General features: G+C 46.2%; 37 protein-coding genes and 1 pseudogene. 29 read left to right on the forward strand and 9 right to left on the reverse strand.

Features of this window, described 5'->3' with window-relative positions:
- The 8 genes from ACTJKB_RS29590 to ACTJKB_RS29625 form a co-directional block, all read left to right on the forward strand.
- Nucleotides 1–1710: non-ribosomal peptide synthetase (locus ACTJKB_RS29590; RefSeq protein ID WP_440837830.1), on the forward strand; the 1710-nt coding region annotated here is incomplete at its 5' end.
- 482 nt (nt 1711–2192) lie between these two features.
- Nucleotides 2193–3077, forward strand: coding sequence for a carbohydrate ABC transporter permease (locus ACTJKB_RS29595; RefSeq protein ID WP_440837831.1), 885 nt, complete (start codon nt 2193–2195; stop codon nt 3075–3077).
- 12 nt (nt 3078–3089) lie between these two features.
- Entirely contained in the window at nt 3090–3932 is an 843-nt protein-coding gene (locus ACTJKB_RS29600) for a carbohydrate ABC transporter permease (protein ID WP_440837832.1), read from the forward strand.
- 62 nt (nt 3933–3994) lie between these two features.
- Complete coding sequence (locus ACTJKB_RS29605) at nt 3995–5344, forward strand: ABC transporter substrate-binding protein (protein ID WP_440837833.1); 1350 nt, start codon at nt 3995–3997, stop codon at nt 5342–5344.
- Nucleotides 5345–5348: 4 nt separating this feature from the next.
- Nucleotides 5349–6818, forward strand: coding sequence for a CehA/McbA family metallohydrolase (locus ACTJKB_RS29610; RefSeq protein ID WP_440837834.1), 1470 nt, complete (start codon nt 5349–5351; stop codon nt 6816–6818).
- Nucleotides 6815–7564 (forward strand): HAD family hydrolase, encoded by a 750-nt coding sequence (locus tag ACTJKB_RS29615; RefSeq protein ID WP_440837835.1) that lies wholly within the window; start codon nt 6815–6817, stop codon nt 7562–7564. The genes ACTJKB_RS29610 and ACTJKB_RS29615 overlap by 4 nt, the downstream gene beginning before the upstream one ends.
- A gap of 408 nt (nt 7565–7972) precedes the next feature.
- Nucleotides 7973–9238 (forward strand): MFS transporter, encoded by a 1266-nt coding sequence (locus tag ACTJKB_RS29620; protein ID WP_440837836.1) that lies wholly within the window; start codon nt 7973–7975, stop codon nt 9236–9238.
- Nucleotides 9232–9396 carry a hypothetical protein gene (locus ACTJKB_RS29625; protein WP_440837837.1) on the forward strand — a complete coding sequence of 55 codons (165 nt, stop codon included), beginning with the start codon at nt 9232–9234 and terminating at the stop codon, nt 9394–9396. The genes ACTJKB_RS29620 and ACTJKB_RS29625 overlap by 7 nt, the downstream gene beginning before the upstream one ends.
- Before the next feature lie 542 nt (nt 9397–9938).
- On the opposite strand, the gene ACTJKB_RS29630 is transcribed toward ACTJKB_RS29625, so the two are convergent.
- The 3 genes from ACTJKB_RS29630 to ACTJKB_RS29640 all read right to left on the reverse strand — a co-directional run bounded on the left by ACTJKB_RS29630 (nt 9939) and on the right by ACTJKB_RS29640 (nt 15920).
- A complete protein-coding gene (locus tag ACTJKB_RS29630) occupies nt 9939–11279 on the reverse strand; it encodes a lanthionine synthetase C family protein (protein ID WP_440837838.1) in 1341 nt (446 codons plus the stop codon).
- Between the two features lie 10 nt (nt 11280–11289).
- Nucleotides 11290–14607 (reverse strand): lantibiotic dehydratase, encoded by a 3318-nt coding sequence (locus tag ACTJKB_RS29635; RefSeq protein ID WP_440837839.1) that lies wholly within the window; start codon nt 14605–14607, stop codon nt 11290–11292.
- A gap of 893 nt (nt 14608–15500) precedes the next feature.
- Nucleotides 15501–15920, reverse strand: a complete 420-nt coding sequence (locus ACTJKB_RS29640; protein WP_440837840.1) for a MerR family transcriptional regulator — start codon at nt 15918–15920, stop codon at nt 15501–15503.
- A 191-nt stretch (nt 15921–16111) separates the two neighbouring features.
- Here ACTJKB_RS29640 and ACTJKB_RS29645 point away from each other — a divergent pair, with 191 nt between their 5' ends.
- The 3 genes and pseudogenes from ACTJKB_RS29645 to ACTJKB_RS29655 all read left to right on the forward strand — a co-directional run bounded on the left by ACTJKB_RS29645 (nt 16112) and on the right by ACTJKB_RS29655 (nt 18590).
- The gene (locus tag ACTJKB_RS29645; RefSeq protein ID WP_440837841.1) at nt 16112–17161 is read left to right on the forward strand and encodes an NAD(P)-dependent alcohol dehydrogenase; all 1050 of its coding nucleotides are present in this window, start codon (nt 16112–16114) and stop codon (nt 17159–17161) included.
- 34 nt (nt 17162–17195) lie between these two features.
- A pseudogene (locus ACTJKB_RS29650) lies at nt 17196–17611 on the forward strand (sigma factor); the annotation flags it as partial.
- A gap of 367 nt (nt 17612–17978) precedes the next feature.
- Nucleotides 17979–18590, forward strand: coding sequence for a hypothetical protein (locus tag ACTJKB_RS29655; RefSeq protein WP_440837842.1), 612 nt, complete (start codon nt 17979–17981; stop codon nt 18588–18590).
- 113 nt (nt 18591–18703) lie between these two features.
- On the opposite strand, the gene ACTJKB_RS29660 is transcribed toward ACTJKB_RS29655, so the two are convergent.
- Nucleotides 18704–19228 carry a histidine phosphatase family protein gene (locus tag ACTJKB_RS29660; protein WP_440837843.1) on the reverse strand — a complete coding sequence of 175 codons (525 nt, stop codon included), beginning with the start codon at nt 19226–19228 and terminating at the stop codon, nt 18704–18706.
- A gap of 54 nt (nt 19229–19282) precedes the next feature.
- A complete protein-coding gene (locus tag ACTJKB_RS29665; protein ID WP_440837844.1) occupies nt 19283–19753 on the reverse strand; it encodes a tautomerase family protein in 471 nt (156 codons plus the stop codon).
- Nucleotides 19754–20008: 255 nt separating this feature from the next.
- Here ACTJKB_RS29665 and ACTJKB_RS29670 point away from each other — a divergent pair, with 255 nt between their 5' ends.
- The 14 genes from ACTJKB_RS29670 to ACTJKB_RS29735 all read left to right on the forward strand — a co-directional run bounded on the left by ACTJKB_RS29670 (nt 20009) and on the right by ACTJKB_RS29735 (nt 39968).
- On the forward strand, nt 20009–20572 hold the full coding sequence (locus ACTJKB_RS29670) for a PadR family transcriptional regulator (RefSeq protein ID WP_440837845.1): 564 nt from the start codon (nt 20009–20011) through the stop codon (nt 20570–20572).
- 251 nt (nt 20573–20823) lie between these two features.
- Complete coding sequence (locus ACTJKB_RS29675) at nt 20824–22593, forward strand: histidine kinase (RefSeq protein WP_440837846.1); 1770 nt, start codon at nt 20824–20826, stop codon at nt 22591–22593.
- A 40-nt stretch (nt 22594–22633) separates the two neighbouring features.
- On the forward strand, nt 22634–24217 hold the full coding sequence (locus ACTJKB_RS29680; RefSeq protein WP_440837847.1) for a response regulator: 1584 nt from the start codon (nt 22634–22636) through the stop codon (nt 24215–24217).
- Between the two features lie 145 nt (nt 24218–24362).
- Nucleotides 24363–25955, forward strand: a complete 1593-nt coding sequence (locus tag ACTJKB_RS29685; protein WP_440837848.1) for an ABC transporter substrate-binding protein — start codon at nt 24363–24365, stop codon at nt 25953–25955.
- Between the two features lie 108 nt (nt 25956–26063).
- Nucleotides 26064–27833 (forward strand): family 43 glycosylhydrolase, encoded by a 1770-nt coding sequence (locus ACTJKB_RS29690; protein WP_440837849.1) that lies wholly within the window; start codon nt 26064–26066, stop codon nt 27831–27833.
- Between the two features lie 164 nt (nt 27834–27997).
- Nucleotides 27998–28903, forward strand: a complete 906-nt coding sequence (locus tag ACTJKB_RS29695) for an ABC transporter permease (protein WP_440837850.1) — start codon at nt 27998–28000, stop codon at nt 28901–28903.
- A 2-nt stretch (nt 28904–28905) separates the two neighbouring features.
- Entirely contained in the window at nt 28906–29775 is an 870-nt protein-coding gene (locus ACTJKB_RS29700; protein WP_074085770.1) for a carbohydrate ABC transporter permease, read from the forward strand.
- 67 nt (nt 29776–29842) lie between these two features.
- Entirely contained in the window at nt 29843–31423 is a 1581-nt protein-coding gene (locus ACTJKB_RS29705) for an ABC transporter substrate-binding protein (protein WP_440837851.1), read from the forward strand.
- A gap of 36 nt (nt 31424–31459) precedes the next feature.
- The gene (locus tag ACTJKB_RS29710) at nt 31460–34132 is read left to right on the forward strand and encodes a glycosylhydrolase-like jelly roll fold domain-containing protein (protein WP_440837852.1); all 2673 of its coding nucleotides are present in this window, start codon (nt 31460–31462) and stop codon (nt 34130–34132) included.
- Between the two features lie 29 nt (nt 34133–34161).
- Nucleotides 34162–35739: a glycoside hydrolase family 43 protein gene (locus tag ACTJKB_RS29715; protein WP_440837853.1), complete on the forward strand. Its 1578-nt coding sequence runs from the start codon at nt 34162–34164 to the stop codon at nt 35737–35739.
- A 6-nt stretch (nt 35740–35745) separates the two neighbouring features.
- Nucleotides 35746–37089 carry a GH1 family beta-glucosidase gene (locus tag ACTJKB_RS29720; protein WP_440837854.1) on the forward strand — a complete coding sequence of 448 codons (1344 nt, stop codon included), beginning with the start codon at nt 35746–35748 and terminating at the stop codon, nt 37087–37089.
- A gap of 405 nt (nt 37090–37494) precedes the next feature.
- Nucleotides 37495–38394, forward strand: coding sequence for an alpha/beta hydrolase fold domain-containing protein (locus tag ACTJKB_RS29725; protein ID WP_440837855.1), 900 nt, complete (start codon nt 37495–37497; stop codon nt 38392–38394).
- 11 nt (nt 38395–38405) lie between these two features.
- Nucleotides 38406–38828 carry a DUF3237 family protein gene (locus ACTJKB_RS29730; RefSeq protein ID WP_440837856.1) on the forward strand — a complete coding sequence of 141 codons (423 nt, stop codon included), beginning with the start codon at nt 38406–38408 and terminating at the stop codon, nt 38826–38828.
- 423 nt (nt 38829–39251) lie between these two features.
- On the forward strand, nt 39252–39968 hold the full coding sequence (locus ACTJKB_RS29735; RefSeq protein WP_440837865.1) for a glycosyltransferase family 2 protein: 717 nt from the start codon (nt 39252–39254) through the stop codon (nt 39966–39968).
- Between the two features lie 313 nt (nt 39969–40281).
- On the opposite strand, the gene ACTJKB_RS29740 is transcribed toward ACTJKB_RS29735, so the two are convergent.
- Both ACTJKB_RS29740 and ACTJKB_RS29745 read right to left on the reverse strand, forming a co-directional pair.
- Entirely contained in the window at nt 40282–41562 is a 1281-nt protein-coding gene (locus ACTJKB_RS29740) for a glycoside hydrolase family 27 protein (protein ID WP_440837857.1), read from the reverse strand.
- A 108-nt stretch (nt 41563–41670) separates the two neighbouring features.
- Nucleotides 41671–42552, reverse strand: coding sequence for a helix-turn-helix domain-containing protein (locus tag ACTJKB_RS29745; RefSeq protein ID WP_440837858.1), 882 nt, complete (start codon nt 42550–42552; stop codon nt 41671–41673).
- Nucleotides 42553–42668: 116 nt separating this feature from the next.
- Here ACTJKB_RS29745 and ACTJKB_RS29750 point away from each other — a divergent pair, with 116 nt between their 5' ends.
- A complete protein-coding gene (locus tag ACTJKB_RS29750) occupies nt 42669–43739 on the forward strand; it encodes an SGNH/GDSL hydrolase family protein (protein WP_440837859.1) in 1071 nt (356 codons plus the stop codon).
- On the opposite strand, the gene ACTJKB_RS29755 is transcribed toward ACTJKB_RS29750, so the two are convergent.
- A complete protein-coding gene (locus tag ACTJKB_RS29755) occupies nt 43740–45683 on the reverse strand; it encodes an ATP-dependent DNA helicase (protein ID WP_440837860.1) in 1944 nt (647 codons plus the stop codon).
- A 527-nt stretch (nt 45684–46210) separates the two neighbouring features.
- Here ACTJKB_RS29755 and ACTJKB_RS29760 point away from each other — a divergent pair.
- From ACTJKB_RS29760 to ACTJKB_RS29770, 3 genes are all read left to right on the forward strand, one after another.
- Nucleotides 46211–47143, forward strand: coding sequence for a sensor histidine kinase (locus ACTJKB_RS29760; RefSeq protein WP_440837861.1), 933 nt, complete (start codon nt 46211–46213; stop codon nt 47141–47143).
- On the forward strand, nt 47140–47793 hold the full coding sequence (locus tag ACTJKB_RS29765; RefSeq protein ID WP_440837862.1) for a response regulator: 654 nt from the start codon (nt 47140–47142) through the stop codon (nt 47791–47793). Before ACTJKB_RS29760 ends, ACTJKB_RS29765 begins: the two co-directional genes overlap by 4 nt.
- 213 nt (nt 47794–48006) lie before the next feature.
- Nucleotides 48007–50214, forward strand: a complete 2208-nt coding sequence (locus ACTJKB_RS29770) for an MMPL family transporter (protein ID WP_440837863.1) — start codon at nt 48007–48009, stop codon at nt 50212–50214.
- Nucleotides 50215–50580: 366 nt separating this feature from the next.
- Here the strand turns inward: ACTJKB_RS29770 and ACTJKB_RS29775 are convergent, their stop codons facing one another.
- The gene (locus ACTJKB_RS29775) at nt 50581–54162 is read right to left on the reverse strand and encodes an S-layer homology domain-containing protein (protein WP_440837864.1); all 3582 of its coding nucleotides are present in this window, start codon (nt 54160–54162) and stop codon (nt 50581–50583) included.
- Nucleotides 54163–55206 lie beyond the last annotated feature (1044 nt).

Raw genomic sequence — 55206 nt, forward strand, 5'->3', positions numbered from 1 at the left:
TATATATTTGACGCTTCCGTATGGGAGATGACACTGTCGCTGTTGTTGGGTGCAAAGCTAACCCTGGTGTCCCAAGACGTTCTAGCGGATGTGAACCACTTTAACGCCTTTATACAGAAAAACGGAATCACGTTGACGTTGCTGCCGCCGCAATACTATCTGCAGACCGATACCAGCGGACTGAGGGTACTGACGACTGGAGGCTCGGCATCAAACGCGGAGATGATTGAAAAGGCAGGGAACGGAACCCGATATATCAATGCCTATGGACCGACGGAAAATACAGTGCTGGCAACGGGATGGGAATACGATGGAGAGAGTACGATTCCTAATCCTGTCCCTATTGGGAAACCGACGAGCAATACGCAAATCTATATGATGGATGGGATGAAGCTGTGCGGAATAGGAGTACCCGGGGAGTTATGTATTGCCGGCAGCGGTGTGGCCAAAGGGTACTTGAATCTTCCGGCCCTAACCGCAGAGAAGTTTATTGAGAATCCCTACGGGGAGGGGAAACTGTACCGGTCGGGCGACTTAGCGAAATGGTTGCCGGACGGGAACATCGCTTATTTAGGCCGTATGGATGATCAAGTGAAGATCAGAGGATTCCGGATCGAGCTGGGAGAAGTGGAAAGTGCACTACGGCAGCTGGCAGGAATCCAAGATGCGGTTGTGGTTGCAACTAATAATCATGAGAACCAATCGTTATGTGGGTATATAGTATCTCATACAGTGGTTGATCCATTTGAGATTAAACAAAACTTAAAGAAGTACCTTCCATCGTACATGATTCCTTCGTTTATTGTGCAATTGGAGGAAATTCCTGTCACAAGATCAGGAAAAGTGGATAAACATCGGTTGCCTTCGCTAAACGTGCGAGCCCTTGTGGAACAAGATACATTTGTTGCCGCGCAAAACGATAGGGAGAAGGAACTTGTAACCATTTGGCGTGACATTCTTGTGAGTGAGCAAATCGGTATTCATGATAATTTCTTTGATCTAGGCGGAAATTCATTATTAATCATGAGTATGTTGGCTCGAATTGAAGAGAGGTACCCAGGTATTGTAAAAGTGGGCGATATATTCGCAAATCCCACTATCGCCCAGTTGGCAACGTTCATAGATGTAAGCAGTCAAACAGCCTTAAGATGTGCACAAATTCCGTTCCCAGATTCGTATCTGTTAGGTAGTAGAAACAAGGAATTCGTATTCCGTTTCCAAGATAACAGTGATTTATTCCATGTACTGAAGGAAATGCAATCAGAGAACGAGACAGTACTAGAGTCGTGGCTAATGTTTCTGTACACATATAGTGTTATCGAGGCGACAGGTCAGCAGGAGCTATCGGTTTGCTATGGGGCGAATAGTACTTTTTCATCGTTCGAGATCAGTAATTATGACGACTTGAATGTATTGTTGGAGAACGTAAAAAGCAAGAAACAAGCAGCTCCAAAATATACTCAAGCCAAATTTGTTATTGATTACGAGCAAAATGGGTTATTTCCGATGTTTTTATATCAGTTCACAGGAAATAAAGGCTATACGGAATATTGTGACTTCTCATTCTCTTTTACTATGAGTGAAGAAGCTGTTTATTTTGAGGCAAAGATTTTAAATCGCACCCTCAATTCGGATTATATTCAATCGTTGTTTTTAAGATGGATTCAGATTATCCAGCATGTCAGTTTGAAAGATAATAACAAAGTATGATAGGAGGCATTCCTGTAATAAATGAATTAAAGGTTTGAATGAAAAAAAGCACCTTCTGTATACTGGGGGACGTTCGATCTAAAGAACAAATCCCAGCACAGGAGGCACTCTGCAATGAAGTATAAATACAAAAGCTTGCTCGCTACGTTGGTATTGGTATCGGGCAAATAAATTCAAAATATTCGAATCTACGTTAATCTGATGTTGAGCCATTTTTAAATCTACCTCTCTAGTTTGTTGTCTCGACAACTACATTCTACTTGAGGGATTTGAATTTGGCTCTCTTCATTTATTAAATGAAGCTATTTTACACAATTATACGGACTGAACTAAAAAGGGAAAAAACGATAGGCGAAATAAAAATGGATAAAATCTAAATTGTCAATTGAAGATCAGAGATGCCTTTTTATTGAATAGTTTAAATAATTTCGTAAAAACAATAGTAAACCATGAATATTCAAATAAACAAAAGAGAGGTTGCTATGAAGATTTTTAAACGATGGGGTGAACCTGCAGCTTATTTCTACGTGCTGCCTGCTATGGTTCCGCTCACTTTATTTTGGCTGGCTCCAATGGTGTATGTCGTCTACTTAAGCTTTACGGATTGGGATTTTATGAGTCCGGTGAAAACATGGGTAGGTCTGGAAAATTATAAGGAATTGTTTGCGAATGAGGAGTTCTATAAAGCTTTAAAGGTGACGCTGCTATTCGGTCTTGGGATGGTCATTCCGACAATGGCTGGGGGATTAGCTTTGGCTCTTATTCTTGGCAGGCAAGGAAGAGGGGCCGGCGTTTACCGGGCAATTTTGTTCTCCCCATGGGTTACACCTACGGTAGCAATATCGATTGTATGGTCATGGATCTTCGAACCGCGATCAGGCTTAGCAAATTCGATCTTGATTGGACTGGGGGCTGACGGTCTGCCCTGGCTGCAAAGCTCGAAGTGGGCGCTTCTTTGCGTCATTATTGTCAGCGTGTGGAGATATGTCGGCTGGGCAATGGTTTTTTATTGGGTTGCACTGCAAGGGGTGCCGAAGGAATTGCGTGAAGCAGCTTTAATGGATGGTGCCAGCGGATGGGGGATCTTCAAAAGTGTTACGCTGCCGTTGATCTCACCGACCTCCTTCTTCCTGTTTATTATTTTGTGGCTGCAGTCGTTTCAGGCCTATGATCAGATCAGCATTTTGACTCAGGGAGGACCATCCGGTTCCACGCGCACACTGCTGTATATGTATTATCAATCTGCTTTTGACAGCTATAATGTCGGAGAAGCTTCGACAGTTGCGCTGGTGCTGGTGCTCATCTCGGCCTTGTTCTCTTTGGTTTCCGTGACGATGAGCCGCCGCTCCGTTCATTATTTACAGTAGGAGGAATGAAAAATGAGAGTCGGATCAATGATAGTGCGTTCGCTGCATCATGTCATACTTGCCGCATTTAGCTTAATTATGGCGTTTCCTTTTATATGGATGATCACCAGTGCGTTCAAGACGAATGATGAGATTTGGGCTTATCCACCTGTCCTGCTTCCGGAAAATCTACTGTGGGAAAATATTTCGCAGGCATGGCATGCGGCGCCTTTCGATCTTTACATATTTAACAGCGTATTCGTATCGGTATGTATCGTATTGATTCAGACGGTGAATACCGCCATGATGGCTTACGCACTTGTCCATATGCGGTTCGCTCTGGCACGGCCGCTACTGGCAATCATTCTTATAAGCTATATGCTTCCGGTTGCGGCGACCTACTTGCCGAGTTACATCATTCTATCGAATCTCGGATTAATTGATACATACAGGGGGCTCATTATTTCGAACTCGGTGAGTGTATTCTCGATCTTCATGATCTATCAGGCGTTTCGGCAAATTCCAAAGGAAGTGGTGGAAGCGGCGAAAATTGATGGCGCTCCCCATCGGCGAATTCTCTGGACGATGGTGATGCCGCTGGCTGCACCGTCTTTTGTGGTGATGGGCCTGATTACTTTCATTGAAATGTATAACAACTATTTGTGGCCGTCCCTGATTACCAGAAATCCCGATCTATCCCTTGTGTCCGCCGGGCTGCGAAGCTTCTTCATCGAAGGCGGGGCTTACGGGATGAACTGGGCGCAGGTCATGGCGGCGAGTTCGTTTACAATCTTGCCGCTGCTTATCCTGTTCATATTCACTCAAAAGTACATTTTGAAAGGGGTGAGCCAGTCTTACGGCGTCAATAAAGGCTAGTTTCAACGAGAAGGCAATATAGGATGATAATAAATTTAAGTGAGAAGAAAGAGGAGAGAAGCATGGTAAAGACAAGGGCAAGAGGTGGATTTCTGCTGATGATCGCCATGGTAATGATGTTCTTGGCGGCGTGCGGAAACGGTAATAATAGCATAAGCGCAAACAACGGGGATGTGGAGCCAGTAAACTCTGCAAAGGCGGCAGTAAACGAGCCAGTCGAAATTGAATTCTGGTATGCGCTCGGCGGCAAGTTGGGGGAGAATGTAGAAGCACTGATTAAGGAGTTCAATGCCGCTCAGGATGGAGTCATTGTTAAAGGTGTAGTGCAAGGCAACTATGAGGAGACACAGCAGAAGCTGCAGGCGGCTATTGCTTCTAAGAATGTGCCTGAAGCTGTATTGACACAAAACAATGACTGGGCTCGCAAAGGTTACTTTGCAGCGTTAGACGACTACATTGCGGCTGATCCCGCTTTCAACAAGGATGATTTCATTCCGGCGTTTCTTCAGCAGGGTGTAGTAGATGGAAAGCAGTTCTTCCTGCCGATGTACGGCACGACGCAGGTGTTGTATTACCGTAAGGATATGCTGGAGAAGGCAGGATTGACAGAAGATGTGTTTAACACTTGGGAAACCCTGGCAGATGCGTCAGCTAAGATGGCGGTGAAGAAAGGCGATACAACCGAGGTGTTTGGCTGGATGCCGATGTGGGGCCGCGAGAATATGATGGACGCAGCATTGAGCCGCGGCGGCCGAATTTTGAGTGAAGACGGTAAAACCGTAATGATTGACAGCACGGAATGGATTGAAACATGGGAGCAATTCCGAAAGTGGATTCATGAAGACAAAATTATGGGAATCCAATCCGGTGGTCAGGGTTGGGAATATTGGTACAAAACGATTAATGACGTTATGCAGGGACGAGCTGCCGGCTATACAGGTTCCAGCGGTGATCAAGGTGATCTGGACTTCAATGTTGTAGCTGCGCATACGCAGCCTGGCTGGGCGAACCATGCACCAGCACCTATTACAGAAGCGCTGATGGCCGGTATTCCGGCTCTGGCTTCAGATGAACAGAAGCAGGCAGCCTATGAATGGCTGACCTTCTTCTCGAATACGAAGAATACCGCCAAATGGTCCATTAACACAGGATATATCGCGGTTCGTTCTTCCGCACTTGAAGATCCGGATTACAAAGCGTTCAGCGAGCAGAACCCGCAAATCAAAGTGCCGCTGATACAGGCGCAATCAGCAAGCAGCGCCTTTATTGACCCGACAGGCGGCAAAATTGATGATGCGCTGAAGATCGCGGCTGATAAAGTGCAGATCGAGAATGTTCCTGCGGCTGATGCGCTGAAGGAAGCGCAGCAAAAAGCGCAGGAAGAACTTGATAAAGTGACAGGAGCGAAGTAACACGATGAAGGAGACGCTAATTTGCACTGAAGTCCGGGAAGCAAGCCTGCTTCCCGGGCCTTCCGTGCTGGCATATACATTTAGCATGAAAGAGCCAATGGATTGGATTTCTCTTGCTATATCGTATGAGGAGCTGAATTGGCTGCAAATATTCGTGAAGGACCCCGATGGATTTATAAGAATGCAATATACGGGCAATAAACAGTCGGAACGGATCTTGCTAGGAAGGCTGCAAGAGAATTGCTCTGTAGGTTCTGTACCTGGAGATATTAGAGCGGGAACATGGAAGACAGAGATGATTGCCTATGCTAGAGATGAAGAAGGCGTGTTAAAGCTGGAATGGAAGCATGGAAAAGGCGTGTCGGCGGAATCGTCTACCCTCCCGATTGCAATTGGGACTCCTTGGGTTACGTTAAACGGTAATGACCGGTACGAGCAGGAGCCGATCAACCGCAGCACAGGATGGTATAAAGGCGATTTCCATATGCATACATCGTTATCGGACGGCAAGCAGTCTCCGGAGCAATTGATGCAATCATCATTGAGGCAGCAGTTAGACTTTATCGTAGTGACTGAGCATAATCATCGGCATACCGCTTGGCCTTCCCACGACAGACTCCTTGCGCTGCCGGGGATGGAAGTGACAGCGTTTCAAGGACACTGGAATGTACTGGGGATCATGGATTGGCTTCCTTTGTATGATGAGGATGGTACGCTCACGATTGAAGATGCCGAAGGAATGAACCGAATTATCGCGGCAGCGCGCGAGCAAGGTGCGGTGTGCAGCTTGAATCATCCTTATTTAGCACCATGGGATTGGCGTTTCGGAAGGACAGAGATGAGCTTGTTCCACGCAATTGAGATATGGAATGATCCGACCTATGAAGGCAACGCCGAAGCGGCAGAACGCGCATTGAAGCTGTGGGACGCCTGTTGGGGGAGAGGACTGCGCCTGACAGGAATCGGAGGCAGTGATACGCATCTGTTGCCGCATGAAAGCTATATGGAAGGAGGACCTCCATCTCTAGCGGGAGATCCGGCCACTTACGTGTACTGTGACGAACTAAGCGGCGATCAGCTGTTGGCTGCTGTAAAGAAAGGCCGGTGTATCGTATCTAGAGGCCCAGTGCTTGAGCCTTGCATTTATAGTGGGGGAAGGAAAGTATTGCCGGGAGATCAAGTAGTTATTCATGCACAATCAGCTGTCCCGATCCGCTATAGTATCGCTATAAAAGGTATGAAGGAGAAAGGTAAGATGATCTGGTTATTGAATGGTTTGAACGTATTTGAAGCAGATGTAAATGCGGACAGACCATACGTGTATGAGACAGAATGGGCGGGAGATATCTATCGCTGGTTAAGAGTGGAGCTCAGATCAGAATATGGGACACTGTTAGCGTTTATTAATCCCATTTATGCCAATCCGATTGGATGTGCTTCATTGACGTGGGAGGAAGTGAACGCAGAGTTATGAGCATTCGAATTCAATGTGGGGCATCATCGTGGGAGGTGGATGGGGTTCTGTTCGACAAGGATGGAACGCTGCTTGATTTCGCATACCTTTGGGGGACTTGGAGCAGTCTGCTAATGAACCGATTGCGTCATAGAGCGCTGGATGTGAATTGGCAGGCTGTCCTTGGCATGTGTAGTGACGGAGAGAGATTTCATTACGACCCACTTGGCCCACTTGCGATGGGCTCCAACCAGGAGATTGCAGCTTTGCTTGCAGGGCACTTGTACTTTTCCGGTCTGTCATGGAATGAGGCGATTACGACGGTATTGTCCGATATGAAGTATGCATCCACACAGATCGATGAGTTGCGTCCAGTTCGGGCTATACCCGGTGTTTTAGCATTCATACAACAGCTGAGCCGGGAGGGAATTCCGATCGGAGTTGTCACATCGGATGATACCGAAGCGGCTGTAAAGCATCTGGAGTGGCTTGGAATATGTGATCATTTCCAGGTTATTCTCGGCAGTGATGGTCAAGTAAATGGGAAGCCGCATCCGGATTTGGCTATTGCAGCCTGTGCGAAGCTTCAGATTCCACCGGAGCGCACACTCATGTTCGGTGATACGAAGGCTGATATTCAAATGGCCCGAGAGGCGCGGCTTGCCGGCATCGTTCAAATTGGTCAGGAAAGAATACAGGCTAGTGACAGCGAAGGAGAACAGATTAGCAATTATGAGCAATTGCATTGTACTTCAATAACATCATAGAAGTGAAGAGGTGCAATTAGAGGGCTGGTTGCGGTTACTGCTTTTCCAGGACAATTTTATCAAATATGTCTTTGGGGATGAGAAAGATGCGAGAATCTTGAAGGCGCTGAAGAACAGAATGCTGGTACTGAGCGTGAGCAACGAGAATCGCTCTCATGAAAACCACTCCAATCGCGAGAGATGGAAAATACCCTTACCACGCTATTTTTGAAAAATGGGCTAAAAGTCAAGGCTTTTTTGAAAAAAATCGTACGTTCTCCATTTTATTTTCCAAATGGAGTTGTTGCTGAATCAAAAAATCCTCCTACGGAAGTAGGAGGAAGAGACATGGGTAGAGCAAGGAAACCCTTGTCCCATCTACCTCGGCGAATGGCGAGAGTCTATTGTAAAGAATAGGGGTTTTCAAATATGCATTTGAATTGGAAAAAGAATATTGTGCTCTTTCTGACCAGTCAGACGATCTCTTTATTTGGCTCTTCACTGGTTCAGTATGCGATCCTCTGGTATATCACACTGAATACCAAGTCCGGCCTCATGATGACAATTACGATTATTTGCGGGTTTGTGCCGACATTCCTGCTGTCTCCTTTTGCCGGAGTATGGGCAGACCGGTACAGCCGCAAACTGCTGATTATCCTTTCCGACTCCTGCATTGCGGCTGCAACCCTAATTCTAGCACTACTGTTCCTGGTAGGCTATGACGAGATGTGGCTGCTGTTGGTGTTCTCTGCAGTACGGGCGCTGGGAACAGCAGTGCAAACGCCGGCCGTAGGTGCCATGCTGCCCCAGATCGTGCCCAAGGAGCAGCTCATGAAGCTGAACGGCACGAACGGGAGTATACAAGCCCTGACCATGCTGCTGTCCCCGATACTGAGCGGCGCGCTTCTCACCGTGGCTTCCATTGAGTTAATCTTTTTCATCGACGTGATTACAGCGGTGCTGGCTGTGGCTACAATGCTGCTCTTTGTGAAAGTGCCGTTGCATGCTAAGGCTGCCGCAAAACAGACCTTGAGCTACTTCAGCGATATGCGTCTGGGATTTAGCTATATTAAGCAGCACCATTATATCCGGACCTTCTTGATCTTCATAGCCTTTTTCTTTGTATTGGCCGCACCGGTTTCTTTTCTGACCCCGCTGCAGGTCACACGGACCTTTGGAGATGATATTTGGCGGCTTACGGCCATCGAGATCACCTATTCCATCGGTATGATGCTTGGGGGGGGGATCCTGGCCGGCTGGAAGGGATTCCGCAACAGAGTATATACGATGACGATGTCTTCACTCGCGATGGGAGCATTCACGTTTGCGCTAGGCGTTATCCCCGTGTTCTGGATTTACTTGCTCTTCATGGGGCTGATTGGACTTGCGCTGCCGTTCTTGATTACCTCGGGCACTGTGTTGCTGCAGGAAAAGGTGGAGCCAGACTACCTGGGCAGAGTGTTAGGCGTGCTGGGGATGATCTCTAGCTCCATGATGCCGTTTGGAATGCTGATCTTCGGACCGCTGGCCGATGCGGTGAAAATTGAATGGATGCTAATGCTCACGGGGCTGCTCATGTTTATTCTAGGATTTTTCCTGCTGGGCAGCAAGGTGCTGGTGAAGGCAGGCGAGCCTGTGCCGGCTGCAGCGAGCGGACGTGGAAGAATAAACCGGGAGGATGTAAGTCAATGCTAGAAGCTATAAGCGGAATACCGGGTGCGGAGTCGTGGTCAACAGTAGAACCGGAGCTGAAGGCTAGTCGAGTGACCGGAAGTTCTACATTGAGGATCAGGCCGGTGCGCAGGCTGCTGCTAAGACTCTCGGATAAAGGTGTTTGGGCTGTAATGCGGTAGAAAAACCAACTGTAGACGCGGATGTTCCTTCAAAAAAGACTGTAACTCTGTGGCATGGTGAATTCGGCTATTGACCAGAATCATTGCGACTTTTCCACACGGATAGCCTGAGAGAACATCCTTGAAAATTTTATTAAGGCTTCGCATCCGTCCAATTTCGGTCCATGGTTACTGATGAACTTCACATCGAAGCCATTCCCCACAGTCATAAACAATGCTGTCCCTTGTGTAAGGCCAACCAAAACAAGCAATAGGTGCGGACGGTAAGGTAAGACATTTGCCAGTGTATGTGAGAAACCCTTTCTGCAAGTGCCATGCATAATGTGGTTGTTCCGGTGCCGTGCCGTGGCTTTCAAGAAGCAGTATAATCCGTTACTTTACTAGGCGAAACTCGAACCGGAGGAGACACCAAAATCTAGAGTGTACGCTTTTTAATCAACCGTAGAAAAATCACGCAGAAGCCAGTTTATGAACTTGTTTCATATTATTACCTATCTCTGAGCTCTGGTAGGCATGGAAAAGGCGTACCCTAACTTAAGGTATTACCTTAACATAAAGGCAGTGTTTCCCGGCGATTCATTCTCGCCAAGGCAGCTTAGCAAGGCAAATGCGACGCCGGCCGCCCCATCCAATAACCCTGCTTTCTGGGTTGGACGAACAGTCATATCGAAAGCATCCAGATCGTAAAAGCAAAAGGGTAATGATGGATCAAACCTGGAAATAATGTTCTTTGCTAATTGGTCCCGTTGTAACGTTAATACCGGATGCCCTGTTTCCTGTGCTAACTCATTGGTTGCATGAAGGAGCCCCGCCAAGCCATGACAAAATGTGGGTGAAACTTTATAGAAATCCTGATTAAAAGTACGGATATTGGCGGCTATAGTAGCCTGAATAGCACTTTCGCACCAAGCTTTTTCGCCTGTCGCTATTCCTGCAAGCCAGAATGCCCGAGCAATGCCGTGGGTTCCATAGCACCAAGATTCCCTGCCGGAGGATAGGGAAATCATTTGAATGTTTCCTGGCTGCTTCTGTTTTAGACCGATCTTGCCTGGCCAATATAGGCCATATTCATCTAGTTGTACTTGCTGAAGTATCCATTCCCCAACATTACGAATAGCTACAAGCTGTGCGGGGTTCTGCTGAGATGAAGTCTGGCAGGCAATGCTGAGGGCAGCTAATACACCTGAAATCCCATGGGACATCCCTAGATCGAAGTATCCATCGGGATAAGTTTGGCGTAATTCAGGATTCAAATAGCTTTCCGGCTTGATCAGCCATTTAGAAAGGTTTTGTCCTTTCCCAATGACTTCACTTAAAACTTTGGTTAAGTATTCCAGAAGGGAAGGCAACAGTTCTTGAAACCTTGACTCATCTTGATTCAACAGGAAATAGCGTGCAACTCCTGCAACTCCACTTATGGTGTCATAATGATATGCATGAAGCTGGTCTTTGAACATGTGGCTTAGATCCATAATAGTCGCTGCTGTCATATCTGCTAACCCGTGGTGTAGTTTCTCCAACATATTCTGATATCTTTTCTTGCCTCGAGATAGAGATGATATCCCTAAGCTTATACCCGTAAGTCCTGTCCATAGGCCTGTAGTTCCTACAGCCTGAAAACCCAGACCGCGTTGAATCTCTATAGCGTAAGCATGTCCAATTTGATCCCATCCCGCATCAGGCTCCACCGTGTCTAATGCCCCTAATAAAACGCAGATCCCAGGATAACCCTGAGAAAGACTTAAAGGCTGCCAGTAAGCTTTCTTCTGCTCTACGGTCCCGATCTCCTGCTCGATAACCTGTACGATATACTCCGGGTTCTTTAACCGATTAGCAACTTCTATAACGCATGATTTAATTTGCTGCATCAGTTCCTGATCCATATAGTTCGGCTCATTTCGTATTTTTATTTTTATTATATTCTATAAGGCAGTGAAGAGAATGGCGGGTATAGACCATTACTTTCTGCTCCCGTTCCCGGTTCGTGCCTAGCAGTCGGTTTAGATGCATATGAATTACACTGGCCATTAGTTCCTTAAGTGGAACCTCCGTTTCTGTCTTTTCTGTTGCTGTATGTAAAGTAGACACGTAGTTCAGTAGAGCAGGACGCCGCAGTTGCAGCATCTCATCAATGAATGGGCCATCTTGATGATCAGTCCAGCCATAGGTATTATCACGAGCATACTTCAAATACTGTAACAAACGGCTACGGTATTGTCTGAATTCTTCCCAGCATTCCTGCTGTCTGATATTCAGATTCAGCCAATCAAACTGCTGTTCATGAGAAAGTCCGAATCCATTCATAATGTCTATGATTGATACTACTGCCAGAAGGTTTAACTCCATGGACATCCTACCGAAACGGATTGCGGCAATGAAGTTGGCTGAAACAACACTATCGGCTGAAAACAATACTTCAGCTGCTCTCATTCCTGACATTCCACCATAACGTTCAATTTCTGGCTCATAAGTATCGATAACAAGCCTAGACAGCATACCTTCCTGCTGTAGCTGGCTGCTCCATTGGTGAAGAAGGGGAATCAATTTTGTGCCAATTCGTTCAGGATCGCTTTGAATCCTGATTCGTAGATGGTGCTCAGGGTCTTGGTACCTGATGAAGTAGCAAAGCTCTGCCAATCCTTGTCCAACAACGGATTTCATAAACTGCATTACATACCGGCCAATTAATTCTTCCTGTCGTTTTCCATTTCCGTACAATTTGAAATAAAGCCACTTGCTTCCAGGCAGATAAGAACGTTCAGAATGAAGCGAAATATCTCGAGAAAATTGCGGGAGAATAGAACTTCCTGGCACCTGCTGCGGATGATCAAATTGATCATGCCTCTGCCTTAAATCCTGGAGTTCTGCAGTACAAGCAGCTGGTTTGACTCCGCTGGGATTCGGTATCGAAGCCAGTTTGTTCCTTACTAAAGGAAATACAAACTCTCCGATATATCTTCCGTCCGTTCCTTCCACAGGCAAATCAAGTAGGTCACCCACGATCTCAACCAAAGTGGCTGTTCCATGTTTCTCTATCTCTTTGCGCAGAAGGTCTGAATGCAGAGCTTGTTCCAAATCCAGTAGTATCCGGTGATCTGCCTGGGTCAAATATACATGTTGGGGAACCATCCAACGATTTCGCCATTCCTTCAGCATTAATGGCCATTCGGCATCTATTATGCTTTTATTTTCTTTGCTGACTTCATTAATCCATTTCCATCTAGCAGGTGATAGTACGATCCTTTCATACCGCAGCCGCGGCAAAAAGGGAGAATTCATTAAGGCCCCCCATTGAAAAGGTTGCCATTGTCCTCGTCGCTCTTGACTCACCTCCAATAGGAAGCGGCATAAGTTGGGGGCTGTCATGACATTCAACATATGCCCTGTCGTGGCAATCACTTCCTGTCCTAAACTCCGGGAGATTAGATATAGCTGGCCGTCTTTAAAACCAACGTCAATATCCTGAAGTGTGATAGTTTCCTCAGGGGATTTGGAGGAAACGGCCCCAAGCGGTATTTCGTACGGCCGCACATTGGGTGCCAGAACAACATTGGTAGCCCTGCCTTTCAGCGGGTAGTATGAAACCTCGGCCATAACAGAATTCGGATGCAGCCTGCTCTCTTCTTGCTGAATATCCTGCAGCCTGCTAAGAGCTTCATCACCAAGCAAGCTGGCAAATCTACCGAAGGTTTTTCCGGCTCCTCCCGACCCTTGGTTAGGAGAAAGTATCAACTGATAATCCCCCGCCTCCACCGCAGCAGAAGAGGCAGCCGTAAGTGAAAAATATAACTCTAGCGATAAGGGGGTGAGATCCGACATACCTAAAGTCTCGGAGTTCCCTTCCCAAGCTTCCAAACGTTGTCCGCTAATCTCGATTTCAAGCTGCCTTTCAGCTAATGCTTCCGTCATCCACTGAAGAAGCAACTGCTCACGCCGGTTTCCTTTCACCTCCCGGTTATTTGACAGACTCCGAATAGATGGGGGATATTCATATCCGGCAGGCGATCCTAACCCCAGTTCATCATCCAATAACTCCAGTAGAGGAATCTTCCGGTACTGTCCATATTTATCTAGAAATTCCATAGTGTACGATTTTAGTGGGGATTGATGTTGTCTTGCTTCATTTAGGTTCCAACGCCAAATCAAATCGGCGGCTTTTGCAGCATCGAGGGAGACGGACGCCGGGAGCTGTAAGTTGTCGGATGTTACAGACATGTCCACCTGGATTGGATTCGCAGACGGGACAATCGCTGACATATGCTCTTGAAGACTCCGCAGTAAATCTTTACCTTGCCCGAGGGGAGTTCGCTCATATTGCTTTAATGCAGAATCGACGGATTGCAGCATATGTTTGATAGTTTCAATCCCTGCAACCGGAACCAAAGCATTGATTATATACTCTAGAGGCGAGGGTACTGTGGTAGGCGGACGCAAGGAGGTGATAAGGATTTCCTCTTCGATCAACTGCAGTAGGAAAGACTGAATGATTTCAGGTTTCGTATCCGAATAATTTGAACTGATGCGCCGGAACAATTCATTGAAGGGGATCATCTGGATCGCTTCTTGCAAGACCAATTCAAGCACCGGGGTCAGGCGGACCGATACACTGTCATGCTGAAGCTCTTCCTTACCGCTATGGCCGTAACGGGTCACGTATGGTAGGGTGAGGCGGGAGCCTTGCCGTAATGTCATAGTGCTGGCTTGTATTTGAAGCTGGCTTACAATGCTTGCGTTGGATTCAAGCTGTTCAATGATTTGGAGCAGCCACTCCATATCTGGGCGGGCATGTTTGCGATAATGCTCCCGAGGAGCGAGTTGTAAATGGCTGGACGAAGTAAAGCTACCTAAGGTAACTCCCGCGAAAATCCCGAAGGGAGTCGGCCGTGAAACCATCCTTAACCAGTATCGTAGCCATGCATCCATCGTATGGCGGGTTTTGCGCGGGTTGTTTTTTTCCTGCAAGGCCGGAAGATCCCGGCTAAGGGACGTGCTAGCAATCTGCACGGCTTCTTGAAGCAACGGGTTTTGGGTCATTTCGGTTAATTGTTGGCCAAGGCTTTTGGGCTCTTCCATAAAGCTGCAGTACATTTCCATCGGCAGGAGTGGGGTTCGGAGCATGAAGAAATCCAAGGTGCGGAATAACATAGATGAATTAGCAGTGTTGCCAGTTGGTGATTTAGTTTGCAACGTTTTTTCAGTTAGATTCATCATCGTGTACCTTTCCGATATAAATTTAAGAATAGTATACTCTCATACTCTTAATATTGGAATATATATAAATTAATTGTTTACATGGGTAAATTGCTCAAGTATACTATTTGAAGATTGATGAATATTTAGTAAAAATTAGGATGAGAGGACGAATGAACATGAGTGATTTTGATTTGGATGTCCAGATTGACACAACTTTTGTAAAAGCAGAAGCTCTTCCAACTTTTTCTTGCTTCTGTACATGGACTGCTTTTTGTTGGTAATTAAGCTATCATATGAACAAGAAAAAAGCGTCCGGGATTCATACCGAACGCTTTTTTCTTTGAGTAAGCCCAGATGCCTAGCCTTTTAGGGATGGTCACGCAATATCCGAAAAAAAAAGAAAGATTATATACAATTTCATCTAGCAGTGCGGAAAAATGATATTACTACTAGGCTTTCCCCCTCTTTAAACTTCTCCTATGCCGATTTTATTCATCTGGTTGTTCAGATCACTCGATGATGTCGAATTCATCAAGGAACGATCGCTGATTGATGGTTGAGATAAAATGAGTTCTTACAAGAGTATGCAAGGAGCGTTAAATGGTATCCGATTTGCCCGGGAACATAATATCCCTTTCTGGGAACCTGCGGCGGTTTTCAACATTTCCCAGGAATGTTTTGGAATTTTCTGAAGCGGAACATGGGGAGGAGAATCCTACCGCTTCATTAATGTTGGTTGCTCCGCTTCTCTTCTTTATTGGAATGCTTTTTCAGTCTAGGATAACTTGAAGATTTAAAATAATAACCTGTAGGAATGAGATATTAAAGTCTCAGTCCTGCAGGTTATTTGTGTATCCTGAAATTTATTGTCATTGATAAATTGATAATACTTAATTGATGACTGTGAAAGTTCATTTCTGAGCGAAAGAACTTTTTATTTTATTGTTTTTATAAATATCTTCCGTACCGTTACCCAAGGCGGTTTTGTAATATAAGCATTTGTGTTCTATGACATCCATTGTTTTTTTTAATTCTTCCATCTGTGCTTCCACTGAAGCTTTCCGTTCCAGGAACATGTCATATCTTTGCTGCAAGGTAGAATCCCCCTCAGAGCACCATTCAATGAAGTGTTTAATCTCCCTAATAGGCATCCCGGATGCTTTCAGACATTCAATTACTTTTAAGGCGTCCATATCGGATTCTTTGAAAACACGTTTCCCGCTGGAAGTCCTTTCTATAAAAGGCATAAGTCCCTCTTTGTCGTAATAACGCAAAGTATGCGGTGTCAGGTTAAAGTATTCTGCAACTTCACTAATGGAGTAAGTCTTCATCATGTATCTCCTATCTTTCATCTCATTGACTTCGAGCTAACTTTAACAGGGATTGTATCATGGTATTTGCTAGTTGTCATGCTTCAGTTATAGGCTAATTTAAATTATTCACTTGACTTAGAGTTAACTTTAAGTAATAACATAGGCTTTGTAATACAGGAGCTACATTATCCATTCCAGGAGGTAATACTATGATAAAAGTTAATGCACGTGCTACATTCAGTCAGGAAGGTCCGTTCAAGCTAACCACTATCGAGCGCCGGAATCTGCAGCCGCACGATGTTCTTATTGATATTAAATACGCTGGGATCTGCCACTCGGACATTCATACTGCGCGCGGAGAGTGGGGGCCTGTCAACTATCCACTCGTTCCTGGACACGAGATCGCCGGCATTGTCAGTCAGGTGGGATCACATGTCACCAAATTTGCTGTAGGTGACCGGGTAGGGGTAGGTTGTATGGTTGACTCCTGTGGAGAGTGCAGTAATTGCCATAAAGGCGAGGAACAGTATTGCCTGCATGGCAATACTGGCACCTACGGTGCTATCGACCGGTACGGGCACTATACGCAAGGCGGGTATTCCACCCACATCGTGGTAACAGAGGACTTCGTGGTCCGGATTCCTGATGCTATTCCGCTTGACGCCGCTGCACCACTTTTGTGTGCCGGAATTACAACCTATTCACCGCTGCGCCATTGGGGAGCCGCTCCAGGTAAAAAAGTAGCTGTAGTAGGTCTTGGTGGACTTGGACATATGGCTGTGAAGATTGCTCATGCCATGGGGGCTGAGGTTACTGTTTTATCACAGTCTCTGAAGAAGAAGGAAGACGGTTTGCAATTAGGGGCGAACCATTATTATGCGACTAGCGATTCGGAGACATTTAAGCAGCTTGCCGGTTCGTTCGACCTAATCATAAATACAGTAAGCGCGCAGATTAATATTGATGCCTATCTTTCGCTCCTGGCGCTGGATGGTACATTAGTCAATGTCGGTGCGCCCGCTGATCCCTTGTCAGTTAACGTGTTCTCACTGATCGGTCACCGCCGCTCGTTTGCCGGATCGATGATTGGCGGAATCCGTGAAACGCAGGAAATGCTTAATTTCTGCGCTGAACACAATATTGCATCTGAGATCGAGGTTATTTCTGCCGACCGGATTGATGAAGCCTGGGAGCGTGTACTTGCTTCAGATGTCCGTTACCGGTTTGTAATCGATATCAGCACGATGGGGAATGAATAAGGATCGTCCTCTTTTTTGACATCGCACCCGTGTCCATAACCTCAAGAAATTCGACAATACAGGCGAAGACACGGAGGATCTCATCTCCATCGGCACCATCGGTCTGATTAAAGCCATCGAGAGCTACCACCCGAACAAGGGCATGCCGCCCGCTGTATTGAAAATAAAATCCTGATGCATTTGAGATCGCTTAAAAAGACCAAAAAGGATGTATCCCTGCATGATCCGACCGGGACGGACAAGGGAGGCAATGAGATCACCCTTCACGATATCCTCAGCTCCGGCGCAGATGATATTGTGAAGGAAGTGGATCTGAAGATCGAGAAGAGTAAGATTTACCCCAATCTGGACATTTTGGATGACCGGGAGAAGGAAGTTGTGGTTGGGCTCTTCGGCCTGGACACCGCCGGGGAAAAGTGGACGCAGCGGGAATCGCGAAGGAGCTGGGGGAAGCAGTGATTCTGGCGATTGTAGACATGTTTAAAATTCAGAGCATAAAGCAACTCGTCTGCGGATGAGTTGCTTTATGCTTATATAGGACTACCAAAAAACAACCGTGGATTTACGATATTTGCATAGGATCGACTGCTCTCACATGACTAAATTGTTGTCGTGTGCCTGCGTCTTCTAAATGTTTGTGGACTTCAGTTTATTGAAAGAAGTCCAAAGTTTCTTTATAATAGGAAGAGCAAAGGTGGAAATTTACATTATTTTCCTATTTGAGTTCTTAGGAAGTGATTTTATATATTAATCAATGAAACGGAATTGAAATTTATTTGAAAGAAATAAAAGAGATTCCACAAAGGAGAATTTAAGCATGAAGAGCAAATGGTTAAAGGTAATGACAATTATAATTGGCACTACTATTGTTGCAGCTACACTTAAGCATCCTTATCCCTTCGCAATCGCTACGGTCAAAGCTTCATCAAAGGTAATCCAGACGGAACCACAGATATACAGCAGTGCGAACGCTTTTATCAATCAATACAATAAGAATTCCAAGCTTGGACCAATTGAATCCTATACGATCATAAAGAAGTATGGAGTAACTAAGTTACAGGCCAGTCTTGGAGGATATGGTTCGATGACAGCTGGAATGAATGTGGATAAAAGCTTGAGAAACATCGTATACCAGCAAAAATACCTGTACTATCCGCAAGAAACATTAGATGATATGAAGAAAAATGGCATTGAGGGTGATGGGGGAGTAGAAATAGCTTTGACAATGCAAACGCTGTTACCGATATTTTCACCTAATGCCACTGAAGAGGAACTACAAAAAGTGATCGCTATGTTTGACCATACGCCAAGATTAGATCCTAAACAGGCTAGCTGGAAGACTGCTAAAATCGGGAACATTTCCTACAGTCTTCATATGTCAGAAGAGGGAATGTGCTCGTTCAAAGTCTCTCGGCAAGCTGCTCATTAACCTAAGTTCCCGGACCTAGCAATTTGACCGTTGGTATAACTTCGGAGCATCGACATAGTGGATTGAATTTCTTGACATATACGCCGTGTGGCGGAACATGGGTCAATTGAAAGTTAGAACTCGTAAGTTTTCAGTTCTCCATTTCTTGATGCAAGTTTCAGAACATTTCCATCCTCGGGCATCCCTTCGAAATAGGCTCTTATCGTCCCTGTGGTACACTGGTGTCCGGATATGAGAATATTGATCTCTTTGCCAGCGTATTTTTCCTCAAGTTCTTTCATAAATCCAAACACTCTGGTGACATAATTGGCGACATTTTCGACTCCCTCGTAAAGGCTGGGATCGGGAATGCCGCCGGCTAGTCTAACCTCTTCTTTTTTCAGGCCGTCGGCTGTGCCCAAGTCAAAAACATTAAGACGTTCGTCGATGTTAGCCTTCATGACAGTTGCGATTTCAGCTGTCTGAACAGCCCGCTCCTGTGGTGAGGAGAAGATATAATCGAACCGGATTCCGCTGATTTGTGCTTTCAGTTTCTCCGCTTGCTGGATTCCAGGGCTGTTCAAGGGAAGCCCCTTGCGGCCCTGAACTCTTCCTTCCTTATTCAGATCTGTCTGCCCGTGCCTGATCACATAGAGCATAACTAACCTCCTGTCGTAGCTATTAATTTGACCTGATTTCTTTGAGATTTAGATTTATGAAAAATTATTACGGATGGCCTTGGCTTTTTCTTCGGTAAAGACGCCTGAATCAAGCAGGTCCAAGATGGATAATACTCCTCCGCGGGAACCCCAGCTGCCCTCATCGATTACTTGGAAGGACACCCACCAGCCTGGAGAGGGCTCTTTCACATCAAGTGCCTGGGCCAAACTGGAAAGTGTATTCTGAATAACTTCTTTTCGAACCTCGTTTCTCCAATCTCCGTCCATGACCAGAATATTTATGAGGATGATATCCTTTTCCGGTGTATCCACTAGTAATTTTCCGCCAATACCCATATGCCCGGTAGAAAATTCGGAGAATCGTACTTGGAAACCTTCACGTGCCGGCGGGCAAAACTGTCCAACCTCTGGAACCAGCACTGCATCTGTCAGTGTCTCCGCAAGAACGCGGCGTTGCTCTAAAGAAATACGGCCTTCCGGATAGTTAACTGCAATCATAGTCATGATACTTCGCTCCTTTTTTGTAGGTCACGCCCAATAAAAGTAGTAGGGCTTCAAAATGAGCGTTCTGCTCATATCTATAATCTAAACGTCCTCGTAACCCTTGTCAATAAAGATTATTATAAAAATATATATTATAATAATATATACATTAAATCAGTGTGACTTCAGCTGAAAATGCTTTATAATAAACATGCCAGCTTCGTTATGCATTAGCGGATTGATTTTGGCAGCATTTCCATGGGAGGTTACACAACAATGGCTTCACTATCTGCAAAAGAGAATACGATGCTTGCAATACTGGGCATTCTTTCCATAGGTCCGCACACTGGCTACGATATTAAACAGCATATGGAAGATAGCACACAGTATTTTTGGAAAGAAAATTACGGCCAAATTTATCCGGGGTTAGCCGAGCTTTTGAAAAACAGGGATGTGGCAGTCCAAATTCAGCGCCAGGATGGCAAACCTGATAAAAAAATATACAGCATTACAGAACAGGGAAAGCAACACTTGAAAGATTGGCTCTCCCAGCCCATGGAACACATGGTGATGCTGAAGAAGAACGAATTACTGCTAAAAGTATTTTTCGGCAGTAATACTTCATCTGACATTATTATCGGGCATATCCAGGATCATAAGAAAAAGCTGGAGGAAGCATTACAGATCTTTTTGGGGCTTGAGGAATGGCTGCTAAAGCAAGAGCCGGATGACCCTAATATTAAGTACTGGCTAATTACCAATGATTATGGCAAAAAGCAATTTAGCAGCCTTATTCAGTGGTGTGATGACAGTATTAGCCTGCTTAATGAATCCATTTGAATCCACTCTAGTGAGATAATATTGCATGTATAGCCGGGCCCGTATAGGGTTCGGCTTCTATGCATGCACTATTTTATTTATAGAAACGGAAAAATCATGTAAATGTCCCAGGAAAAAATTAAAAATCCCTCTTCAATTAAGATACTCCTATAGTATACTTTCTTGTAAATGCATTCTTAATGAAGGAAGGGCCCTGTATGGAACGAACCCGCAATCCTTGGAAAAGAAGAATATTTACAAGAATAAAAAATATGAAATTACAAAATAAGCTGATGCTTGGTTATGTATTGGTATGTGTTATTCCTCTATTATCTGTAAGCGCATTCATATTTCAGCAATCTGCAAAGGGGTTAGAGGAATCTTCTCAGGAGTTTGCTTCACTCTATACTTCGCAAATAAGGAGTACTTTGAATGAATTTCTAAAAGAATATGAGGAGGTTACGAAGTCGGTACTTGTAGATAACGATATCATTTACAGTCTCGGCGATACGAAAAATTTGCCCTTTGACGAAATAGTAAATCAAAGACTTGCTGTGCAGCGTTTGCTGATGCGAGTCGCATTGCTCAAATCGGAGATGAGTACGGTGATGCTGGTCAGCAGAGATGACAGCGTGTATCAGTTCAGCAGTTCAACGAACAAAGTGAATGAGAACCTGCTGTTGGCTCAAGAGTGGTACAAGGGGTTACGGAATTCGAATGAAACCTTCTTCATCACGGGATTGCATGACCGTTCCTACTATGAAGATAAAGGGGAGGGAGCAGTTGTAACTGCGGGTAGAGTGCTGTTCAGCTCAGATGGGGCATATGCAGGAATGCTGCTTATTGATCTAGACCCCTTTACATTGCTGCAGCTTGATCATGAGTTCATTTTGGCCAGGGATAAGTACGGTATAAGTGTAGTTATCACTAATCTTAAGCAACAAATCGTCTACCATTCTGATGCTGCCAGCGGACAGTTATCCTGGAAACAAGTTATGGACTCAGGAGCCAGCTATATTAAGAATAACGAAACCAAGAATCACATTGTTTTATTGGGAAGGACATCCCAAGGGGAGTTGTTAATTCGAACGGATATCCCCCGCCCAAGGCTTCTTCAAAAAATTAATCAAATTAAAGTCATGACTGTCGTTGTCATTCTGATGAGTTGTCTGGTTATAACGCTGTTCTCATTTGGTTTGAGCTATACGATTACCAAGCCTATTAAGGCACTTCGGAGAAGTATGAAGCAAGCAGAAGTGGGACAATATCTGGCTATAGAGAAAGAGCAGGCTAATGATGAAATCGGAAGTCTGGTGCACAGTTACAACAAAATGATTACAACTATCCGAACTTTGATAGAGGATGTGTATGTCGGAGAAATCAAACAGCGGCAGGCAAAATTCATCGCTCTCCAGAATCAGATCAATCCTCATATGCTCTACAATACCTTAGAATCCATTCGTATGAAGGCTTTGATGAAAGATGATGATGAGACCGCGGACATGATTAAAATTCTGGCACGCATGTTCCGGCTGGTCTTAGCCAAGGAAGGTAAACAGCATTCAGTTAAACATGAACTGGAATATACAGCAAATTATCTGCAGCTTCAGAATATCCGTTTTGATCATATGTTCAAGTTTGAGTTCAAGATACCTGATGAAATGCTGGGGTGCAGCATCATCCCTCTGGTCTTTCAACCGATTGTTGAAAACAGCATTAATCACGGTTTTGAGGACTACAGCCGTATTATGGATATCAGGATTGAGGGCAGTTGGACAGAACAAGGAGAAATGTTATTTCGGATTATGGATAATGGAATGGGTATGAGCCAGGACAAGGAATCCGAACTGCGTGCGCTTTTAGACGGAGCGGATTCACATAAATACAAATTGGAGATCATTGGTGAACAAACTGAAAAAGGACTGGGTCTCTTAAATATTGCTGAACGTATCAAGCTCCATTACGGCGACCGGTATTATCTAACCATCGTTCCCGGAAATGTGGAGGGAACAACCATTGAAATCCTGATACCAGGGAATTGAAATACCAACGGCAATGAACAGACAGCAGGAGGAGATTGGGATGAAAGTAGTAATCATAGATGATGAAAAAGGTATCGTGGAAGGACTCAAAAAGATCATAGGCCGCTATCTTCCAGAATGTAAGGTTGTTGGAGTAGCTTATAACGGGCTTGAAGGATACGAAATCATACAAAAGCTCCGCCCGGATATTGCAATAACGGATATCCGTATGCCCAAAGCAGATGGTCTCGATATGATTAAAATGCTGGAAGAAACGAAAGTTCAGACTAAATTCATTCTGTTAAGTGGATATGCAGATTTTGAGTATGCCAGAAGAGGGATGAAGCTGGGAGTACAGTTCTACATTAACAAGCCGGTTGAGGAAGAAGAGTTGCGTGACAGTGTGAACCAGGTCATGGAACGGATTCGTGCAGACAGGATCAAGCTGCAAAGTTTAGACGAATTAAAGCATGAAATTCATAGCCGGATTCAGGAAGAAACCTTACGGGACATTCTTGATATCGGGAATGATCAGACCAGTCTGGTGGATGAGCTGCTTCGCAGTGCTCAAATTCCTACAGCAGGCATCTGGTTCAATTCTATCCTGATTGAGATTGAGGGCAGTACGGATGCACTGAAGGAGATTGGTTTTCAGCCACTGTTACATTTAATAGACCAGGCTTTGAAAAATTACCATCAAGTATACTGCTTCCGGTATTTCGGCCCGCAAATTGCGGTTGTGATTGCGCATAACAGCAATATTTTGCATGGCAGATTGCTTCATGTGATACAAGAACTGAAACAGGCGGTCTACCGTAATTTGAATCTGTCGATCAGCGTAGGCATTGGTGCAGTGTATAAGCGGACAACGGGGATGTGCCAGTCTTTCGAAGAAGCACGAAATGCACTAAGCTACAAAGTGATTAAGGCAGGAGACCCTGTAATTTCCTATAATGAGATTATAACAATGACAGACTGCAGTCATCCGGTGCCGGAGGAGATGATATCCAAACTGGAAACTGCACTTGATAATATGGACGAGGAAGAATGTGTGGGCATCATCCACGAAATTTTCCGGGGAATGGTAGCCGAACCGGGAATGTCTCCCGCAGATCTGCAACTATGGTGTTTAAACATCCTTCTGTCAAGCATCCGAAGGCTGTCATTCCAGCAGCTACAGCAGAATGAACTGGTAGGCAGACATATTCTGTCTTTGGAAGGCTTTTCGCGGTTTAGGACGCTTGAGTATTTGGAGGAATGGATGATACAAGTCATTCGAGGGATCATCCATTTCAAGTTGGAACATAATCTATCTCATAGAAAAGATATTATATCGGAAATTAAGCTATATGTGTCTAAACATTATAATGAACAAATCAGTCTTGCTGATTTGGCTGCCCGTTTTTTTATCAGTCCTTTTTATTTAAGCCAGCTGTTCAAAAGAAAAACGGGAGACAACTACTTGAATTACTTGACCCAACTGCGGATCGATAAAGCAAAGGAACTGCTGGAGACTACAGATTTAAAAGTGTACGAAATTTGCCGGATGGTTGGATATTCTGATGCGCAGCATTTTGCGCGGATGTTTGAAAAGTTTACAGGATACAAACCCAGAGATTTTCGCAAAAATCTGCCGAATAGCTGAACGTAATGAGTCATTCCTTAGGAATGGCTTTTTATTTTATTGAAAATGACATGTTTAAACTTAAAAATGCCCATTTGAGTGTGGGATTGACTGATTGTATCATTTTAATTGTAAGCGGATTCAAAAAATGTTAAGGGGGAACAAGATGATATTCAAAAAAATGGGGTTGATGTTAGCGACAGGCGCCTTGGCCATTACAACCATAACCGGTTGTAGCGGGAACAATAACAATTCCGGAAATTCAACAGCCGCTAACCAGAATCAGAATCAGAATCAGGCTGCTGGCGGAGATGGAATTGTCGACATTGAAGTTTGGGGCACTAACATTGGGTATAAGCCGATTGAGAAGGGAAGCAAGCTGTACGAATTCTATAAGGAAAAGCTCGGTGTTGGCGTTCTCCATCCATATGTGGAATGGAACGGAGGAACGAATTATCTTAACCAGTTGAACCTGAAGATTGCTGCTAACGAAATGCCGGACCTTTTTCTGCCACAGCAAGGTCTCGAGGACAGCTTGGCTAAAAACGGTGCGCTTGCCGATCTGACAGAACTGCTGCCTAAGTATGCACCGAATCTGTGGAATGCCATCCCGCAGGATATGTGGGATATCGTAAAGGCAAATGATCCTACGGGCCAGGGCAAAATCTATTATATTCCGGGTATGGTTGACTACGGAAGATACGCCAGCATGATCCGCCAGGATTGGCTCGACAAGCTTGGCTTAAAAATGCCTACTACCCAAGATGAATATGTAAAGGTGTTGGAGGCTTTCCGGGATAAGGACCCTAATGGCAATGGACAGAAGGATGAACTTCCTACCGGCGGACGGGAGCAGGTACGATGGATGGACCAATTGTTCGCGATGTATGGTGTAGCGATGTTCGAAGGCTATCCGGACTGGGACATTTATAACGGGGAACTGACGTACTCTGCGGTGACTCCGAATATGAAAGCCTCGCTGGAATTCTTGTCCAAGCTGTATCAGGAAGGTCTGATCGACAAGGAGTCGCTGTTGAACAGCAAAGACAAATGGGATGGCAAGATTCAATCGAATAAAGTAGGGAATTACTTCCATTGGGTCGAGTCGGGCTATTTGCCACTTGAGAACTTGTTCAAAAATACTGGTGTGAAAGCTAATTTCACTGTACTGCCTGTTCCAAAAGTTGAGGGCTATGAAGGCTTCTATACCTGGAAAAGGTTTACTCCTCCTGCTTGGGTAGTGAAAAATAACAAAGATGAGAAAAAACTAATGGCTACTCTAAAATTGCTGAACAACATGTATGACAAAAAAGTCTGGAAGGATTTGTACTTAGGTGTAGAAGGCATGCATTATACGATGAAGGATGGCCAAGCCACGAAGCTGCCGGATGACAAAAGCACACAGGAAAACCTGATTCTTGATCCATATTCCAAAATATCCACCCTTGATTTCATGATGGATCTCAACAAGAGCACTGCTTCAGCGGATAGAATGTGGGCGATTGATCAGGTGAACCGTAATATGCAGGAAGCCCAGAAATATGCCAAAGTCATTGCTGGTGATGGCATGCCGGCCAGTGTATATGACGGCTTCCCGGACATAAACAACCGTACACTTTACGTGGAGTACGCTTCAAAAATTATCATTGGACAATACCCGCTCAGCAAGTTTGACGAGTTCGTAGAGAAATGGAATAAGTCCGGCGGTGAAGAGGTCACTAAGCGGGCCAGAGAATGGTACGCAAAAGTCAAGAAATAAAGGATTAACGCTAAAATTCCGCTCGACACATGTTACAGTCGGGCGGATTTTCTGTGTAGAACCTGTAGATTTAGGTGTTGATACCAAAGTAAAGGGATGTGGAGAGAAATGACTTATGTATGTAATCCGCTAAATATTGAATATAAATATCAGATCGTAGAAACAGCAGGGACCCGAGTTACCTTCAGGGAAGCTGCGGACCCGACGCTGGTCATCTTTCATGGAGAATATTACCTGTTTCCTTCGATGACAGCTGGATTTCTGACAAGCAGTAATATGACCGATTGGACCTTCCACCCGCTCAAGGGAGTTCCGGTTTACGACTACGCTCCTGATGTGCGGGTAATCGGGGAGTATCTTTATTTTTCAGCATCGAATAAATCAAGAAACTGCTCATTTTACAGGACAAAAGATCCGATCAGCGGTGAATTTGAGGAAATCCAGGGGACGTTCCCTTTTTGGGACCCCAATTTGTTCCTGGATGATGACGGAAGGATCTATTTCTACTGGGGGTGTTCCAACCAGACGCCTATTTACGGAGTAGAGCTTAATTTGGAGGATATGAAGCCTATAGGAGAAGCATCTCCGCTTATTTATGGTAACAGTACTAAGATTGGCTATGAAAGAAAAGGTGAAAATCATAACCTCAGATCACCAGAAGAGATTGAAGAAATCGTTCGAAAATTTGCCGGGATGCATCCTGATGCTCCGGAAGAACTTTTGATTAAATTCAAAAACACTATAGGAAACGATCCTTACATTGAGGGAGCCTGGATGGAGAAGCATGATGGAAAATATTATCTCCAATATGCCAGCCCCGGAACAGAACATAACATCTACTCGGACGGTGTCTATATTTCGGACAAACCTCTAGGGCCATTTACACTGGCAGCCAATAACCCGTTTTCTTACAAGCCGGGAGGATTTATACCAGGGGCCGGACACGGGTCAACCATGACAGATAATTATGGGAATCTATGGCATGCCTCATCCATGAGAATCAGTATGAATCATATATTCGAAAGAAGACTTGGGCTCTGGCTGGCGGGATTTGATCAGGACGGAGAGTTATTCTGTAATCAACGGTATGGGGACTGGCCCTATAAAATCGAGCAAAAGCAGATGAATCCATGGAGCAATCCGGAGTGGATGCTGCTATCTTACGGCAAACCGGCTGAAGCCTCTTCTCATGAAGAAGGCAGACAGGCATTCCAGGCAACGGACGAAAATGTACAGACCTGGTGGAGGGCGGAGTCTAACTCCCCTGGAGAATGGCTGGAAATCGATCTGGAGCATGTATGCGATGTGCATGCGGTGCAGATCAATTTTGCTGATGATCAGATCAATGCAACCCTTCCTATGGAAACAACGCTGCAAGGTGAAAGACTGATAGATGATCGTCAGTATTATACCAGATGGCTTCTCGAAGGCTCAACGGACGGTAAGGAATACTTTGTAATGAAAGATAAATCTGAAGCAAATACCAATTTGCCGCATGATCTAGTCCTGCAAGAGGAGGGGACGAAAGCCAGATTTATCAAATGTACAGTAATTTCATTACCCTTTAATCAGTCTGCCTGTATTTCCGGACTTAGAGTGTTTGGGATCGGCAAGGGAACGTCCCCGGGACAAGTCAGTGGCGTCCAAACAGAATTGATAAGCAAGCTTGATCTTTCCGTAAGTTGGGAGAGAGATGAAGCTGCAGGATATAATGTGCTCTGGGGATTTGCTCCGGACAAGCTGTACCATAGCCATATGGTATTCGGCTGTAATGAATTAACGATTAAAGCGTTGATTGAAGATCAGCCGCTGTTTGTAAGAGTTGATGCCTTTAATGAAACAGGGATAACTGAAGGGTGTGTATACCGGGCAGTCTGAGAGAAGGGGTTCGCTCGGCTCGGAGGGACTCCTAAGAAATACGTATCAGATGTTCCTTTAAATGACCTGGTAGGAACTTAAAAACGCCTGATTGAGCGATGAATCTGATAATTATATAGTTACACTGTAAACGAATTCAACAAGAGATATTAGGAGGGAAAACATTGAAATCTATTGCATCTCATCAGATGAAGTTATACTGGCCGCTTTATTTGATGGCGATTCCGGGAATTATATTTCTCATCGTATTTAAATTCATTCCGCTGGCTGGTGCTGTAATCGCCTTCAAAGATTATTCCGTATTCCAAGGCTTTATTGATAGTCCTTGGGTAGGATTTAAGCATTTTGAAACCCTGCTCCAGCATCCTGACTTTCTCAATGTATTTAGTAACACTCTACTGCTGGGATTATTCAAGCTTACGATTGTTTTTCCGGTTCCAGTTCTGCTGGCGCTAATGATTAATGAGATCCGGAAATCGGCACTGAAGAAAGGAATTCAGACTGCACTATACATCCCGCATTTCTTGTCATGGGTAATCGTAGGAGGGATTCTCTTCGATTTCTTTTCACTAAGCGGAATGTTCAACATTATCCTTGGATGGTTTGGTGCGGAGCCTGTGCTGGCGATGCAGGAAAGCGCATACTTCAGGCCGATTTATGTGCTGGCTTCCATATGGAAGGATGCTGGGTGGGGAACCGTGGTCTACATGGCCGCAATCAGTGCAATTGACCCTCAGCTCTATGAATCAGCGATGATCGATGGGGCCTCCAGATTCAGACAAATCAGACATATTACATTCCCGATTTTGCTGCCCACCGTGCTTGTACTGTTCCTGCTTGATATCGGGAATTTCCTGGATCTCGGATTCGATCAGGTATATAATCTGCTGACTCCGATGACCTACAACGTGGGAGATATCCTGGATACTTATGTGTTCCGAACGGGCATTCAGCAAGGACAGTATAGTTTCGCAACAGCAGTTGGATTGTTCCAATCGGTAATTGGATTTATTATGGTCTACACGTTCAACAAGTTGTCCAATAAGGTTTCGGATGGGGGTCTCTGGTAACTATGCTTGCATCAAGAGGAGAAAAGGTATTCGTAGGAGTTATTACCGGCTTACTCATCCTGTTATCTGTCGTAGCGCTAGTACCGCTTGTATCCGTAATCTCTACTTCTTTGAGCTCCAAAAGTGCAGTAGACATGAACCTTGTTACGCTGTGGCCGAAGCAATTTACTTTGGACTCCTGGAAGTACATTGTCGACCGTCCTGATTTATGGAAGTCATTCTTTTTGACGCTCAGCACGACTGTGATTGGAACAGTACTGGCCCTTCTGATGACAGCCTTGTTCGCCTATCCGCTGTCGAAGCCGGAATTCCGGTGGGGTTCGGTCATTATGATGGCTGTTGTAGTTGCGATGATTTTCAAGGCGCCTATCATACCGTATTTCCTGACCGTACGCGGTATCGGCTTGTATGACAATCCGTTGGTCCTGGTTATACCTCATATTTTGAATCCGTTCAATCTGATCATCATGCGAACCTTCTTCAAGCAATTCTCTAAGGAGCTTGAGGAAGCGGCCTTTTTGGAGGGCTGCGGATATTTCCGGATGCTGTTCCAGTTTGTGCTTCCATTGTCCAAGGCTGTACTGGCAACCCTTGCTTTGTTTTATGGTGTCGTGCTATGGAATCAGTTCCAGCATCCGTTGTTATTCCTTCAGGACACCAACTGGTTCCCGCTGCAAATCAAAATCCGCCAATTCATCACCGATGACAGCGTTATTATGGCGGGGGCCTCATCGACGATGAGTCTTAACTACAACGAGCGGACGCTGAGAGCAGCAACGGTTATCTTTGCAATTGTTCCGATTGTTGTGGTATATCCTTTCTTACAGAAGTATTTCGTCAAGGGGGCAATGATTGGTTCAGTCAAAGGATGATTTCTTTAAAATAAAATATCAGGACTTCAGTCCGTAACAAATAGCTTTAGAGGGGGGATACAGAAACATGAGTTTTAAAAAGATTGGTTTATTCTTAGCCGCAAGCGCTCTCGCTGTTACTGCTGTAACCGGTTGTAACGGGAACGAAAACAATTCAGCGGGTAACGCAAATGCCAATCAGAATCAGGCTTCGAACGGAGATAAAGTAGTTGATATTGAGGTATGGGGTACCAACATCGGATATCAGCCGGTTACCAAAGGTAGCAAACTGTACGAATTTTATAAGGAAAAGCTGGGTGTTGGGGTTATTAATCCGTATGTGGAGTGGAACGGGGGAACTAACTATCTCAACCAGTTGAACCTTAAGATTGCCGCTAACGAAATGCCGGATCTGTTCGTACCTCAGCAAGGACTTGAGGACAGTCTGGCGAAGAACGGGGCGATTGCCGATCTGACTGAACTATTGCCTAAATATGCGCCAAACGTGTGGAAGGCTATTCCGGAAGACATCTGGAAAGTGGTCAAGGCAAATGACCCTACAGGTCAGGGGAGAATTTATTATATTCCCAATGTCGTTGAATACGGCAGATACGCCGGGCTGATCCGCCAGGATTGGCTGGATAAGTTGGGGCTGAAAATGCCAAAAACACAGGATGAATATGTAAAGGTGCTGGAGGCTTTCCGGGACAAGGACCCTAACGGCAACGGCCAGAAGGATGAGATTCCAACTGGCGGCCGGGAGCAGGTGCGCTGGATGGATCATTTGTTCGCCATGTATGGTGTGGCTATGTTCGAGGGTTATCCGGATTGGGATATTTACGATGGCGAGCTGACATATTCTGCGGTTACGCCGAATATGAGAGCCGCATTGGAATTCATAGCCAGGCTATATAAGGAAGGCTTGATTGATAAGGAGTCGCTCCTTAATAGTAAGGACAAGTGGGAAGGGAAGATCCAATCAGATAAAGTGGGAAATTACTTCCACTGGGTAGAGCAGGGGAACTTGGTCTTTGAGAACCTGTATAAGAACACAGGTGTGAAGGCAGAGTTTTCCGTGCTTCCTGTACCTGAGGTCGCAGGCTATAAAGGCTTTTATACGATGAAGAAATTTGCTTCTCCTCTATGGGTTGTCAAGAACAATAAGGATGAGGAAAAGCTGATGGCCACACTAAAGCTGCTTAACAATGTGTACGATAAGAAGAACTGGAAAGACCTGTTTCTTGGTGTAGAAGGAATGCACTATACAATGAAAGACGGAAAAGCCATTAAGCTCCCGGATGACAAGAGCACACAGGAGAATCAGATTCTGAATCCGGCTACAAGCATATCGACGCTTGATCTTACGATAGATCTTTTTAACAGCACGGTATCAGAAGATAGTAAGTGGGCCATTGATCAGGTCACCCGGAATATGCTGGATGCACAGAAGTATGCCAAAGTCATTGCCGGTGACGGTATGCCTGCCAGTGTATACGACGGCTTCCCGGATATTAACAACCGCACCCTTTATGCTGAATATGCCGCCAAGATTATTATTGGACAGTACCCCATAAGCAAGTTTGATGAGTTTGTAGAGAAATGGAACAAATCAGGCGGTGAAGAGGTCACGAAGCGTGCCAGAGAATGGTACAGCAAAGTGCAGCAGTAAACTATAGAACAGAACTAGATTCTGTAGGAGGTAAACATGAGCAGTCGTATAACGGAAGTGCTGCAAGGCAAGGAACACAATTATATTCTTCCTTTTCTCTGGCAGCATGGGGAGGAAGAAGCTGTAATCCGGGAAGAAATCGCCCGTGTCCATGAATCTGGAATCGGGGCGTTGTGCGTTGAGGCACGGCCTCATCCTGATTTTCTTGGACCAAAGTGGTGGCTGGATATGGATATTATTATGGATGAGGCACGAAATCGCGGCATGAAGGTATGGCTGCTGGATGATGATCATTTCCCTACGGGGCATGCGGCAGGCAAGGTGAAGGAGGCTCCGGAGGAGCTTCAGCGTAAGTTTTTGGGTGAACGCTATATCGATACAATTGGTCCTGCAAAGGGAACCTCTCTGCTGCTGGATACCTTGCTGATGACCGGACTCCGGCCGACCTTCTCCTTGCGCCATAACGCTAAAGGGAATAATAAACTGATCTCAGTGGTTGCAGTCCGCCGTGATCCATCGAGTGGAACATTACTCAGTGAATGTGTTGATCTCACTGAATTTGTACATGAAGGTACGCTGTATTGGGATATCCCAGAGGGGTATTGGCGGGTATTTATGATCTCGGAAAATAAGGATGGCGGCAGCAAGGAGCAGGAAGATTATCTGAACCCGCTAGTCCGAAATTCAGTTCGTATTCTGCTTGATACGGTTTATGAGCCTGTTTATGAGCGTTATAAGGATGATTTCGGCAAGACATTTGCCGGATTCTTTTCAGACGAACCCGGATTTTATAATGATAAGACGACTTTTGATTTCAATTCAAAGCCAGGTAAACAAGGGGTACCGCTTCCTTGGAGCAATGAAATGCCGGCCCTGCTCGAGCAGGCGCTCGGAGAGGACTACCGTAAACAGCTGTATCTTCTCTGGCATGATGCCGGGGAACAATCGGACATTATCCGCTACACCTATATGAATATCGTCAGCAGGTTGTATGCAGAACATTTCTGCGGTCAGATCGGAGACTGGTGCAGAGCCCGCGGCGTGGAATACATCGGACATGTTCTTGAAGATAACAACGTGCATGCAAGGCTGGGTCCCGGCACCGGACACTTCTTCCGCTCACTCTGGGGTCAAGACATGTCGGGTATTGATGTGGTGCTGTGGCAAATCGTTCCCGGCTTTGATGAATTATCTTTCCGCCAGCCAACGGGAGGAGAGACGGATAGTGAATTCTTCCACTATGGTCTCGCTAAGCTCGGTGTATCTCTGGGACACATGGATCCGAAGAAACAAGGCCGGACGATGTGTGAAGTCTATGGGGCCTATGGCTGGACGGAAGGCTTGAAGCTGATGAAGTGGCTTACCGACCATATGCTCGTCCGCGGCGTCAATCATTTTGTTCCGCATGCGTTTACCCAAAAAGCTTTTCCAGAGCCGGATTGTCCGCCGCATATGTATGCGGGCGGACAGAATCCGCAGTACCGCTACTATGGCTATCTGAACCAGTACATTAACCGGATTAGTCACCTGATCTCAGGTGGTATACATGTGGCGTCTGCGGCCATCGTCTATCATGCTGAAGCCGAATGGTCAGGGAACACGATGTACTTTCATAAGCCGGTCAAGGCCTTGATGCAGCATCAAATCGATTGTGAAGTGATTCCCGTTGATGTGCTTCTGGAGGCAGCTCATATTCAGGATAACAAGCTGCATGTCAATCTTGAAAATTATAGATGCCTGATTGTACCTTATGCGGAAGCACTCCCGGCAGCGATGATACAACGCTTGGCCCAGTTCGCTGAGCAAGGTTTATCCGTCCGTTTTGTTGAAGGACTGCCGGAACGCTCAAGTGAAGGAATCAATGTAACCGGTGAACTGTCACTGCTTTCGGCTCATCCAAACGTGAGGATGGTAGCTTTAGACAAACTGGCGGATGATTTGACTGCAGATGGATACTTTGAGGTTAAAGTTGAAGGATATGAACCTTATCTCCGGAATTATCACTATACTCATGATGATTTAGATGTGTTTATGTTTTTTAACGAGAGTCCGCATCAGATTATCTCTACGAAGATTGTTCTGCCGGTGCAAGGTAATGTTTATGCCTATCATGCTTTTCTTAATAAGGTGAGCAGGCTGGAGGCCGCTGGGGAGTCCGGTGCAAGAATGGTGGAGCTTGTTCTGCATCCATATGAATCCATCGTCCTTTTGCATGGGCCTTCCCTAATAGATTATCCTGCCAGTCTGCCGCGGAGGGCAGAGGGCCCGATATTGGAAATGAGTGGAGAATGGGCAGTTTCCATTGCCGATGCCGATCATTATCCTCAATTCAAGGAGTGGGGGACACTAACCACATTGCAGAATATGAGTGGTCCCGGTGATCTGCCCAGCTTTTCCGGCACGTTCCGTTATGAGACAGAATTCGAATGGAACGCTTCATGTAACAACGCATTTCTTGAACTAGGCGAGGTCTATGAAACGGCAGAAGTGTGGATTAACGGTGAACATGCAGGCATTAACCTGTGCCCGCCATATCGGATGGAGATAGCGGGTCCAATTCGTAAAGGGACCAACAGCCTGGTTATCGAGGTTACGAATACGCTTGTTAAAGACCAGCGGGACTTTCTGTCTTCCTTCTCTCAGCAGGAGCCAAGCGGACTTATTGGTCCTGTGACAATTTCACAGATATCGGTAACTGAAGCTCATTAACGGGACCTGATGGGGAGGAAATTAATAAGATGAATGCCATTACTAATCCCGTACTACGCGGATTCAACCCTGATCCGTCTATTGTACGCGTAGAAGACAATTACTATATTGCCACTTCCACTTTTGAGTGGTTCCCGGGCGTTCAGATTCACCATTCCAAGGACCTGATTCACTGGAGATTGCTGAAGCGGCCACTGGACCGGATATCGCAACTGAACATGCAGGGGAACGGAGATTCCGACGGTGTATGGGCACCCTGTCTGACTTATGATAACGGTCTCTTCTATTTAATTTATACAGATGTTAAGTCTCACAAAGGTGCTTTTAAGGACACCCACAACTACCTTGTGACAGCAGCAGATATAGAAGGTCCATGGTCGGAACCGGTATATCTGCACAGCAGCGGGTTCGATCCCTCTTTGTTTCATGATGATGACGGCCGGAAATGGCTGCTGAGCATGTTATGGGATTTCCGGAAGGGGAAGAACAAGTTCGGAGGCATTGTCATTCAGGAATATTCACACTCGGAGCAAAGACTGGTGGGTCCGGCTGCAACCATCTTTGAAGGAACAGAATTAGGATTTACGGAAGGGCCGCACCTGTATAAGCAGGGTGACTACTACTACCTGATTACTGCGGAGGGTGGAACCGGGTACCAGCATGCTGTTACTGTCGCGCGATCGGCTTGCCTTCATGGACCCTACGAAATTGATCCGCTTAATCCGGTGCTGACCAGCAGTGGTAATTCCGGGTTGACTCTCCAAAAAGCAGGGCATGCTTCCTTAGTTGAAACCCAAAATGGCGAATGGTATATGGCCCACCTTTGCGCAAGACCGGCGGATGGTCATCATTGTACGCTGGGCAGGGAGACAGCACTGCAGAAATGTTATTGGGACGAGAAAGGCTGGCTCCGTTTGGAAGGGGGAGGGAACGCTCCTTCTGCTACGGTACAGGCTCCAGCCCTCCCGCTTCATCCGTTTAAACCGGAACTGGAGCGGGATGATTTTGATGAACCCTTGCTGGGCAGCCATTGGAGCACACTCCGAATCCCGCCGGATTCAAGCTGGCTCACCCTTAGTGAACGGGAGGGTTTTCTGCGCATAAAAGGAATGGAGTCTTTAAGCTCTCTGCATAGGCAGAGTCTGATTGCCCGTCGGCAGCAGTCATTTAGTATTGAGGCAGAAACGGTAATTGAGTTCGAGCCGGAGAGCTTTCAGCAGATGGCAGGCCTAATTCTATATTACAACACGGAAGATTATGTGTACTTAAGGATTACCCATCTCGAGAAGCACGGCAGAGTAATTGGAGTTATTGAATCGAAGCATGGGGTATACGATGAGCTGCTCGCAGCTGATCTGAAGCTGCCGCAATATGGTCCGGTTCGTTTAAAGGCTATAGTCCACCGGGACCGTCTGCAATTTTATTATGCAACTGAGGATAATAACTGGTGCCCGGTTGGCGAAGAGATTAATATTCTGCATCTTTCGGATGAAGCTGCTGAGCCTTTAAGATTTACAGGGACATTCGTTGGAGTGTGTGCACAGGATTTGAGAGGCACCCGAAAGCAGGCAGACTTTGATTATTTTATATACAGGGAAATGGAGTGAATTGTATTGTCAATTATACAGTTTCCTAAGGACTTTCTGTGGGGGGCAGCTACTGCTGCTTATCAGGTAGAAGGAGCCTGGAACGAGGGTGGACGCGGCCTTTCAATCTGGGATACCTACGCACATACTCCAGGGAATATACGAAATGGTGATAACGGTGATATCGCTTGTGGACATTACCATCACTATGAGGAAGATATTGCGTATATGAAAAAGCTCGGGTTACGCACTTACCGGTTCTCCATATCCTGGTCCAGAGTTTTCCCGAACGGCACGGGAGAGCTTAACAAGGAAGGGCTTCACTTTTACCATAGGCTAGTGGACAAGCTGCTCGACAACGGAATTGAGCCTTTTTGTACCCTTTATCATTGGGATCTTCCACAGGCTCTTCAGGATACAGGAGGCTGGAAGAATCGTAACACCATTGATGCTTTTGCCCTGTATGCCGGAGAGATGTTCAAATCATTCCAGGGAAAAATCAAATACTGGACTACCTTCAATGAGCCTTGGTGTGTCTCTTTCAAAGCCCATTACGTTGGAGACCTGGCTCCGGGTGAGAAGAATCTGCAAAGCGCACTTGATGTTGCTCATCATCTGATGATCGCTCACGGCAGAACAGTGAAGCTATTCCGGCAGCTGGAGGTTCCTGGGCAAATTGGTTATGCTCCGAATGTAAGCTGGCGTGAACCGTTTAGCTCTAAACCGGAAGATGCCGGTGCTTGCCGCCGCAGAATAGGGTGGATGGTTGAATGGTTCATGGACCCTATCTTTAAAGGGGAATATCCTGAATTCATGACTGCAGCCTTTGAGGCCCATGGCGCGAAGGTGAATGTTCAGCAAGGAGACATGGAAGATATTAAGCAGCCGATTGACTTCCTTGGAATTAACTATTATACCGGCTCCTTGGGGCGTTATAAGAAGGATAATGGCCTATTTGAGCTTGAAGACATAGATGAAGGTTATGAAAGAACAGACTTTAACTGGCCGATTTACCCTGAAGGCCTATATAAGGTGCTCGTACACATTACGGAACGTTATGGTCAAATCCCTATCTACATCACCGAAAACGGAGCATGTTATGATGACAATCCGGTCCAGGGAAAAGTTCAGGATAACAAGCGTATTTCATATCTCAGCAAACATTTAACTCAGTTAAACCGGGCAATGGAGGCAGGGGTACTGGTAAAGGGCTATATCGCCTGGTCTTTGCTCGATAATTTTGAGTGGGCTGACGGTTACAGCAGGCGTTTTGGGCTGATACATGTAGATTTTAATTCATTAGTGCGAAAGCCAAAAGACAGCTTTTTCTGGTATAAAAAAGTGATCGCTAACGGATGGATAGAAGTCTGAGTTGCATCACTCCTATACGCGGCCTTATTATAAAAGATTAAATACTTCACCACGAACACTCTCCTGTTCCAGGAGAGTGTTCGTGGTTTATTTTTTAGGCAACATTTTTTTGAGCAGGATCCTCTCCAATGGAATGTGCTGTTTGCAGCCTGTAGTCTGTGCACGCGACAACACTATGTGTTTTATAAGGTGAAGCGGCAAGCGAATTATTATCATGCAAATCGTTAACATAAGTATCAATGTCAAATTAGGCGTGAGTACTACAAGAGACGGGGACTATAGATATGCGGATGAGATGCTTTTGTTATATACGTGACAATCCATGCTATATCATAAATAAGTATGGTACCATTAATATAGAGGGATTTAGTAATGCTACTTTTTATATACAAGGAGTTGTTGCTAGTGGATCAGAAAGCAGCAGATATTGCAGCTAATGAAATACCCGAAGGAACACAGATTCTTTACGGGGATTTTGCGGAAGGAGGCTCTTATTATTCTTGCACTTACCGCCCTGATGTAGTTTACGCAACATACGGTGATTTGGAAAGAAAGCTGCAAATTATTATACCAGGCCGCATTGGATATAAATTTCCTCTAGTCGTCTTTATCCAAGGTTCCGCTTGGGAAAAGCAGGATTTATACTCTCAAATTCCTAATCTCTCTCATATTGCGGCAAAGGGATACGTGGTAGCCAGTGTAGAAATAAGGGATACTGGGATTGCGCGTTTTCCGGCTGCCGTTGAGGATGTGAAATGCGCGATCCGGTTCATGCGCAGGAATGCAGAGGAATATGGTGTTGATCCGGACCGCATAGCGGTATGGGGGGATTCATCCGGCGGGCACCTTTCCTTAATGACGGGACTTACCATAGGCAGGTATGATAATGGTTTATACAGTGAACAGTCGGACGAAGTCAGCGCAGTAATTGACTATTATGGGATTTCGGACCTGCTGACCTTAGGGAAGTATAATAATATCCTTGACCATGATGCAGCCGATTCTCCTGAAGGCTTGTTTATTGGCGGAAAAGTAAAGGAACATACTGAATTGGCGAAGAAGGCAAGTCCGCTTCATCAGGATTTGGATAGAGCGCTTCCGCCCTTTCTGATTGTACATGGAGACAGTGACCAAGTTGTACATATTAACCAAAGTTTAGAGATGTACAAAGCTTTGAAAGAGCATGGACATAACGTTTTATTTTATAAGGTAGCAGGTGCAGATCATGGACCAGGCTTCTGGAATCCTCAGGTACTCGACATTACCGCTAAATTTTTATCTGCTCACTTAAATCGTCCACACTAAGGAGGGATCTCATGGAATTTGAGGAAGTGCTCACTGTACATGTTGAAATAGGGAACACGCATGAATTACGCAATAATGACGGTGATTCTGTAGTTATGATTTCTTTTACAGGCACTGTGACAGGAAAGTATTTCGAAGGAACTGTGCTTGATGGCGGGGTGGACACCCAAATTATTGGGGCATTTGGAAATCGACATAGTCTATCTGCAAGGTATATGCTTCAGGGAAGGGACTATACAGGACAAGCCTGCAAAATTTACATCGAAAATAACGGGGAAATCAATAAAAAACTGAAAACCTTATTGTTCCGCACTTCTCCTAAAATGATTACAGATAGTAAAGCTTTGTCTTTCTTAAATGGCAGTATGCTTGTTGGGGAAGGGCATTCAACCGAGTTAGGGTTAGATATCAAAATATTTAGAGCGACACCTTAAGATGGCTGATATTATGATTTGCTGATTAGGACATATACGAAATCAACTCATGAACAATGAATGGGTTGATTTTTTATTTATTCAACGAAAAATATGGATGTTACTGCGGTACCAGCCGCTGCTGGCAGAACGTTTTCTGGCTAGACATAGTGGGAAGCCTATTGAGGGAAAACTCACGTTTTATTCTAGGAATAAGCAATGAAGCTAAGCTCCGCATTGTGGGGCTTTTTTGGCTTGCCCAAAAGGGCAAGGCGCTCCGCCCCTTTGGACGATGCCGGAAGTTCGCCCCTGCTATAAGATAAAAGTATAGAGAACATAGCGGCAAAGAAGAGACGAATGAATGGTCAAATCAAGTGCTGCCAACGGCAAAGATGACAAAGCGATTTTATTTCATTATCTATTTCAGAAATCGAGGTGTTTGCGATGATCCGTCTTTCAATCGTCGTACCTGTCTATAATGAAGAGGAAAATATATATGATCTGTACTTGAGTATTGCAGAAGCGCTGAAAGGAAAAGTCGAGAATTATGAAATTGTGCTGGTCAATGATGGAAGCAAGGACCGTAGTTCTTTACTGCTTAATGAAATCGCCCAGATAGATCCGGCTGTAAAGGTTATTCATTTCAAAAAAAGCTACGGGCAGACAGCCGCCATTTCAGCCGGAATAAAAAGTTCCAGAGGTGAGTTAATCGCCCTGATGGATGCAGATATGCAGACAGATCCCCGGGATATCTTCAGGCTAATGCCATTTATCGGAAAAATTGATTTAGTAAATGGAAGACGCATGGAACGTAAAGGCAACAGATTTAAAAAAATATCCTCGCGTCTTGACAATAGAATCTGCAATTGGATTACTGGAGAAACGATTTATGATACAGACTGCCCACTGAAGCTCTTCACCCGGGAGGTAGCGGACAGCTTTCATTTATACAATGGAATGCATCGTTTTTTGCCCACACTGGCCAAGATGAATGGATTCTCTGTCATTGAAGTAACTGTAACCCATCAAAAAAAGAAACACGGCGTATCTAAATATTGGGTTTTGAAGGGTAGATACACAGGATTCATGGATGCTATACTCATTGGCTGGCTCAAAAAGAAAGGGATTATGTACCATATTAAAGGAGGAAATAAGATATAGACCAGCATAATGAATCATCAAAGATAATACAGAATGATAATGTTGAAAAACATTTATTAGCCAACTGTAAAGAGGAGGACAAATGAACGAAAAGAATGGGATGCAGAATATCAGCGAATTATTTGCCTCCAAGCCGCATTGATTTATTTGTGTGCGATTTTAATGCGGGAAGGTTATCAGGCGGTTTTGATTGGGCTGCTTCCTATACTGATCGTGTACCACTTTTAATCCGGTGCGGGAGTTTACTTGTACCCCCATTCTCTGCACAAAAAGAAAGCCGGTTTTCCAGACAATCTGGAGAACCGGCTTTTCTTTACAGGAAGCTATAGAGGCGTACGCCGTGCGGTGGAACAGTGGTCTGCAGCGCACCTGCGGTAAGTTCGGCAGGCGTTCCGCTCCACAGCTCGGTGCCGGCGGCTGCGCCACTCAGGCCAAGCTCTTCAAGGGCCAGATCCAACTGCAGCGGGCTTTCGCCAACGTTGAATACAGCAGCATAACGAGTGCCATCGGAGTGCTCAGCGGTCCAGACGATAAAATCATCTTTGCAGAGCGCTTCCCTGGCTCCGTGGCTCTCCCGGTGCATGCGCAGAACCTCACGGTTGGTAAGCAGTGCAAGCGTCCAGTCATCATTGTCCCGCAATTCACCGCCAAAGATGAGCGGAGAGCGGAAGATACTCCAAAGCGACATCATCGTCAGCTGCTCATCACGCGTGAACCGGGTCCAGCGGTCCTCCCCGCCGCCATCCACAGAGCGGATACCAATATGACCGAGCGGCAGCATATCGCAGTCCGGCCAGCAGCCGGCTTGAGGTACGCCCTGCCATTTCCGGCAGCGGTCGAACATATCCAGCAACAGCGGCCACAGGTCCCAGAAGTCATCTGTAACCCGCCACATGTTGGCATGTCCGGTGAAGAATTCTGCGTATTCCACCGGAGCGGGGCCAGGAGAGAGGCTCAGCACCATGGGCCGGCCGCAGCGCTCAATCGCCTGGGAGATTAGAGCGATCTCAGGCTGATGAGTATCGTACAGCCTGGAAGCGGCGATGTCGTCGACCTTCACCAGGTCAACGCCCCATTCTGCATACAGTTCAAAGAGAGAATTATAATACGCCTGTGCCCCTTCTTTGGAGGCATCCACTCCGTACATATCTGTATTCCATGGACAGATGGAGTTCGTATGTGCAATATCGCGTGCCGTCGCAGTTGTACCCAAGATCGGTGTGGCCGCATGGGCAGCCTGCCGCGGGATACCGCGCATAATATGAATACCGAATTGCAGCCCAAGACTGTGCACATAATCGGCTAAGGGCTTGAAGCCAAGGCCGCCCGCTGCGGAAGGGAAGCGGTTCTCAGCGGGCATCAGCCGGGAATATTCATCCGTAATCAGCGGAACAAACGGCCGGTATTGTGAAGAGTTCGCATAAGGCTCGTACCACTGAATATCAACGGTAATATAGCTCCAGCCGAAGGCTTTGAGGTGTTCTGCCATATACTGTGCATTTCCGCGTATTTCTTCTTCCGTTACGGCCGCGCCGTAGCAGTCCCAGCTGTTCCAGCCCAGCGGCGGAGTAGGTGCTGCAAGCTTATGATCCATTATGAATCTCCTTTACTGATGTATTATTGCTCTTTCTAGTTTCATCATAATAAAGGAGATTAGCGATATCTATAGTAATCTTACGAGCCGAATAGCACTATATTGCGGTTAATCGAAAAACAGCCTGCGGTAGGTAAGGCTTTCGCCCCCGCTTCGGAATTCTCCGGGTGTAAGTCCGGTTAAGCTTCGGAACGCCTTGATGAAATAACTCCCGCTGGAGTAGCCGATCTGCTCAGCAATGGTTTCTATGCTGAGACCGGTTCCTCTGAGCAGCTCCATGGCCTTCTCCGTACGGACACGGGTCAGATAAGCGCCAGGAGTCAGACCCGTGCTGGCCGAGAAGCGGCGGATCAGATGGTATTTGGATAGGGAGACATGCTCGGAAAGCTGATCGATGCTGATCATCCGTGAATAGTTATGCTCAATAAATTCGGCTGCGCGCCTCACGTTCTCTGACCAGTTGTCCCTGTTCCGCAGTGTTGTCACTTGCAGCCTGGAGAGCTCTGTCATGAACTGATAGATGCACGACGAGGCAATAAGAGGGTCGGAGATTCTGCCGGCTGCCGCATCGTTTACAATCATCCGTAATACCCGGACCGGTGCACAGTCTGCGGGCAGATAAGGAACTTCTCCTGCTTCACGCAAGAACTTGCGAAAGTGGGGCAGAATCAGATCGGGCCGGAAGAGCAGGAACAGGAATTCCCAAGGCTCTGCTGATTCCGGGTGATAATAATAGCGGTGGGGTCCGGGAATTTCGGCGAGAAAAGCCTGCCCGGCGGTAACACGGTGCGTCCGGTCCCCCGACTCAAATACGCCTTCTCCGGAGAGGGTGTATTGGAACAACAGAAGTGGCCCATCGTTCCGCTCCAGACCGTCCCAGCGATAAGACGGCGTGGTGATTGAATCAGACCCGGCCGCAAATAATACGCACAGCTGGAGCTCCTTATCTTCCGCGAACCGAAAGCCGTAGGTGCCTCTGGGAATATCCATAATGTCCTCCTAGCAGTAAGTGAAGATGCTTCAGCATTGATCTTAACGCGACTTATTGAAAACAGAAAGCACCTTTGTTACTGTTACATATATAAATGCTGCGAAGGAAGGTTATTATGTCCCTAAAAACTCAAAGTTTTAAAGCAACGAATGAACATGTGAAAATCATCGGCCGGACTCATTATTCCAACGATGTACTGTGGCTGGCGCTCTCAGGCGGCGGCGTGGAATTTTCCTTCCATGGTACAAAAGCGGAGATCGCATTAAGAGGTGATGCTATTGCCTCATCCGGCAATAATCTCGCTAGAATCGGCATCAGTGTAAACGGCAAAAGGGTTATTGACGATCAGGTGGATCAACCGCTCCAATCGTATACTGTATTTGAAAGCGAAACTGCGCAGAACGTCACGATAAGGCTCATCAAATTATCAGAGGCGGCGATGTCTACGGTAGGAATTGAGGAAATCGCTGTCGATGCAGCGGATGGAATTAAGCCAACCCCGGATGAAGTACATAAAATTGAATTTATCGGTGACTCCATTACTTGCGGCTATGGTGTTGATGATGAGGTTGGGCTGCATTCTTTTTCTACGGCTACGGAAGATGTTACAAAAACCTATGCTTACCTCACCGCGCAGCAGCTTCATGCGGACTACAGCATGGTTTCGTACAGCGGATACGGCATCATTACAGGCTACACGGAAAACGATCAAAAGCTTACCACACACCTGATCCCGGATTATTATGAAAAAGTGGGAAAGTCTGAGGGGGAATTTGATGGTTGTGTGCTGCCCCAAGATCTGCGTTGGGACTTCAGGAAGTTTGTGCCCGGTCTGATTGTCATTAATCTTGGAACGAATGACGATTCCTACACCAAAGAGGATATCAGCAAGCAGACGGAATATGCTGAACAATATGTTGAATTTCTTAAAATGGTCAGACGCAACAATCCGCATGCTCCAATTCTGTGTACGCTGGGTATCATGGGAGACAGGCTGTATCCTTTTGTCGAACAAGCAGTGAAACAATATACCCGGGATACAGGCGATAGCAATATTAACACAATGAAGTTTGATGTGCAGCTGGAAGCTGACGGATACGCAGCCGACTTCCATCCGTCCCAGGCCACTCACCGTAAAGCGGCGGACAAACTGACTGCTCAAATTAAAGAGCTCATGGAGTGGTGATTAAGCGAGGGAGCGCGGATCACTACGCTGTATCCCTTTTTCGTTCACGAACTTCTCCAGAACCCTGAAATCCTCGGTAACCTTTTTAAAAGGTAAAGCTTCCAGCACTTGTTCCCGGTAATCCTTTTTGGCTGCAGCGGACAGCCGGGAGTCAAGTATGCTGAGTACACCAAGGTCAGTTTCACTGCGGATCAGACGGCCGGTTCCTTGTCTTAACCGAAGCAGCATGTCCGGTACAAACACATCATTCAAGGGATTTTCGGCCAGAGATGCCTTATATTCATAGATAGGATCGGAAGGAACAGGGAAAGGCAGACGGAAAATGATTAATTGCGACAAATCTGAACCTTCAATATTCACACCTTCCCAGAATACACCGGTACTAAGAAGGACGCCTTTACTGCCCCGGAATTCAGCGATCACCCCGTCTTGGGACGAACCTTCTCTTTGCACATGTAGCGTCCATGTAAGCGCCTCAGAGTTTAATCTCTCATGGATATACTTCATATCCTCCTTAGCTGAAAAAAGGACCAATGTCCGCCCGCCCGTTAAATTACAGAGCCTCAGCATTTCCTTGTAGGCCGCATCAAGATAACTTTTCCGGTCCTTATGGTTATAGTAGGGGACGCCCTTGGCAATATACATCATGGTGTGGTTGTCGTAATCAAACGGTGAAGCCTGGCGCTCCATATAATCTCCCCTGTACCCGAGGGACTCAGTGAGATAAGCGTATTGTTCCTCCAGCGTTTCTCCGCCTTGGCACATGGTTGCTGACGTTAAGATCACGGATGTCTTCCCGTTAAATAAAGTATACTTTAGAAATTGGCTTATGCCCTTTGGGCAGATACTGATGGTACTCTCCCGCTGGCTGTTGCTTGCCCAGATCAGATAGTTGTCCTTTGCTCCGGCGAGCACATCAAAGAGGTCGATAAGTCCGTTCATGGCTTCAAAAGCATTGTCGATTTCCCGCTCACGCCGGGAAGTTAAGACGGAAAGGCTGAGACTGAGCTCTTTCAAAATCTGCACCGCCCGTCTTAACGGAATTCCTGTAATCTCCGATACTTTTATCCGGTCATTGTCCTGTTTGGCTGTGTGAAGCAGATCCGCCTCTACTTGTTTAAAGATATGGCCAACGCATCTTTTTATAAATTTGAATTGCCCCATAAGTCCCGGATCTGCGGATTGCTTGAAGAGAATCTGCAAGACGTCGTCCAGTATGCGGCAGGTGCCCCGGAAAGTGAACTCGAGTGTTCCTGCATCTCTGACCTTTGCTTCCAGATTATGAGCTTCATCTATGACGATCAGGGCCGGCCGTTCCGTGATTAAGCCCTTGGTTCCTTCTTTTTTCTTGATCAGATCACGGATAAGCAGGTCCTGGTTTACGATAATGAAATCCATATCGCCGGCGCTGGCATTAATCTTCGCTCTCATCTCGTAGAACGTACATGTGCTTTTATAATGGCAATGTTCAAATTTACAGTCATTTACACAAACGTTAGACCATACTGTATCACTGGTTCCGCCCTCAATGTCCGCTCTTTCATCAATCTCGTAATTCAAAATACGCCCGGCAAGCGTAGACAGAGGGGAGCTTGAATCATCAGGCTTGAACAGCTCTGCTGCTCTGTACCGGCAGGCATACTGCCCCATGCCTTTTCCGACAACGGAGCGGACCGTGGTAAATCCGAGACGGCTTCCGATGAATCTGAGATCTTTATGTATCTGTTCTGAAAGCTGGATGGAGGAGGTGGCAATAATGACCGGCTGCCGGGAGACTTGGTTAATGAGCAGGCCGGGAATAAGGTAGGCAAAGGATTTGCCGATGCCGACCCCGGCTTCAATCATCGCGTTATGGCCATTAATGTAGGCGTCAGCGATATCCAGAGACATATCCTGCTGGCCGATCCGCTCTTTCAGTCCGATCCTGGGGAATCTGTCATACATCCGGAAGATGGCATTAATTAAAGAGGGTTCGATGTCCTTTTTCAGCTCCCGCTTCTGTAATTTATAGAGATCATTTAACCAACTGATGACGACCGCCCCTTTTCTATATTAATGATCTTCTTGCTGGAGTATTTTGGTGAGGTTGTAATTATCTTCGATGCTACCTGAACAGTCAAGTGTCGGACTCTATCAAAGCCTTAATGAAGCTGTATCATCAGTAAGAAAGTCATATATAATGGATGATAAGGAGGGTTGTCTAAGTGAAAGAACAAAGAGCTGGAATGCAATCTATTAATGAATTGTTCACATCCAGACATTCCGTTTTGATCTGGATGTCAACGGTTTATGTATCGGCAATAATCATGCAGTTTTTTAAGAACCCTTTGATTTTATCCAGTTCAGTTTTCACTTGTCTTTTCACGGTTCATGTCTTAATACACTGGAACTCATTTCGGATTAGGACAAACAAGCAATTCTGGTTATACTTTTCGATCCAAGGCATCCTGATTTACTTATGCGCGATTCTGATGCCAGACGGTTATCAAGCCGTGTTAATTGGACTGCTTCCAGTCTTGGTCGCTCAAAGTCTGGGGTTTTCCTATCGGATCAAAAGAGTCGTTCTCGTTGCCTTGATCAGTATTATCTTGTTTTTTGATGCAATGCTTACTTTAGGAGATACGGATGAACTCATATTATTCCTTCCCTTTTTCACCCTGATGCTGATTGTTGTTGTGGCCTATGCCCTGTTGTTCTTTCAGCAGGTTCACGAACGGCTCAAGACCCAGAATTTCTTGCGGGATCTTCAGGAGGCTCACAAGAAAGTGGAGGAGTTAACGCTCTCCAATGAACGTCAACGTATGGCTCGCGATCTGCACGATACCCTGGCACAGGGGGTGGCTGGATTAATTATGCAACTCGAAGCGGCAGATGCGCATATAGCACAAGGCCGTACGGAGCGGACTCAGGAAATCATCAAGCAGTCCATGAAACAGGCCCGCACAACCTTGGCAGAAGCCCGCCGGGCTATTGATAATCTTCGGGCGAAATCAGCGTCGGAGATTGATTTTAGGGAAGCTGTTGACGATGAAGTGCAGCATTTTACGGAGGCCACAGGTATAGCCGTTGCAACGTATCTTAAACTCGACAAACGTTTGTCCAGGATGATAATGGAGCACAGTCTGCATATTGTGAAGGAGAGTCTTACCAACATTGCCCGGCATGCGAAGGCTGACAAGGTATGGGTTACCCTGTCTGATCAAAGAGGCCTGTTATTTATGGAGATTAGGGACAACGGATCTGGGTTCAATACGGACGCTATTGGAAAGGAAGCCGGACATTATGGTCTACTGGGCCTCCAGGAACGGGTGCGGCTGATTGGAGGAGAAATGAAAGTGCGCAGCAGTCCGGCAGGCACGAGTATACAAATTGAGGTATCATTCACCGAGGGAGAATCTATATGAACCGGTACAAAATCCTGATCGTAGACGATCATTTCGTTGTCAGGGAAGGCTTGAAGCTGATTATGGAAACCGACGAACGGTTTCAAATTGTCGGGGAAGCAGGAAACGGGCAGGAGGCAATACACCTCATTGATGAGTTGCAGCCGGACGTTGTCCTCATGGACTTAAATATGCCGGTGATGAGCGGACTGGAAGCAATGAAGGTATTGAAAAGCAAGAACAGCCCTGTTCCGGTAATCATTCTGACGACCTATAACGAGGATGATCTAATGATTAACGGTCTGGCTTTGGGGGCGAGGGGATACCTGCTAAAGGACACAAGCCGGGAGAATCTGTTCAGAAATATTGAATCTGCGGTGAGAGGGGAGACCTTACTTACGTCAGAGATTATGGAAAGAGTCATAGCCACCCGTGAGAATTACAAGGCTTCTAACTCTGCTAATGAGGAAGCCTCTCTGCTGACCGATAAAGAGACTCAAATTCTGCAGAGCGTAGCTCAGGGTTTCAAAAGCAAGGAAATCGCCTCAGATATGGGAATTGCAGAACGAACGGTAAAAGCACATTTAACGAGTATTTACAATAAACTCGGAGTGGATTCGCGGTCTCAGGCGGTGGCTATCGGTCTGGAACGAGGGATCTTACATATGTAACTTGGGCATGCGAAGGAATTCTTTCGCATGTTTTTGTTTTTATATTCACATTTTAAAGCGAGGCCCCACGGTATGTGTAGGGCTTTTTCTTTTGGACTAAAGGGCTGCCCGAAAGGGCAAATGCGGTCTGCCCGTTTGGACGATGTTGAACAGTTAGCCGGTTTGTAAGATTAAGACATAGATAAAACCTTAGTAAAGAGGAGCGATACTGAAATGGCTAAATTATTATACCGGCTGGGGTTTTGGTCAGCGAAGAACCGGATTAAAGTCCTTATAGGAAGCATTACTCTGTTAGTGATAGCCGCTATTGTGGCGCTGTCGATGGGAATCCATTTTGGTGAGGAGACCAGCATACCCGGGCTTGCCTCGCAAAAAACGCTTGAAGTTATGGAAAAGGAATTTCCAAACCCACAGGGTAACCTTGGCAAGACCCAGCTGGTGCTGAAGGCACCGGACAATGAGACCCTATCCTCTGAAGCAGCTAAGCAGCTTATAACTGCGAAGCTCAAAGAAGTGGCAGCGGATCAGGAGGTTTCTTCGGTTGTAGGTCCATACGAGAACCATTCGTTGAATGCGGACAGCACCATTGGCTATGCCACAATTACTTATAAAGTTCCGGGTGCAGATGTCACCGACGTTTCGAAGGATTCAGTGAATCGGATTGCCGAAAGTCTGCGGGATGCGGGCTGGCAGGCCGAACTGATCGGAGACGGCTATGTGAAAATGGCAACCAGCAGTCCTACCGAAGGGCTCGGGGTATTGCTGGCCCTGGTGATCCTTGCAGTAGCATTAGGCTCTATCATTACCGGCGTTCTGCCGATCCTTACAGCGGGTTTAGGCCTAGGCTTTGGGATTATGCTGATTATTATCGGAACCAGTTTCTTAAATATTCCTTCGTTTGCCTTATCGCTGGCCGGGATGCTGGGACTGGCTGTCGGCATTGACTATGCACTGTTCATTATCGCCAGATACCGGCAGCAGCTTGCCGAAGGCTACGAAAGAAGGGAAGCAATTGCCATCGCGAACGGTACAGCCGGGAGTGCGGTTGTGTTTGCGGGAGTAACGGTCATTATTGCGCTTGTCGGGTTTTCATTCGTTGGAGTACCTTTCCTTACGGCTATGGGTACAGCTGGTGCACTTACTGTATTGACCGCAATACTTATGACCATATTCGTCGTACCGGCGATTCTGGAATTGCTGGGGGAAAAGGTGAAAGTGCCCACCAAGCGTTCCAAGCGCAAAGGAAGCAATCAGAAGCCGGCAAACCACGGCAATTTGTGGGGAAGATTTGTTACCGGGCAGCCTTTAGTGGCTGTAGTACTGGGTGTAGCGTTGCTGGCAACCCTTGCTCTGCCATTCTTTCACATGGAGACGGGGCTAGGTAATGATGGGCATAAATCTCCGGATAAAACCGAACGGCGGGCCTACGATCTCTTGTCCGAAGCCTACGGTGAGGGATACCATGGTCCGTTAGTCATTCTGGCCGAAACGGATGGCGGTAAAGAGGCGGCGGCTAATCTCAATAAAGTCATTGAAGAAGTAAAAACTTATCCCAACATCGCTATGGTAAACCCGGCGGTCACCGGACCTTCCGGAAAGATCTCGCTGATTACTGTTATGCCGACAACGGGACCCAATGATTCGAAAACCATAGACCTTGTCCATTTGATTCGTGATAAGGCGCCGGAAATAGAACAGCAGGATCATATTAAGATCGGTGTAACCGGCAGCACTGCTGTCAATATCGACATCACCCAGAAATTAAACCAGGCATTGCCTAAATTTTGCCTGATCATTGTCGGCCTGGCCTTTGTACTGCTCATGCTGGTATTCCGTTCGATTCTGGTTCCGATTAAGGCAGTGCTCGGATTCATCCTGTCGCTCGGTGCGACCCTGGGATTCGTTACCTTTGTCGTTCAAGATGGACATTTCCAGAATCTGTTCAACTTCTATGCGGAGGCACCGGTGTTTAATTTCCTGCCGATCATTGTAGTCGGCGTCCTGTTCGGTCTGGCGATGGACTACGAAGTATTCCTGGTCAGCCGGATGCGTGAGGAATTCAAGAAGAGCGGCGATGCCAAAAAGTCCGTTCTTGCCGGTATCCGTAACAGCGGCGGAGTCGTAACGGCAGCAGGCCTGATCATGGTTGCGGTCTTTACCGGATTCATTCTCGCAGAAGAGCCTATGGTTAAGGTTATGGGACTGGCGCTCGCCTTCGGTGTTCTCTTTGATGCTTTTATCGTCCGTCTGCTCGTTGTTCCCGGCGTGATGACCTTGCTTGGGAAGTCAGCATGGTATTTTCCAAAATGGCTGGACCGCTTGCTTCCGAATCTCGATGTGGAGGGTGAAGGCGTAATGGAGGAAGTGGAGAAGAAACGGCTGGCTGCAGAGATTGAACCTAAAGTTAGACTCCTTGGCTAATAATGTGGAACAGAGGTGTCACTCTTTGATCCGCCTTTCGGTGGTCGCACCTGTCTATATATATATGATCTGTAATTATCCTGGTAAATGATAGAAGTCGGGGTCAAAGACCAGTAGACAGATCCCAAGGATATTTTTAGACTCATGCCCTTCATTGAAAAGATAGATTGATGAACGGATTTTCCGTTATTGAAGTCTCCGTAACCCATCAGGAAAGGAAACATGGCGTATCCAAATATGGGGGGGTGAATCGTGCCCACGTAGATTTGAGGATACGTAACACTGCACTACGACAAACAGGGATGCCCCTAAGCCACTATCGGCTGGGGCATCCCTGTTCAGATTCACTGCAATAATCGTTTCGTTTTATTGCACGTTGATGATATTGCTGATAACGACAGCGGCTTGGGCACGGTTCGCAATACCTTTTGGCGCAAACAGGCCCTCAGTCATGCCTTTCACAATTCCTTCTTGGGTGAGCAAAGCAACCGCGTCTTTACCATAGGAAGCAATGGCCGATTTGTCTTTGAAGTTCGCGAGTGCAGCATCAGCATCGGTAACTGATTTGCCTTTAAACTTCGTCAGTGCGTTCGCGGCGATGATCGCCATCTCTTCACGTGTGATGGAGCGGTTGGGTTCAAACCTCCCCCCTCCTACACCGCTCACCAGACCACTCTCAACACCAGCAGCAATATAGCTGTAGGCCCAATTCGTAGGTTTTACATCACTGAAGTCAGCGGCAGCCTTCTCCAGCGGCAGGTTGAAGGCACGGACGATCATGGTGATGAATTCGGCGCGGGTCACTTCCTTAAGCGGTGCGAACGAGTTGCCGCCTACGCCGTTAATGATGCCTTTAGCCGTTAATTCTTCGATAGCAGATGCTGCCCATGCTACTTTGCCAAGATCCGTGAAACTGGCTGCTGGAGCTGGTGTAGCTGTTGGCTGCTGAGTAGCCGGAACTCCAGTTGGAGCCGGAGCCCCAGTTGGTGCTGGCGTTGCGATTGGAAAGGGTACACTAGAACCTGGGTTAGACGTTGAAGCCGGTTCCGGATCAAGCACACCGTTATCCATACCGTCAGTTTCCGAAGCTGCCGGAGCCGACGCATAGATCGCGTTCGCCAGTAATCTGAACTGGTTCTGCGGATGATATTTATTGAGCAGATCGTTCGCGAACAATGTCACATGGACATTATCTTTTTGATAATTCAGTGCCAGGACCTGACCTTTAGCAGCATCGCTGTTCGGCCACCATCCGGCTTTGAAGAAATCTTCGCCCGTTCCGTATTTCGCCAGTACTTCAGCGTCTTCCGGAACAGCCGTGATATAAGCGGCAGATACGGTATACAGATATTCGTTGTCTGCATAAGGAGCAGTAATTACGCTGTCCTGCGAGACGTTTGCTTGGAACAAGCCTTCATGTGCTGCCGCTTTGTTCGATTGGTTCACCGGATTGGAGAAATCCAAGCCCGGCAAGAGATTCAAAGATTTAATACTGCTCAACATCGTACGTCCATATCCGATGAATGGTTTACCGCTGGCAATCAAGCCCGTGCCGGCATTGACCAGCACGTCTGCAGCAGCCGTATCGGTAGTCACTTTAAATCCAAGATCGGACAATATAAATGAAGGTGCTCCGGCAATGCCTACATTCGCCGGCTTAAGCAGCTTGCCTGTCTTATCCCCTGATGCGCTGAAAGGCACTAGGTCGAGCAAGTATTTGGAAGCTACTGTTCTCAGATTAGATCTGGAGATCAGGAAGCTTCCCTTTTCATACCCGGTTCCACCATTGGAGAGCAAAGTTACGGCCTTTTTGTTCGCAAGCAATTCGTTAACCGCTTTGATCGCATCATTGTTGCTGTTGCGGATGACGTAATTCTGCTCAAAACGGTACTGATTCAGGTCTGTCGTGGGAATGACGATACTGCCAACCTGCTGGGTCTTGCCGGAGAAGACACCGGCGCTGCGGCTGATATACCGGTCAAATCCCCGCATATCCGCGAAATTCTGTACGGTATCGGAATACATGGCATCGAAGTCGGATACATTCAGTCCATCATACAGGACAAGGTTGGCATAGCCGCGTTTAGCCTGATGCATGTTCACTACGTAGGTTCCTGCCGGATAAATGATACCATCCACGCTTACCGGAGTGACAGTCTTCTCAACCTTCACACCGTTGCGAAGCAGGTATTGCACCATTTTGTAGGTTTCCAGTTCGTTCTTTTGCAGATCCTTCGCTACCGGGAGCACATAATATTCAGGGAAAAAGTTCGTTTCCTTCGTCTCACGTTCACGTCCGATTGACTCATATTTAGCGTTGACCAAATACTTGTCAACCTCTTTGTGGTCTTCGTTATTCATTCCGCGTTTGAAGATCTCGAGCTGGTTCAGGAACAGCTTCTCTTTGTTGTCCTGCACATAGCTTGTGGCAGCAAGTGCCGCATAATAGAAGGCGTCAAGGGAATCTTCATTCAGCTCCGGCACCTCAATCGTATGTCCAAGGGCACCTTGATGCATAGCATAGACAGCGGTGTAAGCCGGTGACGCATCATCCCATCCGGTTGCATTGCCGTAAGGATTAGCATACTCCGGATCATTTTTTAATTTCTCGGCTTCCAGATAAGGAATGTGGTATGCATCATATTTGGTATTTGTGATTCCGGCATTACCCATGACTGTGGCCTGTTCAAGCATATTGTCCAAGACCAGATCGTATTCAATGTTCGGATCATGCGGTGGTGTACAAGGCTCGATCAGGAACCCGCTCACGAAACCGTGCATGTCCAGGAAGCTCAGCGGTGTCCATTTGGCGATTTGCGCTGTAACTGCCTGAGTCTCCGGTTGTGTCTGGTAGGAGTTGTCGCGGTTCGGGTCAAGCAGCGTAGAAGTTGCACGTGTGTTAAGCGCACGGCCATCCGGATTCTCCACATAATCGAGCAGGAAAATCACGTTGTCCAGCGCCTTGTCGATGTCCAGTGCAACCGGAACAACATTGCCGTTCGCATCGGTTGTATCATAGTTGACGATTTTCTGGGTCATCAGCGTATCCAAAAACTTAATGATGACGTCTACACCATTGGCTTCATCCGCATGGATGTTGTTCAACCAGATCGGCACTTTATAATTTTGCAACTGGCCGTTTTTGATCATCTCCTGCAATGCAGCAGGGTCATTGTTCATCAGCGGCAGTGTTTCGTTCAAATATTGGTCTACGGACGCTTTGTCCTTAGCGACGATGGAGAAGTGGATCGCCCGTCCCTGCTTGGACGTTCCGATCTGCTGATACTCCACATAACGGCCGTATTTATTGTTGCTGCTCGCGGTAATTTTATCAATCGCCGGTTTGATTTCATCATATGTATGATAGGTATCATACGGGGTCAGCTTCACTTGCTGCTGCGCCAGCATATCGCCGTTAGGAGCAGTCGCTGTCAGATTGTATGTTCCTGCAAGCTTTACGTACTCAGCCCGGATACCGGTAAGCGACAGGTTGGAGCCGAAAGGCATATCGAAGTATACCAGAGCGGTCACCGTAGCAGGCGAGAGAGGCGCATAGGTTACTTTTACGAACGGGTCTCCAGTATATGCTCTAACATTCGAAGCGTTGTTCCATTTTTTCCATTGTGCCAGAGGCTTCATCTCTTCCGCCGTTCTGCCGAATTTCCAGGTAATCTGGTCTGCAGCCAGACCTTCAGGAAGGGTCAGCGTAACCGGCAGTGTTCTGGCCTCAGTCATCGAGGCTTGGTAGACTTCTGTTGATACGGTAGGTACAGCAGTTTGATAGACTTCCGAGGTAACCGTAGACGAAACGCCGGAATCGGTTGTCGCAGGAACTGTCAGAACTTGAGGCTGTGCTTCAGCAACAGTTTCACCGGCATAGGCTGCCGGAAGGATTCCGGACAACGTAAGGGTTAACGCGATCAATAAGGATAATAATTTCTTGGACATCATTTACCTCCCAGTGTTCTCTCTATTTATTAATTTGCTAGTAAAACGGATGACTCCAGCATCTGATGATGTATGCATTCCTCCAATCGATTCGAACCGCAATGCTTCCATGAATATGTTATATTCACATCACGTGTTACGAATTAATATACATAAAAATTATTTATTATTCATTTGAAATAATATAATATAGCATTTTATTCAAAAGCGGAAGCTTTTTCATAGATTAGATCAAGAAAAATAAACTCTACTAATTTAAGTTGGATTACAGTAGGAACAAGTAAGATGGAGTAAGACGAATGTAAATTGAAGGGGATATTGTCGCCGAGCTTGATGTAGAGAGCATCCCGACCCTGCTGTTGTCCAAATTGCAAAAACCTGGATCGCTTTTTTGGGGAATATAGGCTTATTGGTTTTTAGAACTGGAGGAAAGATCGCTCATTTGTATAGTAAGCTTGCTAAAACACCTGGAAAGTAACGATCTATACTAGCGATCACTGCCCTGCTTGCTGGGAGGCCATACGCTTTTTCATACTGAAGGCATTCCTATCATCAATTGGAGGTTGATTATAATAAGGAGAGTTTCGTTCAAATGCTTAATGATGGGGGATTGCAATCCGGTAATTCTAGTAGGCCGCTAAATCAATCACTCGTTCGAGCCGAAAAAATTAAGCTGCACTAATACACTTCTTGAGATTATAGCCGGAAGCAGAGGGCTTTTCTATTCACTCCAACATTCATTGATGCGATAGTAAATATAGTTATACTATTAATCCAATCGTTGCTGTATATGATCTGAAACAAATGGTAAAAATTACAGGTTGCATGATTGAGGTAAGACGAGGTATATTATTAGTCCGGCCAAGAAACATCAACGCCGAGCTCGAAAAGAAGTTAAAAAAAGAGCTTGCATTACTCGGCCGAACGTGATATATTATAAGAGTTGCTGGTGACGAGATAATCGGCACCGACGACGAGCTTGATCTTTGAAAACTGAACAACGAGTGAGTGGGATTTCACGCAAGTGAGATCCAAAAATAGAGA

The organism is Paenibacillus sp. 22594 (assembly GCF_052044425.1).
GTDB lineage: Bacteria > Bacillota > Bacilli > Paenibacillales > Paenibacillaceae > Paenibacillus_AQ.

Bases quoted from the DNA above. Each gene is read 5' to 3' on its own strand.
- ACTJKB_RS29645 (WP_440837841.1), top strand. From the start codon at position 16,112: ATGATAAAAGTTAATGCACGTGCTACATTCAGTCAGGAAGGTCCGTTC.
- ACTJKB_RS29655 (WP_440837842.1), top strand. From the start codon at position 17,979: ATGAAGAGCAAATGGTTAAAGGTAATGACAATTATAATTGGCACTACT.
- ACTJKB_RS29640 (WP_440837840.1), bottom strand. From the start codon at position 15,920: ATGAAGACTTACTCCATTAGTGAAGTTGCAGAATACTTTAACCTGACA.
- ACTJKB_RS29610 (WP_440837834.1), top strand. From the start codon at position 5,349: ATGAAGGAGACGCTAATTTGCACTGAAGTCCGGGAAGCAAGCCTGCTT.
- ACTJKB_RS29775 (WP_440837864.1), bottom strand. From the start codon at position 54,162: ATGTCCAAGAAATTATTATCCTTATTGATCGCGTTAACCCTTACGTTG.
- ACTJKB_RS29715 (WP_440837853.1), top strand. From the start codon at position 34,162: ATGAATGCCATTACTAATCCCGTACTACGCGGATTCAACCCTGATCCG.
- ACTJKB_RS29620 (WP_440837836.1), top strand. From the start codon at position 7,973: ATGCATTTGAATTGGAAAAAGAATATTGTGCTCTTTCTGACCAGTCAG.
- ACTJKB_RS29710 (WP_440837852.1), top strand. From the start codon at position 31,460: ATGAGCAGTCGTATAACGGAAGTGCTGCAAGGCAAGGAACACAATTAT.
- ACTJKB_RS29660 (WP_440837843.1), bottom strand. From the start codon at position 19,228: ATGCTCTATGTGATCAGGCACGGGCAGACAGATCTGAATAAGGAAGGA.
- ACTJKB_RS29605 (WP_440837833.1), top strand. From the start codon at position 3,995: ATGGTAAAGACAAGGGCAAGAGGTGGATTTCTGCTGATGATCGCCATG.
- ACTJKB_RS29680 (WP_440837847.1), top strand. From the start codon at position 22,634: ATGAAAGTAGTAATCATAGATGATGAAAAAGGTATCGTGGAAGGACTC.
- ACTJKB_RS29705 (WP_440837851.1), top strand. From the start codon at position 29,843: ATGAGTTTTAAAAAGATTGGTTTATTCTTAGCCGCAAGCGCTCTCGCT.
- ACTJKB_RS29750 (WP_440837859.1), top strand. From the start codon at position 42,669: ATGTCCCTAAAAACTCAAAGTTTTAAAGCAACGAATGAACATGTGAAA.
- ACTJKB_RS29675 (WP_440837846.1), top strand. From the start codon at position 20,824: ATGAAATTACAAAATAAGCTGATGCTTGGTTATGTATTGGTATGTGTT.
- ACTJKB_RS29735 (WP_440837865.1), top strand. From the start codon at position 39,252: ATGATCCGTCTTTCAATCGTCGTACCTGTCTATAATGAAGAGGAAAAT.
- ACTJKB_RS29740 (WP_440837857.1), bottom strand. From the start codon at position 41,562: ATGGATCATAAGCTTGCAGCACCTACTCCGCCGCTGGGCTGGAACAGC.
- ACTJKB_RS29685 (WP_440837848.1), top strand. From the start codon at position 24,363: ATGATATTCAAAAAAATGGGGTTGATGTTAGCGACAGGCGCCTTGGCC.
- ACTJKB_RS29755 (WP_440837860.1), bottom strand. From the start codon at position 45,683: ATGTATGACAGATTCCCCAGGATCGGACTGAAAGAGCGGATCGGCCAG.
- ACTJKB_RS29595 (WP_440837831.1), top strand. From the start codon at position 2,193: ATGAAGATTTTTAAACGATGGGGTGAACCTGCAGCTTATTTCTACGTG.
- ACTJKB_RS29690 (WP_440837849.1), top strand. From the start codon at position 26,064: ATGACTTATGTATGTAATCCGCTAAATATTGAATATAAATATCAGATC.
- ACTJKB_RS29615 (WP_440837835.1), top strand. From the start codon at position 6,815: ATGAGCATTCGAATTCAATGTGGGGCATCATCGTGGGAGGTGGATGGG.
- ACTJKB_RS29760 (WP_440837861.1), top strand. From the start codon at position 46,211: ATGCCAGACGGTTATCAAGCCGTGTTAATTGGACTGCTTCCAGTCTTG.
- ACTJKB_RS29600 (WP_440837832.1), top strand. From the start codon at position 3,090: ATGAGAGTCGGATCAATGATAGTGCGTTCGCTGCATCATGTCATACTT.
- ACTJKB_RS29765 (WP_440837862.1), top strand. From the start codon at position 47,140: ATGAACCGGTACAAAATCCTGATCGTAGACGATCATTTCGTTGTCAGG.
- ACTJKB_RS29770 (WP_440837863.1), top strand. From the start codon at position 48,007: ATGGCTAAATTATTATACCGGCTGGGGTTTTGGTCAGCGAAGAACCGG.
- ACTJKB_RS29730 (WP_440837856.1), top strand. From the start codon at position 38,406: ATGGAATTTGAGGAAGTGCTCACTGTACATGTTGAAATAGGGAACACG.
- ACTJKB_RS29665 (WP_440837844.1), bottom strand. From the start codon at position 19,753: ATGACTATGATTGCAGTTAACTATCCGGAAGGCCGTATTTCTTTAGAG.
- ACTJKB_RS29630 (WP_440837838.1), bottom strand. From the start codon at position 11,279: ATGGATCAGGAACTGATGCAGCAAATTAAATCATGCGTTATAGAAGTT.
- ACTJKB_RS29670 (WP_440837845.1), top strand. From the start codon at position 20,009: ATGGCTTCACTATCTGCAAAAGAGAATACGATGCTTGCAATACTGGGC.
- ACTJKB_RS29700 (WP_074085770.1), top strand. From the start codon at position 28,906: ATGCTTGCATCAAGAGGAGAAAAGGTATTCGTAGGAGTTATTACCGGC.
- ACTJKB_RS29635 (WP_440837839.1), bottom strand. From the start codon at position 14,607: ATGATGAATCTAACTGAAAAAACGTTGCAAACTAAATCACCAACTGGC.
- ACTJKB_RS29745 (WP_440837858.1), bottom strand. From the start codon at position 42,552: ATGGATATTCCCAGAGGCACCTACGGCTTTCGGTTCGCGGAAGATAAG.
- ACTJKB_RS29625 (WP_440837837.1), top strand. From the start codon at position 9,232: ATGCTAGAAGCTATAAGCGGAATACCGGGTGCGGAGTCGTGGTCAACA.